This window comes from Segatella oris, assembly GCF_900637655.1.
GTDB lineage: Bacteria > Bacteroidota > Bacteroidia > Bacteroidales > Bacteroidaceae > Prevotella > Prevotella oris.
Genome location: NZ_LR134384.1, coordinates 1,960,830 through 2,018,500 on the forward strand (window position 1 = coordinate 1,960,830; position 57,671 = coordinate 2,018,500).

51 protein-coding genes and 3 pseudogenes (2 of these 54 cut by a window edge) are annotated in these 57,671 nt (G+C 39.6%); 22 read left to right on the forward strand and 32 right to left on the reverse strand.

Annotated elements, in window-relative coordinates; all coding sequences use genetic code 11:
• Positions 1-2,887, forward strand: partial view of a translocation/assembly module TamB domain-containing protein gene (locus EL210_RS08165; RefSeq protein ID WP_036889572.1) — the 3' portion only. It extends 1,577 nt beyond the left edge of the window; 2,887 of the gene's 4,464 nt are visible here — the last part of the coding sequence; the start codon falls outside the window, past its left edge; it ends in the stop codon at positions 2,885-2,887.
• A gap of 1,367 nt (positions 2,888-4,254) precedes the next feature.
• Here the strand turns inward: EL210_RS08165 and EL210_RS14050 are convergent.
• Complete coding sequence (locus EL210_RS14050) at positions 4,255-4,542, reverse strand: helix-turn-helix domain-containing protein (RefSeq protein ID WP_009162544.1); 288 nt, start codon at positions 4,540-4,542, stop codon at positions 4,255-4,257.
• Between the two features lie 154 nt (positions 4,543-4,696).
• On the opposite strand from EL210_RS14050, the gene EL210_RS08185 reads away from it, so the two are divergent.
• Entirely contained in the window at positions 4,697-5,572 is an 876-nt protein-coding gene (locus EL210_RS08185) for a hypothetical protein (protein WP_018920427.1), read from the forward strand.
• Between the two features lie 3 nt (positions 5,573-5,575).
• Positions 5,576-6,070, forward strand: a complete 495-nt coding sequence (locus EL210_RS08190; RefSeq protein WP_018920428.1) for a hypothetical protein — start codon at positions 5,576-5,578, stop codon at positions 6,068-6,070.
• A 191-nt stretch (positions 6,071-6,261) separates the two neighbouring features.
• Here the strand turns inward: EL210_RS08190 and EL210_RS08195 are convergent, their stop codons facing one another.
• A complete protein-coding gene (locus tag EL210_RS08195; RefSeq protein WP_126370223.1) occupies positions 6,262-6,510 on the reverse strand; it encodes a ParA family protein in 249 nt (82 codons plus the stop codon).
• 707 nt (positions 6,511-7,217) lie between these two features.
• On the opposite strand from EL210_RS08195, the pseudogene EL210_RS08205 reads away from it, so the two are divergent.
• From EL210_RS08205 to EL210_RS08225, 5 genes and pseudogenes are all read left to right on the forward strand, one after another.
• Positions 7,218-7,502, forward strand: a pseudogene (locus EL210_RS08205) (plasmid mobilization protein); the annotation flags it as partial.
• 1,141 nt (positions 7,503-8,643) lie between these two features.
• Positions 8,644-10,965 (forward strand): TonB-dependent receptor, encoded by a 2,322-nt coding sequence (locus EL210_RS08210; protein WP_018920431.1) that lies wholly within the window; start codon positions 8,644-8,646, stop codon positions 10,963-10,965.
• A gap of 5 nt (positions 10,966-10,970) precedes the next feature.
• Positions 10,971-12,296 carry a hypothetical protein gene (locus tag EL210_RS08215; RefSeq protein WP_018920432.1) on the forward strand — a complete coding sequence of 442 codons (1,326 nt, stop codon included), beginning with the start codon at positions 10,971-10,973 and terminating at the stop codon, positions 12,294-12,296.
• A 19-nt stretch (positions 12,297-12,315) separates the two neighbouring features.
• A complete protein-coding gene (locus EL210_RS08220) occupies positions 12,316-13,608 on the forward strand; it encodes a hypothetical protein (protein ID WP_026285950.1) in 1,293 nt (430 codons plus the stop codon).
• A gap of 36 nt (positions 13,609-13,644) precedes the next feature.
• On the forward strand, positions 13,645-14,706 hold the full coding sequence (locus EL210_RS08225; RefSeq protein ID WP_018920434.1) for a DUF4876 domain-containing protein: 1,062 nt from the start codon (positions 13,645-13,647) through the stop codon (positions 14,704-14,706).
• A 212-nt stretch (positions 14,707-14,918) separates the two neighbouring features.
• On the opposite strand, the gene EL210_RS08230 is transcribed toward EL210_RS08225, so the two are convergent.
• Together EL210_RS08230 and EL210_RS08235 are read right to left on the reverse strand one after the other, a co-directional pair.
• The gene (locus EL210_RS08230; protein WP_025879789.1) at positions 14,919-15,272 is read right to left on the reverse strand and encodes a hypothetical protein; all 354 of its coding nucleotides are present in this window, start codon (positions 15,270-15,272) and stop codon (positions 14,919-14,921) included.
• A 19-nt stretch (positions 15,273-15,291) separates the two neighbouring features.
• Positions 15,292-16,533 carry a site-specific integrase gene (locus tag EL210_RS08235; RefSeq protein ID WP_026285951.1) on the reverse strand — a complete coding sequence of 414 codons (1,242 nt, stop codon included), beginning with the start codon at positions 16,531-16,533 and terminating at the stop codon, positions 15,292-15,294.
• A 497-nt stretch (positions 16,534-17,030) separates the two neighbouring features.
• Here EL210_RS08235 and EL210_RS08240 point away from each other — a divergent pair.
• The 3 genes and pseudogenes from EL210_RS08240 (at position 17,031) to EL210_RS08250 (ending at position 20,196) form a co-directional block, all read left to right on the forward strand.
• Positions 17,031-17,937 (forward strand): annotated as a pseudogene (locus tag EL210_RS08240) (IS982 family transposase).
• Positions 17,938-18,138: 201 nt separating this feature from the next.
• Positions 18,139-19,092 (forward strand): IS30 family transposase, encoded by a 954-nt coding sequence (locus EL210_RS08245; protein ID WP_126370225.1) that lies wholly within the window; start codon positions 18,139-18,141, stop codon positions 19,090-19,092.
• 120 nt (positions 19,093-19,212) lie between these two features.
• A pseudogene (locus EL210_RS08250) lies at positions 19,213-20,196 on the forward strand (IS256 family transposase).
• Positions 20,197-20,338: 142 nt separating this feature from the next.
• On the opposite strand, the gene EL210_RS08255 reads toward EL210_RS08250, so the two are convergent.
• The 4 genes from EL210_RS08255 to EL210_RS08270 are packed head-to-tail and all read right to left on the reverse strand — an operon-like array spanning position 20,339 to position 23,803.
• On the reverse strand, positions 20,339-21,052 hold the full coding sequence (locus tag EL210_RS08255; RefSeq protein ID WP_018919102.1) for a toxin-antitoxin system YwqK family antitoxin: 714 nt from the start codon (positions 21,050-21,052) through the stop codon (positions 20,339-20,341).
• A 26-nt stretch (positions 21,053-21,078) separates the two neighbouring features.
• Positions 21,079-22,449 (reverse strand): hypothetical protein, encoded by a 1,371-nt coding sequence (locus EL210_RS08260; RefSeq protein ID WP_018919103.1) that lies wholly within the window; start codon positions 22,447-22,449, stop codon positions 21,079-21,081.
• Between the two features lie 8 nt (positions 22,450-22,457).
• Positions 22,458-22,796, reverse strand: a complete 339-nt coding sequence (locus tag EL210_RS08265; RefSeq protein ID WP_018919104.1) for a hypothetical protein — start codon at positions 22,794-22,796, stop codon at positions 22,458-22,460.
• On the reverse strand, positions 22,793-23,803 hold the full coding sequence (locus EL210_RS08270) for an SPFH domain-containing protein (protein WP_018919105.1): 1,011 nt from the start codon (positions 23,801-23,803) through the stop codon (positions 22,793-22,795). Before EL210_RS08270 ends, EL210_RS08265 begins: the two co-directional genes overlap by 4 nt.
• A gap of 307 nt (positions 23,804-24,110) precedes the next feature.
• Here EL210_RS08270 and EL210_RS08275 point away from each other — a divergent pair, with 307 nt between their 5' ends.
• Positions 24,111-24,467, forward strand: coding sequence for a hypothetical protein (locus EL210_RS08275; RefSeq protein WP_018919106.1), 357 nt, complete (start codon positions 24,111-24,113; stop codon positions 24,465-24,467).
• 826 nt (positions 24,468-25,293) lie between these two features.
• Here EL210_RS08275 and panD read toward each other — a convergent pair.
• Complete coding sequence (gene panD / locus EL210_RS08280; RefSeq protein ID WP_004376447.1) at positions 25,294-25,638, reverse strand: aspartate 1-decarboxylase; 345 nt, start codon at positions 25,636-25,638, stop codon at positions 25,294-25,296.
• Position 25,639: 1 nt separating this feature from the next.
• Positions 25,640-26,497 (reverse strand): pantoate--beta-alanine ligase, encoded by an 858-nt coding sequence (gene panC / locus EL210_RS08285; protein ID WP_018919108.1) that lies wholly within the window; start codon positions 26,495-26,497, stop codon positions 25,640-25,642.
• Between the two features lie 167 nt (positions 26,498-26,664).
• Between panC and EL210_RS08290 the strand changes: the two genes are divergently transcribed.
• From EL210_RS08290 to nudC, 5 genes are all read left to right on the forward strand, one after another.
• Positions 26,665-27,480 carry a glycogen/starch synthase gene (locus EL210_RS08290; RefSeq protein WP_018919109.1) on the forward strand — a complete coding sequence of 272 codons (816 nt, stop codon included), beginning with the start codon at positions 26,665-26,667 and terminating at the stop codon, positions 27,478-27,480.
• Positions 27,481-27,501: 21 nt separating this feature from the next.
• Positions 27,502-28,926: a DUF4270 domain-containing protein gene (locus tag EL210_RS08295; RefSeq protein ID WP_018919110.1), complete on the forward strand. Its 1,425-nt coding sequence runs from the start codon at positions 27,502-27,504 to the stop codon at positions 28,924-28,926.
• 10 nt (positions 28,927-28,936) lie between these two features.
• Entirely contained in the window at positions 28,937-29,068 is a 132-nt protein-coding gene (locus EL210_RS08300) for a hypothetical protein (RefSeq protein WP_004374933.1), read from the forward strand.
• A gap of 70 nt (positions 29,069-29,138) precedes the next feature.
• A complete protein-coding gene (locus EL210_RS08305; RefSeq protein WP_018919111.1) occupies positions 29,139-30,890 on the forward strand; it encodes a bifunctional metallophosphatase/5'-nucleotidase in 1,752 nt (583 codons plus the stop codon).
• Complete coding sequence (gene nudC, locus EL210_RS08310; protein WP_018919112.1) at positions 30,890-31,660, forward strand: NAD(+) diphosphatase; 771 nt, start codon at positions 30,890-30,892, stop codon at positions 31,658-31,660. Before EL210_RS08305 ends, nudC begins: the two co-directional genes overlap by 1 nt.
• 709 nt (positions 31,661-32,369) lie before the next feature.
• Here nudC and EL210_RS08315 read toward each other — a convergent pair.
• Genes EL210_RS08315 through EL210_RS08325 form a run of 3 tightly spaced genes read right to left on the reverse strand, consistent with a single transcriptional unit; the run spans position 32,370 to position 35,267 of the window.
• Positions 32,370-33,008 carry a trimeric intracellular cation channel family protein gene (locus EL210_RS08315; protein ID WP_018919113.1) on the reverse strand — a complete coding sequence of 213 codons (639 nt, stop codon included), beginning with the start codon at positions 33,006-33,008 and terminating at the stop codon, positions 32,370-32,372.
• Positions 33,009-33,019: 11 nt separating this feature from the next.
• Positions 33,020-33,976 (reverse strand): D-2-hydroxyacid dehydrogenase, encoded by a 957-nt coding sequence (locus EL210_RS08320; RefSeq protein WP_018919114.1) that lies wholly within the window; start codon positions 33,974-33,976, stop codon positions 33,020-33,022.
• A gap of 19 nt (positions 33,977-33,995) precedes the next feature.
• Positions 33,996-35,267: a replication-associated recombination protein A gene (locus EL210_RS08325; RefSeq protein ID WP_018919115.1), complete on the reverse strand. Its 1,272-nt coding sequence runs from the start codon at positions 35,265-35,267 to the stop codon at positions 33,996-33,998.
• A gap of 110 nt (positions 35,268-35,377) precedes the next feature.
• Here EL210_RS08325 and EL210_RS08330 point away from each other — a divergent pair, with 110 nt between their 5' ends.
• Positions 35,378-36,190, forward strand: a complete 813-nt coding sequence (locus tag EL210_RS08330; protein ID WP_018919116.1) for a hypothetical protein — start codon at positions 35,378-35,380, stop codon at positions 36,188-36,190.
• A 146-nt stretch (positions 36,191-36,336) separates the two neighbouring features.
• Here EL210_RS08330 and EL210_RS08335 read toward each other — a convergent pair whose 3' ends face one another.
• From EL210_RS08335 to dnaB, 13 genes are all read right to left on the reverse strand, one after another.
• On the reverse strand, positions 36,337-37,053 hold the full coding sequence (locus EL210_RS08335; protein WP_018919117.1) for a WecB/TagA/CpsF family glycosyltransferase: 717 nt from the start codon (positions 37,051-37,053) through the stop codon (positions 36,337-36,339).
• Between the two features lie 174 nt (positions 37,054-37,227).
• Positions 37,228-38,373, reverse strand: coding sequence for a CDP-glycerol glycerophosphotransferase family protein (locus EL210_RS08340; RefSeq protein ID WP_232000466.1), 1,146 nt, complete (start codon positions 38,371-38,373; stop codon positions 37,228-37,230).
• Between the two features lie 438 nt (positions 38,374-38,811).
• On the reverse strand, positions 38,812-39,888 hold the full coding sequence (locus tag EL210_RS08345; protein ID WP_018919119.1) for a glycosyltransferase family 1 protein: 1,077 nt from the start codon (positions 39,886-39,888) through the stop codon (positions 38,812-38,814).
• A gap of 350 nt (positions 39,889-40,238) precedes the next feature.
• Positions 40,239-41,192: a glycosyltransferase family 2 protein gene (locus EL210_RS08350; RefSeq protein ID WP_018919120.1), complete on the reverse strand. Its 954-nt coding sequence runs from the start codon at positions 41,190-41,192 to the stop codon at positions 40,239-40,241.
• Positions 41,193-41,197: 5 nt separating this feature from the next.
• Positions 41,198-42,322: a glycosyltransferase family 4 protein gene (locus tag EL210_RS08355; RefSeq protein ID WP_018919121.1), complete on the reverse strand. Its 1,125-nt coding sequence runs from the start codon at positions 42,320-42,322 to the stop codon at positions 41,198-41,200.
• Positions 42,323-42,325: 3 nt separating this feature from the next.
• Entirely contained in the window at positions 42,326-43,543 is a 1,218-nt protein-coding gene (locus tag EL210_RS08360; protein WP_036890006.1) for a hypothetical protein, read from the reverse strand.
• Positions 43,533-44,441: a glycosyltransferase family 2 protein gene (locus tag EL210_RS08365; protein WP_018919123.1), complete on the reverse strand. Its 909-nt coding sequence runs from the start codon at positions 44,439-44,441 to the stop codon at positions 43,533-43,535. Before EL210_RS08365 ends, EL210_RS08360 begins: the two co-directional genes overlap by 11 nt.
• Entirely contained in the window at positions 44,434-45,264 is an 831-nt protein-coding gene (locus EL210_RS08370) for an NAD-dependent epimerase/dehydratase family protein (protein WP_018919124.1), read from the reverse strand. Before EL210_RS08370 ends, EL210_RS08365 begins: the two co-directional genes overlap by 8 nt.
• An 8-nt stretch (positions 45,265-45,272) precedes the next feature.
• The gene (locus EL210_RS08375; RefSeq protein WP_018919125.1) at positions 45,273-46,421 is read right to left on the reverse strand and encodes an NAD-dependent epimerase/dehydratase family protein; all 1,149 of its coding nucleotides are present in this window, start codon (positions 46,419-46,421) and stop codon (positions 45,273-45,275) included.
• Positions 46,406-46,999, reverse strand: a complete 594-nt coding sequence (locus EL210_RS08380; protein ID WP_018919126.1) for an acyltransferase — start codon at positions 46,997-46,999, stop codon at positions 46,406-46,408. Before EL210_RS08380 ends, EL210_RS08375 begins: the two co-directional genes overlap by 16 nt.
• 8 nt (positions 47,000-47,007) lie before the next feature.
• Entirely contained in the window at positions 47,008-47,661 is a 654-nt protein-coding gene (locus tag EL210_RS13940; RefSeq protein ID WP_081620273.1) for a CatB-related O-acetyltransferase, read from the reverse strand.
• Positions 47,662-47,695: 34 nt separating this feature from the next.
• The gene (locus EL210_RS08390) at positions 47,696-49,048 is read right to left on the reverse strand and encodes a lipopolysaccharide biosynthesis protein (protein WP_018919128.1); all 1,353 of its coding nucleotides are present in this window, start codon (positions 49,046-49,048) and stop codon (positions 47,696-47,698) included.
• 429 nt (positions 49,049-49,477) lie between these two features.
• Positions 49,478-51,001, reverse strand: coding sequence for a replicative DNA helicase (gene dnaB, locus EL210_RS08395; RefSeq protein ID WP_018919129.1), 1,524 nt, complete (start codon positions 50,999-51,001; stop codon positions 49,478-49,480).
• Positions 51,002-51,104: 103 nt separating this feature from the next.
• On the opposite strand from dnaB, the gene ispE reads away from it, so the two are divergent.
• Complete coding sequence (ispE, locus tag EL210_RS08400) at positions 51,105-51,944, forward strand: 4-(cytidine 5'-diphospho)-2-C-methyl-D-erythritol kinase (RefSeq protein ID WP_018919130.1); 840 nt, start codon at positions 51,105-51,107, stop codon at positions 51,942-51,944.
• 3 nt (positions 51,945-51,947) lie between these two features.
• Positions 51,948-52,457, forward strand: coding sequence for an NUDIX hydrolase (locus EL210_RS08405; RefSeq protein WP_018919131.1), 510 nt, complete (start codon positions 51,948-51,950; stop codon positions 52,455-52,457).
• Between the two features lie 69 nt (positions 52,458-52,526).
• Here the strand turns inward: EL210_RS08405 and EL210_RS08410 are convergent, their stop codons facing one another.
• From EL210_RS08410 to map, 6 genes are all read right to left on the reverse strand, one after another.
• Complete coding sequence (locus EL210_RS08410; protein ID WP_004374897.1) at positions 52,527-52,685, reverse strand: DUF4295 domain-containing protein; 159 nt, start codon at positions 52,683-52,685, stop codon at positions 52,527-52,529.
• A 26-nt stretch (positions 52,686-52,711) separates the two neighbouring features.
• Entirely contained in the window at positions 52,712-52,900 is a 189-nt protein-coding gene (gene rpmG, locus EL210_RS08415; RefSeq protein WP_004374894.1) for a 50S ribosomal protein L33, read from the reverse strand.
• A gap of 5 nt (positions 52,901-52,905) precedes the next feature.
• Positions 52,906-53,169 carry a 50S ribosomal protein L28 gene (rpmB, locus tag EL210_RS08420; RefSeq protein ID WP_004374890.1) on the reverse strand — a complete coding sequence of 88 codons (264 nt, stop codon included), beginning with the start codon at positions 53,167-53,169 and terminating at the stop codon, positions 52,906-52,908.
• Positions 53,170-53,299: 130 nt separating this feature from the next.
• Positions 53,300-53,800 (reverse strand): CinA family protein, encoded by a 501-nt coding sequence (locus EL210_RS08425; RefSeq protein WP_004374889.1) that lies wholly within the window; start codon positions 53,798-53,800, stop codon positions 53,300-53,302.
• 6 nt (positions 53,801-53,806) lie between these two features.
• Positions 53,807-54,841, reverse strand: coding sequence for a tRNA (adenosine(37)-N6)-threonylcarbamoyltransferase complex transferase subunit TsaD (gene tsaD / locus EL210_RS08430; RefSeq protein ID WP_018919132.1), 1,035 nt, complete (start codon positions 54,839-54,841; stop codon positions 53,807-53,809).
• A gap of 30 nt (positions 54,842-54,871) precedes the next feature.
• Entirely contained in the window at positions 54,872-55,735 is an 864-nt protein-coding gene (gene map, locus EL210_RS08435) for a type I methionyl aminopeptidase (protein WP_004374886.1), read from the reverse strand.
• 973 nt (positions 55,736-56,708) lie between these two features.
• Here map and EL210_RS08440 point away from each other — a divergent pair.
• Together EL210_RS08440 and EL210_RS08445 are read left to right on the forward strand one after the other, a co-directional pair.
• Complete coding sequence (locus tag EL210_RS08440) at positions 56,709-56,990, forward strand: HU family DNA-binding protein (RefSeq protein ID WP_004374881.1); 282 nt, start codon at positions 56,709-56,711, stop codon at positions 56,988-56,990.
• 230 nt (positions 56,991-57,220) lie between these two features.
• A protein-coding gene (locus EL210_RS08445; protein WP_018919133.1) for an Rne/Rng family ribonuclease crosses the window boundary here: on the forward strand, positions 57,221-57,671 show its beginning. It continues 1,124 nt past the right edge of the window; only the first 451 of its 1,575 coding nucleotides appear in the window; its start codon is at positions 57,221-57,223; the stop codon falls past the right edge of the window.

Sequence of the window (57,671 nt, forward strand, 5' to 3'; positions counted from 1 at the left end):
TTTCAATCCACATGCTCTGAAACTGACCGACAATTTTCCTGCAACAACTTTCTCCATGGAGTTCAATGCCAACATCAGCGGACGCAATCTGAACACGGCCAACGGCACTATCACCATGAATAACTTTGAGATGCAGGCGCCCAACAATAGCTACCGACTGAACGAACTGAAGTTGCAGGCTGGTCAGGAAAACGACCAACACGTTGTCACCTTACAGAGTGATTTTGCACAAATGCAGCTTGTCGGCCATTACAACTATGCTACTTTACCTAACAGTATCACAAATATTCTGGCCAGCAAATTGCCTACTCTTCCCGGCCTGCCACGCATGAAACACACCGATAGCAACGACTTCGTGTTGAATGCCAATATCAAGAAGAGCGATTGGCTACAGAAACTTTTCGGCGCAGACATTAATTTTGAGAGACCAATTCAGCTGTCTGCCAAAGTCAACGACCGCCAACGACAGATGAATCTGACTGCTCAACTGCCTTCATTCAGCTATGCAGGTAATCATTTTGAACAGGGCTATATCAAGATAGATGCACCCTCAGACACGTTGAAAGCCAACATCCATGCCCGAAAACTCTCTGAAGATGGAAAAGGAATATATTGGAACATTCAGGCCAAAGCTGCTGACAACAAACTGAATTCCGTGCTCACTTGGAAGAACCTCAAAGGTCAGGACATTCACGGTTCCCTACACACAGAGACCGATTTCTTCAAGATACAAGGTAAGGATGCAGCCCATATCAATGTGCATTCATCCAAGGTCTTTGTTAATGGAACCACATGGACCATACAGCCCAGCGACATTGTCTATCACGCAAAAGACCTGACGATAGACCACTTTGCCGTTACCCACGGCAACGAGCATATCATCATTGACGGTCGTGCAACGCCTAATCCGAAAGACTCTATCATTGCAGAACTCAGGAATGTTGACATTGCCTATATACTCAATCTCGTGAATTTCCATGCCGTGGAATTCAGTGGAAAAGCTACAGGAAAGGCTTATGTTGCTTCGGCTTTCGGCAAACCATCGGCTTCCGCAAAACTGAAGGTTAACGATTTCCGCTTTGAGGATGGGCGCATGGGAACCTTATATGCTGATGCAAAGTGGAACGACAAGGAAGGCCAGATAGATATTGACGCAACGGCTAAAGACACGGTTTCCAATCATGTTACCAACACGGTCACACCTATAGAAACCGTAATCTTAGGCTATGTGTCACCACGAAAAGACAATATTGAACTGAACATTGCAGCCAAAGGCACACGTATAGAGTTTCTCAAAAGCTTCTGCAGCAGTTTCATTGATAACGTGGATGCCTATGCCAACGGTAACATACAGGTGGCAGGCCCACTCAGCAGCATCAACCTTACCGGTGATGTCACAGCTAACGGCAATCTTCATCTAAGCCCCCTCAACACAACCTACAGGTTGAAAGACGCTCACATCCATGCCGTTCCCAATGAAATCCGCCTCGTCAATGATACGGTTTATGATCGGGATGCTCATTTGGGAATTGTCAACGGTACGCTCTATCACCAGCATCTCACTAAGCTAAACTACGATATTCATGTCGCAGCACATAACCTCCTCGCCTATGATACCCACTCTTTCAACAACAACACCTTTTACGGCACGGCCTATGTCACGGGAAAATGTGACATTCGTGGCAAGAGTGGTGAGGTCACTATTGATGTCAATGCCACGCCCAACCATGGCAGTCAGATAGTCTACAACGTATCCAGCCCGACAGCAATCTCAAAGCAGGAGTTCATTCATTGGAATAACCGCGACAGCTTGATACTACGTGCCCTCCATCCCAAAGAAAAGAAAACAGAAGTGCACAATGTAGAAATCCCCACCGACATGCACATCAACTTCTTAGTCAATGTCACGCCGGAGATGACGCTCAAGCTGCTCATGGATCCAACAACCGGTGACTATATTGCCCTGAATGGCAGCGGAGGACTGCGTGCCACCTATTATAACAAAGGCAACTTCGACCTCTATGGCAACTATCTCATTGATCATGGTGTCTATAAACTGACTATTCAGAATGCAATAAAGAAAGACTTCCAGTTTGTTCCTGGTGGCAGCATCAGTTTTGGTGGCGACCCCTATGCTGCAGCACTGAACCTCAAGGCACAATATACGGTACAGGGAGTCAGCCTGGGTGACTTACACATTGGACGCAGTTTCTCCAACAATAACATCCGTGTGAACTGCCTGATGAACATCACCGGGACGCCGGCCTCGCCCAAGATTGATTTCGGATTAGACTTGCCAACGGTCAACAACGATGCCAAACAAATGGTGTTCAGCCTCATCAACAGTGAAGAGGAAATGAACCAACAGGTGCTTTATCTGTTGGCCATCGGACGTTTCTATACGCAGGGAAATAACAATTCAACGGCAGAGACAGGACAGAGTCAGACGAGTTTAGCCATGCAGAGCCTGCTCAGCGGCACCGTGAGCCAACAGATTAATAACGTATTAAGCAATGTAGTTAACAACTCAAACTGGAACTTCGGAGCCAACATCTCTACCGGTGACGAAGGTTGGAACAATGCAGAATACGAGGGTATACTAAGTGGACGCCTGCTCAACAACCGCCTTCTGTTCAACGGACAGTTTGGATATCGCGACAACACGAATGCAACAACGAGCTTCATCGGTGATTTCGACCTGCGCTATCTCCTCTTTCCGAATGGCAATTTCGCTATACGGATGTACAATCAAACCAATGACCGCTACTTCACGCACAACAGCTTGAACACTCAAGGAATAGGTCTTATCCTGAAAAAAGATTTCAACAACTTCAGAGATTTATTCAGAAAGAAAAAGAAGAAAGTGAGCATAAACAAGGTAAAATAAGCAATAAAGCCTCCCTACTCATTGAAACATATTCATGCTCTCCATGATAAGGATGGCCTAAAACACATGGAAAAGTTTCTGACTACAGGCCAATAGCTTTCAAAAGCTCAGGGAGTTTTGAACAGCTAAATAGCATTCAACTGCAAAAAACTAAGTTTCTTTGTAACTCATTGATAATGAGTAGATATAAAATAGAAAACAAGAAAAGGGTTACGAATTGGTTACTACTCAAATTCCCCGAACTTCCTTGATTTGCTGTCGTTTCAAACAACTCTTGTTATTGATGCAAAGATAAACAAAATGTGCTGTACGACCAAAGAAAACATTTGTTTTTTCTTGTCGGATAGACTTTTCTATTATCATTTCGATAATTTAATTGTCTTGCTGAAATCCTTCTCATCTTCGGCAGAAACAAGTTATGCCCTCGCTTCGTAAACTTCGCTATCGGCATAACCTATTCCTACCTTTGGTATGGCCGACGAAAAGAGGCAGGGAGCAGACTGTCGAAAGAGCTTCGGCAATTCTGCTTCCTGCCATTTTTCTATATGTCGGTCATACTTCTAAGGTATGGATTTCAGCAAGACAATTTTTCAGCACTTTTCTCTTTTGGTATTTTCTTTTCTGAAGCGGTTGCAAAAGCCGCATTGTTTGTCGTCGAAGAAGTCGGAGCTATTCAGATGATGATAAATCCCCCACCCGTTTACCTCCGACACCTTCGACTTGTCTGCCAAAGCCGTAGGAAAAGTACACGCCTGCCTGTCGCAGCAAGCTCGAAAGACAGACTTCGTACCTTATCTTCTTCCGTCTTTTCTTCTTAGGTGGCTTTTATACGACCGCTTCATTACGCTTTTTACTATCTGATTGTATGGCATGCAATCAGATTTTTTACTTTTTTATCCGAATCTGTCTCTTTGCCGTTTACCTCCATTTGGATGCGGTTTTCATCGTATCGCATCCGTTGGTTGTCCCCGTTCAGGCGCAAAGGTAATTCCGGGATGCTACGCTGCTGCAAGGTCAGTGCCTTCAGTTTTGGAGAAAATCTCCACGCCTGCGCTCCACTGCGTTTTGCTCCGGGTAGTATTTTCCCTCAAAACCTTGCATTCGCTCATCCCTACCTTTGTGGGGGCACCTGAAACGAAAACGACCGATGCGACAGGAAGACGCATTAAAAAAAATGTCGGATAAACGAGAGACAGATAAGCAGTGAAACTCAACTCCCTTAAGCTCTTGGATCCGCATTAAACATTAAAACTCGAACAAAAATAGAAAAGTCAATCAATATTCACCGAGCTTTGCGCACAACCCTCCACCTGCTGCTCACAAGCGTTATAAGCATCGTTTTTGGGGTGGTCGGTGTGGTTGTCGGTTTACTTGCGGAACTCATCGCAGGCGTGCTCCGCATCTTTTGGGCAATAGTGCTCTCGGTAATGATGTCGCCCTTTGCTGCACTTCAACTCGCGGTAAACGGTGCTGCAATGTACATTTATCGTATCTGCGATGTCTTTTACCGACATATTCTTTTTCAGCAATACAGAAATCTTTGTGCTAAGGTTAATTAATGATATTTCATACACAACACAAAGTTGATTAATCTCGGGTAGATTTTGGTCTCTCTTTGCTCTTTTTTGTATTGCTACTGAAATCTTTCGTCTCATTGAGGCTTTCAGCCCCTTGCCAACGGCGCTCCCCGAGAGTTTTTCATAATCTCCTTTTTAATAGAAGATACTATTTACACTTCTTGGTGGAACCTATGAACTATAAACATTCAAGATAGAAGTGCAATTTTTGTAAAATTAAAATTTTAAGCGCATGGCAAATAGAAAAATTGGTTTTTATTTTTTGTCTTTACGACAAAGAGATTTTGAATTTCCAATTAAAGACAACTTAATACAACTTCTTAATTACTTGCAAGAGAGAGCCAGATTAGAACGCAAACAAGATATAGGAGAAGATAAAATAGTTTTTTTAGATTCTTGTACTCAAGAAGGTGATGATAACCTTCTAAAACTTCTTTTCAAAAATGCAAAACATAGCTATAGAGCTCCTCTTATCAATAAGAACACGGTTGAAGAACGTGAAAATCCAAAAAAGATAGATGAGGGCGAGCAAATGAAAACGCATGCACTTGTTAAGTTCAAAGATGGAGACGCCATCCTATTCTTAGAAACAGGCGGGGGAATGCTTTCATATCATGGACTTGCGGAATATCTCAATAGGATGTTAGCACTTTACAATGGGCAATTTACCAATGATGAAGGAAAAATATTAGGTCACTTCTGTATAGATATGATTCCTCGTGATGATTTCCGTGAAGTTCTAAACAGTATGAATCGCGTCTCTTGTGCAACCATTTTCACTGATAAACGTATACTAGGGTCTGAAGCTCTTAATTACTCTGAGCCATCTGAAGAATTAAAAGAAGAAGTCGTTATTGAATTAAAGGCTAAACGTGGTAAAAATATTATGCAGCATATCTACGACTTTTTAGATAGAGCTAATGGAGCTAATTCTGAGATTCGTAGAATTAGAGTGAAAGTAAAACTCCCAAACAATAATGAGGGTATAATAGATACGGGGTTTATCATTAAGAAAGAATATGTAGATGCGCAACAAAATGAGGATACAGGAGAATACAACACTGCATACATGTTTTCACAGCTTGTCAGCCTTTCAAGAGATTACTAAATAATGTATTTAGAATTCCTTTATGTCATTCTTGATTATTTTTCTGTCTTAACAAAGAAAGAGAAGAGGTTTGAATGGGGGCTTCCTATCTTGTTAGGTGGTATCAGCTTGTATCTGTATGTTGGTGATTCTATGCAGTACAATTTCATAAAAAACATAATAGAATTTATAGGAGTGCTACTGGGCTTTACCCTTACTGCACTTACGCTTATATTATCAAGGGAACGTATAAAGTCTAACACACAAAAACACCCTACAGATAGAAATATCAGAGGAAAAACCGTTTCGTTATATCGTTTGATTGTTGTTTCATTCACCTACTTAATAACTATGGAATCTTTATTGTGTCTATTCTTTTATATAGGTTCACTCTTCTCTAGTATATCATTAGGTATGTGGGCTGTTATTCCTAACACTTTATTTATAATACTCTCTTTGAATATCATTTTGTCTACGGTTCGAGCGACAACCATGCTATATTTTATAGTTATCCGTTAATTAAGTCATATTGTCAAGCCATTTTCAGGTATTCATATAAAAAATGGAATTATTGGTCATTTATATCTCCGTATTTCACCTCTCTACTTTCTACGATTATAGCTACCCCCCTCCCCTCGTCTTCCCATTCCCAAGACAAACCATGAACAGTGTTTTTGCCACAATCATTATCCCCTCGACTTCTGATGTACCTAATTTGGGGATAATGCACGAGCACCGTAAACCTCCGTTCTTCCCTCGTCAGCACACCTATTATTAGTATAATGACGGTAACTACAAAACAAATTCCTATGGATGCTGTACTGGGGGAAGTCGCAGTCGATGACGGCGACGTCATATCCTTTTACATAATGCAGGTAGCTTGCCACGAGCACCGTGAGCGTCGTCTTGCCTGCCCCTCCTTTTTGGGTGGAGAATGCCACATACTTGGTTTCTTTCATACGTTTATTGATTTGATTGATGATGTTGTCGATAACTCATACCTGTTTATTTTCATTCTCATTCCATATTTTACTTAGGGCGTATTGCCATTCATACGTATTGCCATCCATACCCTACTTTATAATTCCTTTATGTTGCGTCCATCTGTGTATGCGACCAGTCGCAATGCTTTGCGAATGAATGGATGTCTGCATTTGCAACTCTTCATGGGTGAGTATTCATGAAAAGATATTCATATAGAACTGCCTATATTCATTTACAAATACCTGCTGATGAGAGGCCGTTCGGATAAATGCACATGCAAAATAAAGTATTTGCTTGCATACCTGCACCATATTCTTAGCAACTGGCAGCCTTTGGCACAGGGTGGCATAGGTTGGCACAGGCAAATAGTCTTTTCCCGTCTTCTTTTTCACTCTAATTTTGCACCCGGACGACGAGGTCTGTCGGTCGGTATTCACCCTGACTGCTCTTGAAGGTAACTCTCTCATCCGTGAGAAGGCGGATGTTTGTGTCCTCGAAGACACAGCAAGATGTCCTTTGAGTAACTCAAAGGCTTTCGGGTAACTCCCGAAAGGTGCCCTCTCAACATAAGGAGAGGGAGGATTTTCTCCGAAGTCGGAAATCCTTTGAAGGGCAGTTCTGCCTATATAGGGGAACAACCGGCACGGCGGCCGAGTCGCAAAACCACTTAATCCACAGAAATATGAAAAAGGAAAACGAAAACAGGGGTGGTATTGACAGCCCCAAGTGGGGCAAGCACCCCAAGGAAACAAGAAAAATGCACTGTGTCATGGTACGCTTCGATGACGAGGAATGGCTTAAATTTCTCTCCATGTACGACCAATCTTGTGTCTATGCCCGTGCGGTTTTCATCAAAGCCCGTGTCTTCTCACAGCCTTTCCGCGTGATAAAAACAGATAAGACGCTGCTTGATTATTACACCAAGCTTTCGTCTTTTCATGCGCAATACCGCGCCGTGGACAACAACTGTGCGGTCCAAGACGATGCGATGGCAAGCTATTTAGGACGTGTTCTTTCAAAATAATCTATCATCAATAGACGTATCTGAGAGGAAAGCCGGACAAGGAGTATAGCATGTCGGTATAAACTTTAAGACAATTGGTTGCTAAATTGCGACTGCATAGGGTGATGAAAAAGACAGACACATGGATAAAGTCCAGATTGATTGAATGGTAGCCCAAACGGTATCAGCCGAAACTGCGATATTGAATAACTATACTCGTCATACCGTGGTTGAGTAAAATCTTGTATATGGCGAAAGAGAGAATCTAATAAATAATTAAAATTGCTCGTTCCGTACCGTCAATTACTGTGAGATGGCCATTCGAGCATCATTACCAAGAAAGCCGTATTATCGGCTGTTGTCAGTGGTCAGAACTAGTTGATGATTGGTAAAATCCAAATAATATGTCTCATTACTATTTGATGAATAACAGCTTGATGACCAATAATAATGCTGGGCTAAAGGGTTTTGTCTACCATATAGAGATCCCACACTGGGAAAAATAATCTGCAGTATTAATGCGATTTCAGCATAAGAAAAGTCTTTAAAGTTGTCGGAGTAAACCAAGGAGAGGATTCATGTGGGACAGGATAGAAGGAGACAAAAAAGTTCTTTTCTCTGAGGATGATATATTATATCACTGCGAATCTTTTTACCTATTTTTAAGTATTGGCTATTTAAAATAAAAGTTATATTTTCGCACCCAAATTTAAATAAAAACTGTATCTTTTGCATGAGAAAGAAAGAGTAGTCCTTGTTATGAACAACGTTGCTTGAAAGAGAAATATAGGCGTATTGACTTGGTCAATTTAAATACCATTTGGTACATTTTATACTGTTTATAAATGGATACAGATTGTATTTCTGAGTTAGAATACGAAGATAAAAACGATGTATTTCACGATTAGAGAATCTCACTTAGTAAGTGGTTTTACCTATGAGTGTTTTTTATGGAAATAAATATATACATTGTAAACAATAATAATGAGAATTTATGCATCTTGATTGTAGATCTTCACAACAAAAAAACTGCGTTTGGAATAGCTGCTTTTGGATGAACGAGTGTCTGTTTGTTTTGTCATTGTTGTTTCTATTTGCTTGTAGAATGTGGGCAACAGACTGTAACGAGCATCGGATGACAAATAAAGATAGTGACACGCATATTACATTTGTCATATTAAGTGAGAAAACACGTGAACCAATTATCGGTGCTACCGTTCGTTGTGAGGGGGCTATCACCCCTGTTGTAACTGATATGAATGGTCGATGTATCATCATATTTAAAGGTTCGATAAATAAGATAAAAGTAGACGTTACCTATGTAGGATATAAAAAAATATCGAAGACTTTAACAATTGTGTCCGGCAAAACTGTCACCTTACAGATGCAAGATGATGCAAAGATGATAGACAATGTTGTGGTGATGGCGCAGAAACATCAGACTACGGCGCTGCAACAGTCGGCTACCATTGGACTGGATGCCATGGAGAAAGTAGGAACCACGTCATTGGCTAAATTGCTGGAGGTTGTACCTGGCGTGAGTTCTATCAGTACGGGTAACACTATTGCCAAGCCTGTCATACAAGGTATGCATAGCAGTCGTATCCTTCTTCTTAACGAAGGTGTGCGTTTGGAAAGTCAAAGTTGGGGCGAAGACCATGCACCAGAGATAGACTACAGTGGCACTAACATGATAGAAGTGGTGAAGGGAGCCGAATCTATACGCTATGGTTATGGGGCTATGGGGGGCGTGGTGCTACTCAATCAAGCAACTCTTCCTTATGGGCAACAGCATCTCAAGACTCGAGGAACAGTGAATATGGGTTATGAGTCCAATGCCAAGGGATATAATGGATCTGGAACTTTGGAGATGGGATATAAACATGTGGGATTGCGTCTGCATGGTATGTATCAGCGAGGCGGAGATTATTCCACGGCTGAGTATATTCTGAACAATACCGGTTTCAATAATATCAGCATGTCAGCTTTGGCCGGTTATCAGAACAAAAATATCACAGCAACTCTGTATACTAGTCTTTACTATTCGCGAAGCGGTATCTATTATGCAAGTAGAATCTCGGATATCGACCAGTTATTGGCACGCTTTGCAGCAGGAAGACCGGATAACAATACGCTCAAACCATTCTCCTACAACATCAAACCGCCTTTCCAACAAACACAGCACTTCACCTTAAAAGGTGATATCAAATGGGAAATCAACAAGAATCACAAACTGTCGCTCATTCTTTCTTATCAAGACAACCTAAGATGGGAGTTTGACAACAGGAAACAAGACAAATATAGTTGGATACCGGTGCAAGACCTTATCCTTACGACTTACAAAACAGACTTATTGTGGAATGCAAAGTGGAAGTGTTGGAACATGACGACTGAAGCAGGACTCTCGGGCAGTTATCAGTCCAACTATAATTATCCGGGTACTAAGCAGCCGGCTTTCATCCCCAACTATGCAGCCCTTACCATGGGAGGGTTCTTTCTACAACAAGCAAAAATAGGCCGATTTCAATGTTCTCTCGGCATGCGCTACGATTTTAGGGCAATGGATGTGGATGGTTATACCAGTCTGAAGAGCTACAAATACTATAAAGATTTCAAAGTATACAGCAACTTCACGACTAGTCTGGCTGCCCACTATCAACTCTCAGACCGATGGGATATGCGGGCCAATATCGGATGGTCGTGGCGCCCCCCTGACATCAACGAACTTTATGCTACGGGCTTACATCACGGTACTCATTGGGTGGTGGGAAATCGAAAATTAACTAGTGAGCATGGATACAAAGCTGTGTTCGGTACGAGATACCGCACGGACTGGTATTCCATAGAACCGAGTTTCTTTTATCAACGTGTACACAATTATATCTATGATGCCATCGGAAAAGGATTGAATAGGTTCCATAACCATCCTAGCGGCAAATATCCGAAGTTTATTTTTGGGCAAGATAATGTGGTACTGACAGGAGGTGACATTACGGCAACGATTACTCCACTTACCAGTCTTACCATTATGGCAAAAGGCGAATGGATTTATGCCCGTAATCTTACACAAAAAGAGTGGTTGCCTTTTATGCCTTCCGACCGCTATGGTTTGTCAGGCAGTTATCATTGGACGTTTGACCGTATGGGAAAATACAACGCCTCTGTATCACTATCAGGTATTTACGTGACCAAAAAAACACATTTTGATCCAGACAAGGATTTGGTACCCGACTCCCCGCCCGCCTATGTCTTGTTCAACGGAACAGCAGAATGGAGTATGAAATTATCAGGACAGAGAGAATTGAAACTGATGATGATAGGTGACAATATATTTAACACACTGTATAAAGAATACACTGACCGCTTTAGGTATTATGCCCATGCGCGAGGCTCAAACATAACATTTAAAACAATAGTAAAGTTCTAAATAAAATGAAAAATAATATCCATATTGTATTAGGTATGCTTTGTGCACTATTGTTTCTGAGCGGTTGCTCCGAAGAGAGTGCAGATAACTTTTTGAAAAAGATAGTCAAAGCCCCACCATCATCGATAGAACGGGACGTGAAAGGACATGAGCAAATCTATTCGGTACAACTGATCTTGAGGCTAGCTCGTAAGTCTGATTATAAATTAGGCAATAGGGACGAAACATATGTGGCTTTTGAAGGTGGTAGCAAACCCACCCCAATCCCTCTTGTTCAGGAGATAGCATTATCGAAAGACGAAAATGGGAACATCACGGTTACATCCGATAGGAAGGTTTTTGATGTTGTCAAATCGGATAAGTTCTGCTATGGCCTTGAGCTAAAGTACTATGATGTCAATGGTATGCTTATCAACCACCAGTTCTCAAATTATTATTCCGATGACGAAGACAATTCCACCTTATTGGTACATCAACACTTCTTTACCATTCAGAATTATTCTCTGAATGGTCGGCAGTTGGTTTACCCCATGTCTTTGGACAGTGTTTATTATAGCAAATACGCTTTTGCTGAAAATGCGAATGGGAAAAGAATAGCAGCATCTAGGATATCTCCTTCAAATATCTATGCGCCCGATGACGACAATCAGGTTGATGGTGTGAGATATAGTCTTGGATTGGCAGAGAAGTCTATTGAAAACTCCATGAAACCTTCCGCAACAGAACCCTACGACGATCCTGTCACAGGCAAACGATACAGGCTCTATCAGACTATTAATAACTTCAATTTGAATGAGAGGGTTCCTGAAGTCTTCAGCTATGAGTATCGTGATACTGACCCTGTAGAGGAGGAACTTGGAAAAGATTTGACCGATTATGACGATATGAACCGACTCCGTGCTGGCAGTACAGTGATACGTCTCAGGGAAAAGAGGTCTCTGGATGACGGTGCGCCCTATGATGCTTTGGGTTTCAAAGGTATGCTCTGTTTCAAAAAACACGATATCGCATTCCAAATGAGGGTCTGCATCTGTCATATTCTGAATAGAGTATCCATCCCTGCAAATGAGAATCAGTTGGGAAAATATGGCTACACCGGTAATAATGTTAGTGGTGGCGTCTATGAATACAACATGCTCCAAACGGCATGGAACAGTTTCGACATCGACTATCCCATTGCTTTCAGAGTGATTGCGGACCTTGATGGAGACAAGGAGAAGTGTATGAATGATGTCCAACGTTTCTACCCCAAGGCTGAAAAGACCGATATGCAAGCCATGTTCTGGGGCGGCGACAGTTTCTTCAATCGTATTCCCAAGATAACGATGTAAACATTCTAAATCATCTGATATGAGAAGAATCATTCAAGCAGTCATGCTGACTTTCACCGTTGCAGTATTATGTACATCATGTGACAAATTTATATTCGGCGACGTCAAGGTAGACTATAAAGACAATGCCCTGACACGAAAGAAAATGCCGCAATCGGCTGCCGACTTGTATAAACCACCCATCGTTACGGAGGCAGGGTTAGCCAATCCCGACCCAGATGGTGCACTCAAGGATTGGGCCACGTGTCTCGTTATGTTCAAAGAAGGACATCCACATGGAGGAGGTAAATTCCATGGTAACTTCATCTATGAGAAAGCTCCTTGGAAACAAGAGGAGTTCGTTATTATCCACAATACCTCGAAAGGAATAGGCGTGGAGGTGGACACTGCGAGTACGGTGACCTATTTGGAAAAACTTTCCGGAAAGAAGGGACCGCAGTATGTCCGTATCATAGGCGGTTCTACCAAGCTTTGGGGACTGTGCCTGTTCTTTTATGACCGCAATGGAAAGCTTATCAACGACCGTATTTTGGAGCATTCAGACCAATATCAGGTCTTTATTTCAATCAGTGACGTCGACGACAAAGGCCAACCGTTCACAGTAAAAGACGTTCGCTATCGAGGGAAGAACAAATCGGATATGGTAGAGTCGACATATTTCAAGATTCAAGACAGCTTTGACAAATTGAGATTATCGACCCCAAAGCTGTTCGAGTATACTTATCGCGATACATGGACCACCGAAGACATGGCCGACGGTGTGCGTGAATTGTTCAATCAAAAGCTGCTTCCACCGTTCCGGAGGTTCCATACCGATGGTGCCATGGCGCCATACGACCAAGACTGGGTGGGGCTGAAAGGGCACATAAAGTTTAATATTGCCGAAGAAGTCGACCCCATCTACGATGGCTGGCCTGTGCCGTTGAGGAACGGTGCTACCTACAGTCGGAGCAGCAACCTGTTACCCTATTTCTATTTGGCCGTCAGAATTATGAAATGTGATAAAGGCAAGAAGACGCTTACCCCAATGCCTCTCGGCAGTGACGGCCGGCCTTTGGGTGCAAGCAAGTACGTGTGTGCACCTTATTATAACCCTAATCCGCAATCGGGGTGGAAGGAAATGATACGTTTCAACATTCCGCTCAAGGTATATACCAACACCTATGATACCGACCCGACAAACCCCGACCCCTATGAGCCGTATTACTATCATTTGGGGAAAGAGATCGGACTGACACCACAAGAGGCATATGATGCTATCCTCAACGTGACGACCCACGGAAACGGAGGGTTCGGTGCATGGTTCCTGTAAGAGACAAACATTTTTCACTAATTAAATCATACAACAATGAGAAGTTTTTTAAGAAGCGGGCTGTTGCTCGCAGCAATTGGGCTAACCGTATTTACAAGCTGCCGCAGAGACGGTGACGAGAACGGACAAACCTCTGAGACGAAGATTGACCATCTCCTGATACAGGAAGTGTATTATGGCGGTACCTATTTCACCCGGACCTATAGCGGAAAAGTGTACAATGAGACTTACGATGACGACAAGTACATAAAGATTTACAACCCCACTTCCAAGACTATCTATCTGGACAATTATGCTTTGGCCGTACACCTGTTTGACCCTTGCGACAGAATAGACCTCAAAGATGAGTATAACTTCATCAAAACCCACTTCGGGGTGTCTACGCTCGTGCTCTTCGGCGGAAACGGCACTCAGCATCCATTGGCTGCCGGAGCCTCTGTCGTTATCGCCAAGAAAGCAATCAATCACAGAGTCGACAAGGAAAAATACTTGAAGGAAAACGGCGAAGATCTGAAGAATTACCAAAGACTGGACCAACTCTTGGATTTAAGTAAGGCTGACTATCAGTGGATACCGAAAGACGAGGTCAAGGGCGTGGGAAGCAATGTGCGTGAAATGACACTGTGGTATTCTCAGGGAGATTGGAAGAAAGAGGAAATGAGCAATTTCGACGTGTCCAACAAAACGGCCATAGCCTTGATCAAACTGGGTGACACACCCGAAAACATCAAGCAAACGTTCCTCAAAGAGTTAGGTTACACGAAAGCAGAAGACATCGCCAAGAGGAAATACTGCAAGAACATTGCTTACCAGAGCAACGGACATCACAGTCAGGAAGCCACGTTGCTGATTATGCCTTACGACTGGGTGATAGACGTCGTGACCATCTGTCCCAACACGGAATTCAAATGGTCATTGGTAGCCGCAGAGGTAGACAAAGGTCATAAGGGCGTGCAAGAGACGACGAACGACAAGATTGAAAAGCATGCAGGAAAAGCCTTGATAAGAAGGTTCGACGGAAACAAGTTTGTCGACAACAACAACTCTACCTCAGACTTTGAAGTTGTAGAGGCATCCCTATTCTCTAAAAAAAAGTAAAGAACTTGTATATTGTCCAACAAAACAGCAGGCTATATCTTTTAGTGGTTTATCTTTGTGCACAAATACAAGATGAAAATAAATACTGATTGACAGGATAGTAAAACTTTCCTGCAAAGTCTATTACAAGCAAAGTCCTCCTTCGGCATCTTTACCGTTGGAGGGCTTATTCCTCCTTATTTTTATTATCTATTTTATCTATGTTTGCTGTGCTAATTGACACATGCTGTATCAAGACAGAAGATAATGGATGTTTCTGGCTTTCGACAGATGCTCTCTGTGGCTTTCTTGCGCAATTGCTGGGCGGCAGAGCTGTCGATGCGGTAGGCAAGAGCAAGCAATAAGTCAAGATTGTAAACATCATCGTAGTTGCCGTTTTCTAACACTACAAACTGTGTTGTGTGGCACGGTAACAGCACGTCCGAGCGATATATCGCCCGAATAATATGCCTGATATGTGTCGCCGTGGTGTTGAACAGTTCGGCAATTTCAGCAAGGGTCATCCATATCTCTCCCTGCGGAATATAAAGAACGGGAGGCTCAAAGGTAATTATATTGCGTTTCATTGTCTTTTCTCCTTTTTCGTTAAATGAGGGTTGCTGCGGCATGATTGCTGATGTCGGTCAGTTTTGTGGAAAGAGTATCCATTTCCCTACCTAATTTTTCGTTGGTTATCTTGGCGTATATCTGTGTACTGGTGATACATTTGTGTCCCAACAGACTGCTAACCGATTCGATGGGCATGCCGTTAGACAAGCATACAACCGTTGCCATGGTATGCCGGGCTACGTGCCACGTTACATGTTTGTCGATGCCGCATTTCTTCATGATGGTTTTAAGTTGGTTGTAGCAGTAGACATGCGAGGGAATGGGGAAGAAATATTCATTGCGGCTGAGTCCGCTATACTTGTCGAGGATTTGCAGAGGAATATCAAGCAGTTTAACATTTACTTCCACATTCGTCTTTTGTCGGCGGGTACGTATCCACACATCGCCGTCGAGCGGACTGCGGACGATATTCTCTTCACGAAGGTTCTTCAAGTCGATGTAGGCAACTCCCGTAAAAGTGCAGAAGAGAAACATATCGCGAATAAAAGTTTGTGCGGGTGTGAGTTTTGGGGCATCTATGAGCAGTCTGATTTCTTCCTTTGTCAAGAATACCCGCTCGGGTCTTTGCTGGCTTATGTTGTAATCGGAAAAGGGATAGCGAACCAGCCAGCCGTTCTCTACGGCTCGGTGCATGAGCATCCGCACGGGAAAACTGTAAAGCCAAACGGTGTTATGACTCAAATGGCAATAAGTGAGCAGAAATGTTTCGAAGTCGGTGGCAAAAGTGGGTTGGATTTCTTTTAAGGCGATATCGCTGAGATGGTGTCTGGTTTGCAGGAAGCTTTTCAGATGCTTATACACGGCATGATACTTTTGCAGGGTTCGCTTGGACTTTAAACCGCATTCCACCTTTTGCGTGTAATCTATCAGGAAGTCGTCGTAGAGGGTGATGAGGGTATGTTTGCGGTATTCCAAGCCTTGAAAGGCATTGCGCACCTTTTCGGCGGTGATGAAGTTGTCGCGCTCCATGATTTCCTGATAATGTTTTGTGATGACGGCACGCAACTTATCGAGCGCACGATTGACGTCGCGTGCCGTGATGCTTTTGCCTGTGGCTCGTCCGCCTTTTGTGCCCCAGAGTTTCGCTTCGATGGAAACCTTGCAGCTGAACTGTGCCTGTGTGCCGTCCACGGTGATGCGTCCCATGATGGGCGAGATGCCGTCTTTCTTTACCTTGTTCTTCTTTAAGTAGAAGATGACTGAAAATGTACTCTTCATTGTGTTTCTTTCTTTGTTTGCAAAATTATTCAATGCAGAGTCATTCGTCACTACGCAAATCGCGGAGGATTACAGAAATCGAAGCGGGAGAGGAAGAATTTCCATTGGTTATCTCTTTTCTATCTCATACTCATACCTCTATCATATTGCTATTTCCCCGTCTTTCCCCTCTTTCCCCTCTTTGCCACCATCGCAAAAGAGGTTACGAATTGGCAACTGAACGGTGGCTGTAAGTTGCCTTTTCGTGGTATAGCATGACTTTTTATCACTTCTTAATTTCCCGCCTAAGAACTTGATTCACAACTCAATCGCTACATTTTTCCTGTTTTCTGATTTTATAGAAGCATTTGCAATGCTAAAACATACCTTATGATCTCGTTTGTTTTAATTAACGTGAGTTCGACGAATTATAAGCACCTATAGATGCGGTGATTAGCGAAATTTGTTGTAATCTTAAGGTATTGATATATATAGAGAGAATTACAAGCAAAATCGCTATGTTCACCGAGAACAAAGTTACTGAAACATTTTGTATGGCAGATGACTCCTGCAAGTTTCTTGATGCAATGACAGCAAAATATACTCTAAAACCTATTGGAAAAAGAAAATATCATCGAAATTCTACAATGTCAAAGGCAGAAGTTATGCTGATAATGATTCTTTTCCACGATTCTGATTATCGTTACTTTAAACATTTCTATCTTGAAAAAGTATGCAAGCCTCTTCGCCATCTGTTTCCCAATGTTGTTTCTTATAATCGTTTAGTAGAATTGGAAAGGGATGTAGCCATACCATTAACCTTGTTTATCAAGAAGGTCCTGTTGGGCAAATGTACGGGTATAAGTTTCGTTAACAGCACACCACTGCGTGTCTGCAAGAATCAAAGAATACATATTCACAAAGTTTTCAAAGGCATAGCTCAAAGAGGAAAATGCTCTATGGGTTGGTTCTTCGGTTTCAAGTTGTATTTGATTTGTAATGAGAAAGAAGAACTCCTCAACTTTACGATAACGCCGGGAGATATTGATGACCGTAAGCCTTTGGAGTACAAAGCATTCATAGATTTTAATATATGGTAAGCTATTCGGTGACAAGGGCTATATCGGCAAGAACCTCTTTCAAAGGCTTTTCATTGACGGAATACAGCTTATTACCAAATTGAAAAGTAACATGAAAGGAGCTTTAATGAGTGTTTCAGACAGGCTTTTACTCTGAAAAAGAGCCATTATAGAAACTGTGAATGATGAACTTAAGAGCATTGCACAAATGGAACACTCCAGATATAGATGCTTTGACAATTTCATCGTCAACTTATTAGGTGCCATTACAGCCTTTTGCCTGTTTCCAAAGAAGCCGTGCATCAATGTACAAAGGACTATTGATACACAGCTTACATTGTTCTGAATTCGTCGAACTCACGTTAATTAGTAAATGCGACAGTCTCCGGTGATAAATAGTTTACAAAGAACTATGAAAAACACCGAGGGGGTACCCAGCGGCGGGGGTCTCAGCCCCCGAGAGCGAAACAGAAGATTACGATTAAACATATATTAAACAAAAGGGAGCCCACGGTCTCCCCAAGATTAATTAATTTAATTTTGTATTATGAAGTTCCATCAATTAACCTCGGAACAAAGATACACAATTTCTGTCTTACTCCAAAAAGAAATGTCCAAAAAAGCAATTGCAGAAGCAATAGGCGTTCACAGAAGTACAGTATACCGTGAGATAGAGCGTAACTCCTCTGAATATACGGGTAAATACACCTATACGGTTGCCGTCAGGAGAGCAAGAAGGCGCAAGCGACGCTATCAGAGACCTCGCAAGATGACGCCTGAGATGTGGCGGAACATCAGTAAATATCTGAGGATGGGATGGTCTGCACAGCAGATATGTGGGCGCATGAAGGCACTTGGCAGGAAGTGTGTGTCTCACACGACCATATACAAGTACATCTGGCGGGACCGTAATGCTGGTGGAGACATCTATAGGTACTGTCGTTTCCAGTTCAAATACAGGAACCACTGGCTTAAAAGAGACCAAAAGTCACTCTCGGGGAATCGGAAAAGCATAGACGAACGTCCTGCCTGTGCTGACGGAAAGCGGTTCGGGGACTGGAAGATGGATCTGATCATCGGCCCGGGAAACTCATCGGCATTAACCATGGTGGAGAGAAGTACCAATCTTGGAATTATCAGAAAGTTAGCAAAATACAAGACGGCCCGGGAGGTTTCCAAGGCCGTAACAGAGGCTTTGAGACCCATAAAGGATGCCGTACATACCATAACTACCGACAACGGACCGGAGGTTATGCAGTATGAGGACATTGAAAAATCTTTAGGATGCAGCGTATATTATGCACATCCACACTGCCCCTGGCAGAAGGGAGCTGTAGAAAATCGGAACATGTTAATCAGGCAGTATATCGATAAAAGATGTAATACAAACAAACTCTCAACGCAGTATATTGCCGCAATGGAAGCCAAATTAAATGACAGACCCAGGAAGAAACTTAACTTTAGAACACCGAAATTTGTTTTTTACAAAAAACTTAAGTAAATTCGTATTTGGTAGTTGAATCTGCCGTCAATTTATAAAATTATCAGAGCGACAGCTAGAGAGTGTAAAGTAAACAGTGTCAGACTACAATAAGAAATAGTTTTATACAGTTTATTTTTTATGGACAACAACGAAATTGATTATAAGAGAGCTGCGAAACAGCTTCGTAACGGAGAACCGTTATTTGGTAAGGATAGTGCTTTGGCATCAATGTTGGAGCGCATTTTGAATGCTGCCTTTGAAGGTGAGATGATCAGCAAGCATTTTGAGCGTGAATTTGGTACCAGACTATCTGCAGAAACCATCAGTTCCATCACAGACAGAGTACTGCCGGAAATCAAGGCATGGCGTTCACGAATGCTTGACCCTGTATACGCAATATGCTGGCTGGATGCCATCCATTATAAGGTGAAGGAAGAAACCGGACGTGCGGTCTCACGTGCCATTTACAACGTCTTAGGCATCAACAAGGAAGGCCACAAGGAACTTCTTGGTATGTATATCTCCAAGAGTGAAGGTGCAAACTTCTGGTTAGAGGTTCTAAGCGACCTTCAAAACAGAGGTGTTCAGGATATATTGATATGCTGTATTGATGGTCTGAAAGGCTTCCCTGATGCTATACAGAGCGTATTCCCCAATACAAGTGTCCAACTCTGTATTGTCCATCAAATACGTAACTCTATCAAGTACGTTGGCAGTAAGCATCAAAAGGAGTTTCTCTGGGACCTTAAGACTGTATATGGTGCCGTTAGCAAAGAGACTGCAGAAACACAGTTAGACACACTCGAAGGTAAGTGGGGGGGGACGTATTCCATCGTCATAAAATCATAGCGTGACAACTGGGAACGCCTCACGGGATACTTCCGGTATACACCTGCGATACGTAAGCTGATATACACTACCAACACCGTTGAAGGCTACCACAGGCAAGTACGCAAGGTAACAAAGAACAAAGGAGTCTTCCCGTCCGATACTTCTCCCGAAAAGCTTGTATATATGGCATACCGGAACATACGTGAGAAGTGGACTATGCCACTTGCCAACTGGTCTCAGATATCACAACAATTAGCAATAAAATCTGGAGAACGTTTTGAAATCATGTAACTTTTCCTCGGACGAAAGATTCCTCATCTGGCCAACACGATTAAAAATCCTGTCATCCAGATGAGGTGAAATATGAAGGATTAGATCCTTGACACAGTTGAAATTATACAACCTTAAGTATATTACGAGATAAATCACCAGATTAATCAAGCACTATAGCACCATCTTTCCCCACTTTCAGTTTTGTTTTCGGGGTTTCTTTAGGTTTAGGAGCAACCTGTGATTGAGGATGTTTAGACTTCACTTGCTTTCTTCTATGAGACTGTCTCTCCTCCCGGAACTCTACTTTTGCCTTCTTGTAAGGAGTAAAATCTGTTACCTCTTTATATCTGAAACCTTCAGGATCTGTTGGATCTGTAACACGACGCATCGTTGTTATATATATCCCGTTATACTCATAAGCCGTATCGGTCAACATTGTACCTGCTTCATACCGTCTTCGATGTAGGATTTTCCCATTGGATTCATAAATATATTCCATACCTTCCTGTTGTCCATCGCGATAAAAAGCACGAACATAAAGCGGTAATACACCTTTCTTGTTGGGAGAATCATGATATTGTAAGTAAGGCCCATCAAGCAGTCCATCACGATAGGTCTGCATAACGGCTACACGACCTTCGTCATCATATTCATAATAACGCCCGTCTTTCTCTCCGTTTTTGTAGTCTACTTCACTGATTTTCCGCCCATTTCTCCCGTATTCTACCCAATGACCAACTTTCTTTTCAGTCTTTTTGTCAATATAACCCAACACACGTAATCTGCCATCAGCATCGTGTTCCATATATTTTTCTTGAGCAGTTGCTGCAATAGAGGTAAGAAAAAGCAGGCCTATAAATAGAGTCTTATTCATATTCACAATACATCATTAATCCTATTCTACTCAATTTTTATACTATATTCTTGAGACATTTGCGCTCCTTGCGCCCACTTTCCCGTATTGATATCAAAGCTATAGCTATGTATGTCATCATATCCGGAGCGACGACTTCTTTGTCCCAAGAACCAAATCTTATTGCCATAGCAGGCTCCAACACTTACACTTGAGAATCTTCTTAGAGCCTGCGTCCAAAGCACATTTCCTTCTTTGTCACGCATTTGGAATACAGAATTAGCATCCGGAGCCATGGAAGGATAGAATGTTATCAATAGTCTTTGGGCATCTTGATAAACTACACCGCCGTTAAAACCAATAAACCAATTTGTAACAGGAGTTGCACTAACCAATCGATTACCTGGATCATAAGAGAAAGTCTGACTTATCCAATTATAGAAACTAAAGTCTTGAGGATCGCCCAAATGATATTTTGCATGTACTTTCCATAGGCGCAGGAGACCACCTGCACTGCTTGTTTCTTCGCTTATATTTTTCTTATGCATTTCCCAATATGTAGTATCACGCACTTCACCATTCAGTTCTGATGGTGGAAGTCGCTTTGCAAACTTAAATGCCTCCTCCGAGTAAAGACGATTAGAAGCAGGGAAATAATAATAGGTTTCAGCTAAATTATTGTGCACTTCAAAGCCTTCACCATAATCACTATCAATGAATGTAATGGATGAAATACCAGTACTCATAGCCTGTTTTCCCTTAAAAAGTGACTTGGAGACATCCTTTATAACCAATGATTTAGGTTCTATCTCAAAGACATAACGCTTACCTATAATAAGAAACCAACGGTGAGCTTGCTGAAGATAGGATATACTTGTATTTGAAATAGAAGAGACAGACTCATCACGTGCATCCTCTTCAGACATGAAAAGCTGGTCCACGAGCACCTTACCTGTCGTTGCATCACGAAATCCAAGATAATAACCATTCACATATTTTGACTCATCCTGACCAAAACTTACAGTATAATCACGATCTGTCATATAAAAAACACATGCCTTTCCATCATGAATCATCGGAATCATTTCTTCGAAAGTCTCTCTCACACTCACAGAATCTTTTCCACCTGATGCAACACTACTTTCCCCAGTTTGAAACAAGAAAAATACAAATATGAATACAACAGCCAGTGGAATCAACAAAGCGACAATTCCAAGTTTCATTCCAATTCCCAGATCACTGCCGAAAGTTGATGACGACTGAAAGTCGTAATGATGATTTACATTAATATTAATGTCATCATCATCCAAGAAGAATTCCGTCCCGCAATTCAAGCATCTATAGCGTTTCTTATCTATCTGCTCATGCTTTTCACTACCGCATTGTGGACATTTAACAGCTTTTAATTTCGTTGCCATATATCAGATTAAACCTCTTTTGAATAATATACCGCCAAGAATAGCAGTATGGACTGCACTGCAGTCAGAATGATTGTGCATAGCAACCACCAGTTGTTGGTCCATTGTTCAGGTGCAAAGAAACCTGTAATAAATTCGAGGGCGCCAACACCTGCAAATACAAAACCCAGGCTCAAACGGTGAGTACTCTCTGCACGCCCTACGAAAGCAAATGCAAGCAACATTGTGTTAATGACAATCGCCATACTCGTGAAAAGCAAATTCAGAGGAGAATAGGCTGTAATCACAAGTCCTGCAAGCAGGTTTGCAACAAGTATGATAATGGAGATAATTAAGATTCTTTTCATAACTTCTCAAGGATTTCGTTCTTTTTCTTGTTATATTCTTCTTCGGTGATGAGTTGTTCATCCATAAGTTGCTTCAATTGTTTCAACCGAGCACTAACATCTGATGGCGCAGCTTCAGTTGAAGTTGCAGTGTTTTCCTTTGTACTGAAGAATTCTTTAGCCAGTTGAACACCTGCACCTACCTGCAATCCAGCACCTGCAAGACCTCCTTCCGTGCGCACAGCATCACGTAAAGCAGCCAGTTTCTGTACTCCGGCATAATCAAGATCAACTTCGGCTGCTGCCTGTTTCTCTGCAGTCATGTCCGCAATCTTACCGATGCGCGACAGCGTATCATCGTCAAAAGTGACAGAATCAACACGAAAATCGGTCAATACCAGCCCTAATCGCTGCAATTCTTCAGCTGTACAAGTCTGAAGATCTGCCGATAATTCCAACAAATGTTTATCCACTTCCGTGTAAGGGTAAGCTTTTTCTGCAAGAAAAGAGGTCAAAGGAGCGACGATACGTGACGACACAAGTTCACGGACTTCGCGGGAAGTATAATCACTTATTGAACCTAAAAGCGTGCTGAACATGGTTGCAGCATTATCAATCTTCACCGAGAAGTTACCACAAGCTCCCAAAGCTACCGGTATCTTATAGTTCGGTTCCATGTATTTCACAGGAGTCGCTGTGCCCCAAAGCACATTCACCATCTCTGCCGTTCGAAAGAAATAGAAGCGCATCTTGTGCTCACTCTCCATACTCTGTGCCAGATTGAGCAACGTTGTGATAAACGGATGATTGTCCGTTGCAAGTTCATAAGTGTCAGGTTCTGTCAGAGTAGCCTTCACTTTTCCATCATAAACAAGGAGACAACCCTGGCCGGGAGCAACGATGAGTTTACTCGAATTTTTAATTTCATCAGTAGTTGTTTCCATACAATGAAACAGGATATGCACATCTTGTTCTTTCCATTCTATGACGGAACGCAACTGTCGTTTGAAGAGATTTTTAATTTTCATAGATGTTGGTGTTAAATTAAAAGCGCACACATAACATGCACCCTATCCTTAAAAGTCTGCTACAAAATTAACTAATTTATTCCTAAACATTCTATAAAACCCTTTATTTTTTATCATTTCCTTCGCCACTTCCCCTATTTTCTCTATTTTCGTGAAGAAAGAAAATCTCAAAGAATGGGATGTATGTGGTATATAACTATCTGGCATAAAGCCTGTTCGGGCAATCAAGAAACACAGAGGAAACGAACCCTTCACCGTTCATTCAACCGACTGGACAGACAGCTTTGAGGAGCTTTGGGATTACCTTGTGCCTTCAGAAGACCATGCGCCGCCTGTCCAAGGCGAAGTAATCCACAGCTGTGGAAAGATAAGTCGCGAGCTTCTTGGCAATGGCTCATGCAACTGGAGCCATGAATATAAAAGACTACCACAGGTTCTCCCCGACTATTTTTCCATGGGAAACCCTATTCCTGCATCTGCCTTTTCTTCATCTCTGCAACCAAATCAGCAACAAGATGAAAACAAAGAATTAGCAGCCTTGGCTAAAAGTATTCATGCAGACAGCACGGAAGAAGACCTATACCGACTGACAGAACTGACTGTCAAATGGGTGATTGCCAACCCACAACCCATAAAACTGAAGCAAGTAAACTATCAAAAATAACAAAACAAGACAGGAGTTTCATTCAAAAGACATCACCGTGCAGTGCAAAAAGGAAACACTTGGCAAGCCATTGGTTCACTCTTTGATACATAGATAAACGGAGAAAGCAACACGCATAGCGTCAACTTTTCCTTTCAAGACATAGATTTCATTAGGAATAGGAATGCCACCGTTTAGCAAAATCAAAGGTCTCAAAGGAGACAAAGCTGTGTGAACAAGTCATATCTTGGAATATATCAAACAGAAACATCACCTCTAAAACGTCTTGCTTTCTGTAAAGATTATATCCATTTTTTAACACTTCCAGACCTCACCAAATAGAAATGAAAACTCACTTTCAATGTCTGTGCAAAGCCATTTTATGACTTCGACACCCTCGCTTTTATCACTTTGCCTTGTAACATCGGTCATTTCGTCTTGCTTTCTGTATCACTTTACCGTCTAAAGTGACTGAAAACATCACGCATTTTGATGCAGATTGCGAGGTAATTCAATAGAAAACGCAATGCTTTTCAGCATGGCATCACACTACAATCTACCTTGTATTTTGCAACACATTGATTGTCAACACATTATGATTTCCTCAAAAACAGGGCATATTTTGAATGAAAGAGCATTCCATTTCAAATACACGAGCATTGCAACGACAATCGTAAATGTTTTTCAAAAGAGTGGTTTTTACTTCCTTATTTGCAACTATACGAAACAACTCCTTTGATTTTGTGAACAACGTTTCTATCTGTCACCTGCCCACACCATGCTATCCATAGAGTATTGTGGCCTAATTCGTAGGACAGCATCTCTTCTGTTCCACCTGAAGAGCATATTAAAGTTTGTTTCCCTCCTTTGGGAAAACAACTATAGGCGTATAGTTCTTGGCCTCTTCGAAATCCATAAGAGCATAGGCAATGATGATAACGACGTCACCGACCTGGACTTTACGCGCAGCAGCACCATTCAAACAGATACAGCCGGAGCCACGTTCTCCCTTGATGATGTAGGTTTCAAACCGTTCACCATTATTGTTGTTGACAATCTGAACCTTCTCTCCTGCAATCAAATGGGCAGCATCCAATAAATCCTCATCTATCGTAATACTCCCCATATACTTCAGATTGGCTTCCGTAACCGTAACACAATGAAGCTTACTTTTTAATACTTCTATCATCATCTTATCTGTTCTCCCTATATCTGATATGATCAATGAGACGGATTGGAGTCTTGCCACAATAGACCGTGACACAGCCAACAACACCATCACACGCATTCCAATTATCAACCGTTTGAAGGCTATCGCCATCCACTATCTCAAAATATTCGACCTCAAGTCCGTTGACTGCGTTAATCTGTTCAACGACTTTATCGTGAGTTTCCTTGACAGTATGCGACTGTGAGAAGTCTACACTGTCTTTCAATGCTTGATATATTGCCGGAGCGATTGCGCGTTCCTCATCAGTCAGCAAACAGTTGCGGCTACTCATAGCCAAGCCATCTGCTTCACGGACAATCGGACATTCTACAATCTGTACATTACTATTAATGAACTTCACAAGTTGCTTGATGACCGCAATCTGCTGCCAATCTTTCTCTCCGAAATAGGCTTTATCCGGCTTTACAATATAAAACAAACGGCTGACAACCTGACACACGCCATTGAAATGGCCCGGACGACGCGCGCCTTCCATGACTGTTGAGACAGGAGGAAACTCAAAATGACGCATATCCGGAGTCGGATAAATCTCCTCTACGCTTGGGGCAAACAGATAATCTGCACCACAAGCTTCTGCCAACTGACAATCGGCTTCCAATGTACGAGGATAACGCTCAAGATCATTTTTATCATTAAACTGGGTAGGATTGAGGAACACAGAAACCACTGTCACTTCATTATCCTTCACACTGCGCCTGATCAAAGAAGCATGTCCCTCATGCAATGCTCCCATTGTAGGCACTAAACCAATCTTCTTCCCTTCTTTACGAGCACAGAAAAGCTCATTCTGAAGTTCAACTGTCTTTCTGAAAACTTTCATTCTATTTATTCAAATCGAACCGCAAAATAACAACTTTTTTCTTAAATAAGAAAGAATATTTTTAAAAATATGCCAATAAACACCCCTATTCCTGGCTTTATACGCATTTTTCTCACATTATTCGCATTTTTTTTATACCTTTGTAGCACTCAAATTTGAAAATTGACATGGCAAAGAAAGTATTATTCATCAATCAAGAAATTACTCCGTACGTTCCTGAAACGAATATGTCAATCATGGGACGTGACTTACCACAGAAAGCACAGGAGGCCGGACTTGAGATCAGAACGTTTATGCCCAAATGGGGTAATATCAATGAACGGCGTGGCCAACTGCATGAAGTGATTAGGCTTTCAGGTATGAATCTCATCATTGATGATACCGACCACCCTCTGATTATCAAGGTAGCGTCTATCCCACAATCAAGGATTCAGGTCTATTTTATAGATAATGATGATTATTTTACCAAGCGTCAGATGACAACAGATGAAGCAGGTGAAGAGTATGCTGATAATGGAGAGCGTGCCATTTTCTTTGCGCGAGGCGTCTTGGAGACAGTAAAGAAACTGCGATGGACTCCAGATATCATTCATTGTCAAGGCTGGATGAGTGCCGTTGTGCCTTTCTATATCAAGAAAGCCTACCACGAAGAGCCTTCATTTGCAAATACTAAGATAGTAACTTCGCTTTTCTCTGAGCAACTGAAAGGCGATTTAGGAAGTAAATTCAAATCAACCGTAGCTTTCAGAGATGCCAAGAAAGAATTGGTAGCAGGCTATAATGAGAAGTTTGACTTCTTTGAATTAGGGAAACTTGCAATCGACTACAGTGACGGTATCATTGAAGCTCGCCCCAAAGTCAATAAGAACCTGTTGGATTATGCAGCTGAAAAGAAATTGCCAGTTCTTAATTATCCAGGTGAAGATTTCATGAAGTCATATATAGACTTCTATGAAAAGATATGCCCATCAGGTGAAGAATAATCATATAAAACATTCATCAAAATGAAACTGAAAACGCTTACAAGCCTTTTACTTGTATCTCTGATTATAATTTCTTGTGACGATTCTACAGATGGTATCGGTACAACTCTCACAAATAAACGTGATCAGTTGGACATTACTACAGATACTTTCAATGTTACGACGAAATCTATTGCGGCCAATGCCGTACTGTCAAGGAACATCAGTGGCTATATTGGTAAATTCAAAGACCCCGAGACCGAAACAGATATTACAGCTGATTTCATGACACAGTTTGGTGTACTTGAGAACTTCTACCTCCCTGAATTCAAGAACATTGTGTCTAAGGAAAACGGTCTTGTCTATGCAGATTCATGTGAGATTAGACTGTATAACGAAGATACTGTCGGCGACTCTTTGGCGCCAATGCATTTGAAGATGTATGAATTAAGTAAGCCTGTCAGCGACAGTAAAGACTACTATACAAACTTTGATCCCGTTCAGGAGAACTATATTCGCAATGGAGGTCTCACCGTTGAAAAGGCATATACCTTAGCAGACGTAACGAGTTCGGACAAGGAAAAGAAAGCAAAAGGTTACAGTCCGAGCATTCGTATACCACTCAATAAGCCTTATACTGACAATAATGGAAAGACTTATAAGAACTATGGTACTTATATCATGCAGAAATATTACAGTCCGGATTCTGTAAATTTCAAGAATTCATATAAGCTGATTCATAACATCATGCCAGGCTTCTACTTCAAGTCTGTTGGGGGTTCTGGCTCTATCGGTAAGATTTTCAACTCTATTTTATTTGTCTACTTCCGCATGCAGTATAAGGATTCTGTGTATACAAGAGCTGCCACATTCGGTGGTACACAGGAAGTTATGCAGACTACTCACATCGTCAACGACGGCAATGCACTTCAGCAGTTGATAAATAATCAAAGCGACACTTATCTCAAAACACCAGCTGGTATCTTTACCCAGATGACTCTTCCTGTTGAGGAAATCGTTGCTGGACATGAGAAAGACAGCATCAATAGTGCTAAGATTACATTGCAGCGAATTAATAATTCATCAACAAACAACTATGCATTGGAAGCTCCCAAACAAGTGCTGATGATTCCTGTTGACAGCATACAAACATTCTTTGAACATCATAATTACACGAATTACAAGAACTCTTTTGTGGCAAAATTGAACCAAAACGGTTATACTTTCAACAATATCAGTTCTATTATTCGCACGATGTATGAGAGTAAGAAAAATGGAACTGCATCGCCAAACTGGAACCAAGTGGTTGTCATTCCAGTGACAACAACCAGCATGAGCATTCAAAACGGAGGATATACTTCGACCTATCAAACCGGAGTCTATCACGACATGTCGATAAAGAGCACCAAGATAGAGGGGGGGAATACACCTGTCAAGCTCACGGTGATATACAGTAAATTCAAATAGATCATCCAACATGGCTGATAATTTTCTTGAACGTCAACGTCAGAGTTACGAGGAACGCAAACAGCAATGGCTGAAAAACAAGAAACATCTCACCAAGATTAAAAGGCCTCGCCCTGAAAAACCCGAAGACGAAGCATTGTAGATAAATATAGATAAAGCCGAGACCACGTTACAAGTCTCGGCTTTATGTCCTGATTAACATAAATACAATTATGAAAAAACTCTTTTCAATCCTCCTTTTGACGGCATTAAGTATCGCTTCTTATGCAACAGAAAAGACCGTCTCACTTAGATTTATTGAGACCAGTGACGTACATGGAAGCTTCTTTCCTTACGACTTCACAAACCGTAAACCACGGCAAGGTTCAATGGCACGAGTAAGCAGTTATGTTAAACAACTGCGTAAACAATATGGCAATAACGTTGTCTTGCTTGACAATGGCGACATCTTGCAAGGACAACCTACCAGCTATTTCTACAACTATGTAGCCACTAATGACATCAATATTGCTGCAGAGGTCATCAATTATTTAGGCTATTCTGCCCAGACTATCGGCAACCATGACATCGAGCCGGGACATGCCGTATATGACAAATGGATTAAAGAAGTGAAATGCCCGGTTATTGCTTGCAATGTAATCAATAAGAAAACAGGCAAGCCCTACACACAACCTTACGCCATTCTGAAACGCAATGGCGTAAAGATAGCCGTTCTCGGCATGCTGACACCGGCTATTCCAAACTGGCTGACAGAAAATATTTGGAAAGGACTACGCTTTGAAGACATGGTCACTTCAGCAAAAAAATGGATGAAGATTATTCAAGAGAAAGAGCATCCTGACGTTGTTGTAGGCCTATTCCACAGTGGACGTGAAGGCGGAATCACAACAAGTGAATACCAAGAAGATGCGAGTTGCGCTGTAGCTAAGCAGGTTCCAGGCTTCGATGTCATTATGTTCGGTCATGACCACACGCGTTTCAACCAGAAGATAAAGAATATTGAGGGCAAGGAAGTGCTCTGTATAGACCCGGCCAACAATGCAATGACAGTGGCTCAAGCCGATGTTACACTCACGCTTCATAATGGGAAAGTAACTAAAAAGCAGGTTACAGGCACCTTAGTTGACGTTACCCAGATGCAAGTAGATGAAGAATACATGGCACATTTCAAGCCGCAGATTGCCAAAGTGAACAACTTTGTAGACCGAGTTATCGGTAATTTCACCAATACAATTTACACTCGTGACAGCTATTTCGGTTCAAGTGCGTTCAATGACTTTATCCTTAATCTTGAATTACAAATCACCAAGGCCGATATTGCCTTTAATGCCCCACTCCAATTCAATGCATCTATCAAGGCAGGTCCCGTGAGAGTGGCCGACATGTTCAATCTTTATAGGTTTGAAAATCAGCTTTACGTCATGCGGCTGACAGGTGAAGAAATCAGAAAACACCTTGAAATGAGCTATGACCTTTGGGTCAACACGATGAAATCTCCCGATGACCATCTTCTCCTTTTAGCTGATACACGCGGTGATGCCCAGCGTTTAGGCTTCAAGAACTTCACCTTCAACTTTGATTCAGCAGCAGGAATTGACTATATTGTCGACGTGACAAAGCCCGACGGCCAAAAGGTAAAGATACTGCAAATGTCAAACGGGCAGCCCTTTGACGAGCACAAATGGTACACTGTTGCTATTAATAGTTATCGTGGAAACGGCGGTGGAGAGTTGCTTACGAAAGGAGCAGGCATTCCAAAAGACAGTCTCAACAGCAGGATTATCTACCGCAGTCCACGCGACCAAAGATATTATCTGATGCAGGAAATTGAGAAGATGGGGACAGTGACTCCAAAGGCAAACAACAACTGGAAGTTTGTTCCGGAGAACTGGACCAAGCCTGCAGCAACACGCGACAGCTTGCTGTTGTTTGGTTATACGCCTAATCCTAAAGACGAAAAATAATGCAACGCCTTTGGTTTATATTCTGTAAAGGAGACATCATGCTTGAGAAACTCCCCGATGGAAGCTATACAATTCCAGAAGGGGAGCAAGCTCCTCTACCGACAAAAGAATGGACACACATTCTGAATGTCACGCCGATGGACAACGGAGAAGAGGTTAAAACCTTCATGATTGATAATCCTGTCAGCAACCATCCACGCTATGAGATGTGCGGCCTCCGCAAGAGTTTCTATTATCTATCCAACGAACTATATCTCAAGGCTGGTAAATGTCAGGAACTCCTTTACTGGGATCAAAACACAAAGTTCTGTGGAGTTTGCGGTGCACCGATGAAGATGCACACTGATATCAGCAAGCGTTGTATCAACTGTGGAAAGGAAGTGTGGCCTTCTTTGGCTACAGCTATCATCGTACTCATCCAAAGGAACGATGAAGTATTGCTTGTTCACGCCCGCAACTTCAAAGGCGACTTCTATGGACTCGTAGCAGGTTTTGTAGAAACTGGTGAGACTTTGGAAGAAGCCGTGCATCGCGAAGTGTTGGAAGAAACAGGAATAACCATTGAAAATCTCCATTATTTCGGCAGTCAGCCATGGCCCTATCCCAGCGGATTGATGATTGGTTTTACAGCCGATTACGTCAGTGGAAACATTCATCTGCAAAAAGAAGAATTGTCAAAAGGGGCATGGTTCACTAAAGATAATCTTCCCAATATTCCCGAAAAACTGAGTATTGCAAGAAGAATGCTTGATGACTGGATAATCAAATAAGCTGTCAAGCAAAACAACACGTAGGCCATTATTACTCTATCCAATGTAAACAACCTAAACATCTGCATGAGTCCACCATTCAACAGCAAACATCATTTAGGGCTGTAAACCTATAAACGAAATTTATGTTAATTTTCATCATATAAGTTTACAAATGCTTTCACGAGCTTTGCATATTTGAAACGAAAGGCTGTTTCGCTTAAAAAACACACTAACTTTTAACAACAAGCAAAACATTGACTATCAGAACATTACGGTTATTCCCACAAAATCAAACACAATATAACATCAAAAAGTGATGTCATTTGCGTCAAATCGCCATGTAACTTGCCACAGATTATCGCATGATATGACTCAAATAGCCATGCAATCTGCATCAAAACACAGCGTATCATGAATGATATTGCACACTAACCTCTTTGAAACAAAAAGATTACACCTATTTTTCTGCTATTCTTCTTCTATCTATGTCTGCCCTAAAGTGTTAAAAATGAGCAGCTAATTTTACAAAAATACAATTTGAATATCATATTATCTGAAGAAATCCACAACTGAAAGTAAGATATCTGAAGCCGTAAACTATTCTCCTTCTCTACACATAAAGACACAAAAGAAAACAGAAAGTAAAGGAGCTATCCATTCAAGATCAGAAAATGACAGAAGCAAAAGGCCTCGAAAGTTATTTTATAACAAACTCTCAAAGCTTTCCTTATTCTTTCTCACCTCTGAGAATTGGAAGCGAAATGTGGAATTTCACAGTAACAAAACGTATAAGGCATATTACAAGGAATGTGATGATTGCCGTAACGCCAACATTGAAACCGAAAGATACCAACAGCCAATAGACAAGACCTCCGCCCACACTTGCCATGGCATAAATATCCTTTTGGAAGATTACAGGCTCTTGATTGAGAAGCACATCTCTGATGATTCCGCCTGCAACTCCCGTAATACAGCCCATGATAATAGCCACCCAAAAGGGATGATCATACTGTAACGTCTTCTGCAGTCCTGCTATCGTGAACATGGCAAGCCCAAAAGTATCAGAAACAAGCCACGCATTTTCCATGCGATTGAGCCATTTTGCAAAGAGGATAACCACAAGCAATGCAAAGACCGTACAGGTGAAATAAATGCTTGAAGTCATCCAGAAAGGCGTTGCACCAAGCATCACATCACGTATGGTTCCACCACCAATGGCAACTGCAAAACCGCAAACGAAACCTCCAAACCAATCAAAATGCTTGGCTGCAGCCATGCGGATGCCCGAAATGGCAAAAGCAAAAGTACCGATAAATTCAATCAGTTGAAGTACCGTACGGGCTACTTCGGGATTAGGGCTTATCATAATTCCACGGCTTACTTATTGACAACATTCTGCGGATGGCCCTCTATGAAAGCCTTCACATTCTCTACACACATCTCCAACAAGCGCGAACGCGCCTCCTTTGTAGCCCAGGCTATATGCGGAGTAATGAATGCATTGGGTTGAGAAAACAGCGGATTATCGGCCGAAGGAGGCTCAATGCACATGACGTCTGCCCCATAACCGCCTAAATGACCACACTTCAAGGCCGCTGCAACATCGGCTTCATTGACTAATTGTCCGCGTCCCGTGTTAACCAACAAGGCCCCTTTCTTCATCTTCTTCAGTGCATCCTTATTTATCAACTCATATGTATCAGGAGTCAGAGGACAATGCAAAGAGAGAATATCACTCACAGCAAACAAACCATCAAGCGTTGTTTTCTGAATGCCTTCGGGTAAATCGGCCGAATTCTTACTGGTAAAAGCAAAGACATCCATACCGAAATCTTTTGCTATTCTCGCAACCTTACATCCGATGTTTCCCAATCCGACAATACCTAACACCTTGCCACTGATTTCAGGAAGTGGCGTATCCCAATAGCAGAAATCGGGGTTCTGACTCCACCGTCCCTCACGGTTCAGCTGTGCATAGTGTTCAATGCGATTGGTCATATTCAGAATATGAGCGAATGTCATCTGTGCAACACTGTCCGTACTATAAGCTGGAATATTTGAAACAACAATGCCATGAGCCTTTGCCGCAGCTATATCAACCACATTATAACCCGTGGCTAATACACCGATATATTTCAGTTTAGGCAATTGTTCGATAACTCCTTTCGTCACATTTACTTTATTTACGAGGATAATATCTGCATCTTTTGCTCTCTGAACCACGTCTTCCGGAGCCGTACGGTCGTTAAGAACGAACTCTCCCAACGCTTTCATAGCATCCCAACTCAAATCTCCGGGATTAGCTGCATATCCATCTAATTCGACAATCTTCATGTTTTCAACAATTTAGTTCTTATTCTTTGAAACGATCTCCCCAACAGTTTTCCATCTGTTTGTTGAGTTTCTCTTCGACAACACTGTGCTGCCCATGCCAGAAGCGAGTCTCTTTCAGCTCATCAGGCAGATACTGTTGTTCCGTGAAATGCCCGGGATAGTCGTGGGGATACTTATAACCGTCATGATAACCGAGTTCAGCCATCAGCTTAGTTGGGGCATTTCGTAAAGGAAGTGGAACAGGAAGATTCCCTGTTTCGCGTACCTTTGCCAATGCACTATCAATGGCAAGATAGGCAGAATTGCTTTTCTGACTCGTAGCCAAATAGACCGTAGCCTCTGCCAAAGGTATTCTTCCCTCGGGCCAGCCTATCTTCATGACAGCATCAAAAGCTGCATTGGCCATTAATAAGGCATTAGGATTGGCCAATCCCACGTCTTCTGCAGCACTGATAACAAGCCTGCGAGCAATGAACTGTGGATCTTCTCCACCCTCTATCATGCGCGCCAACCAGTAAAGGGCCGCATCAGGATCACTCCCGCGAATACTTTTAATGAAAGCCGAAATGATGTCGTAGTGCATCTCCCCATCCTTATCATAGGCTAAAGGATTTGTTTGTAGCCGACTTTCCACAAGCTTATCTGTTATGACAACCTCACTTTCGGAGGCCTCAACCACGAGTTCAAGAATGTTCAACAGCTTTCGGGCATCTCCCCCACTGTAACGTAACAGCGCCCCACTCTCTCTCAATTCAATATGCTTCTTCTTCAGTTCTACATCTGTGGTAATGGCTCTGTTGACCAATTGCAACATGTCCTCCTTATCAAGTGACTTCAAAACATAAAGCTGACAACGTGAGAGCAGAGGACGTATAACCTCAAAAGAAGGATTTTCTGTCGTTGCGCCAATTAAAGTAACGACACCACGCTCAACAGCACCCAACAGAGAATCCTGCTGCGACTTGCTGAAACGATGAATTTCATCAATAAAAAGAATCGGTGAGGCAGTATTGAAAAAGCGATTATTCTTTGCCTTTTCTATCACGTCGCGCACATCTTTTACTCCACTTGTCACAGCACTTAATGTGTAGAACGGAGTTTCAAGTTTGTTGGCAATGATTTGTGCGAGCGTGGTTTTTCCTACTCCTGGGGGACCCCATAATATAAAAGAAGAAATGCGTCCGGCGTCAATCATCTTGCGCAAGACGGCACCTCGTCCGACAAGATGCTGCTGACCAACATATTCATCGAGCGAATGAGGCCGCATTCTTTCTGCCAAAGGTTCACTCATAATTGTATGCAAAAATAAAAATTTCACATGAGATAGCAAAAAAATCTATGCTAAAAGTTTGTGAATATGATGCAAAGTATATACTTTTGCAACAAAGAAATAACGTATATATGAGACAGCAAAAAGTTCTAACACTAAAGACACTAAACAAAAGCAATGTGTGGGATATTCAGGAAAATGATGTATACAGAATGTGGAACGCAGCTGAAAAGGAAGCTGATTTGAAAGATAATGTACGCCAATATGTTGATATCCTCCGCAGTGCTTTTGACATTGAAGAAGTTAAAATCGACAGACCTGAAGTCATTTCCAAATATGAAGCACGTGGTTTCAAAGTCGGTTTCGTTAAGATCGATGACAGCACAAAAGTGAAATGGGCTATCAAAAAGCGTCCTATTCTTCGCGTAACCGACCTTACTTACGAAAATATTCACCACATCTCTGCAGCTAAATTGCTTGAAGTTCTTGAGCGTAATTTTGGCGGAGGATGGGAAAGTCTGTCACAGAGTATTCAAGACATCATCGAACAAGGCTTTGACATCAGCACCACCACCCTACCCAAAGATCGTCTTCATAAGCCGGGAGGCATGTACGAGAGGAAGGTGAACGATGGCTATGAAGTTCTTGAAATTGAAAAAGGGACATGGGTTGAAGCTATCTTTGCCAAGGAAAAACCAGAGATGTATAGAACTAAGATTAAGTTTGAGCCCAGCGATGAAATAACAGAAGAAGATATGCCCAAGTCACAGGAAGACGAAGAAGATGATGTTATTGTAGAAGATCACTACAATGATATTGAAGAAGATGACGACACATTTGATGAGGATAAATTGACCGAAGAAAGCTATCGTACAACTTATGATGAAGACCCGGAATCACTTGATCTGCAAGCATCAGAAATGAGTGATGACGAAGAATATTAATTCTATATCTTGAAGTTTGAATATTGAATATAAAGGACGTATCACTCAAAATAAACATTTTATTGAGTGATACGTCTCTTTTAAAATACAATTATGCGCCATCTTTCACAGAAAGATGACGCATAATGAAAATATAAATCAAAAATTTAACCTTTAGATAATCTTTCTTTCAGGAATATTATAGGGAAAACAAATGCTGTTTTGAAATACCTATAACGTGTATGTGGTTCTTTATACATCCGGTAAATAAAACGTAAACCATGCCTATCAATCCATTCTGGATAATATTCAGCTTTATCCTTTGCAATCTGATGGATAAAGCCACCACAAGTAAAGCCAACTCCGAGATACCCCGCATCTTTAACTTTTAGCAAAAAATCTTCCTGTTTTACAATTCCCATCCCCACAATCAAGAAATCAGGTTTTAATAAAACGATCTTATGCACTGTATCCATCTTTTCTTCATTGGTATTAAAATAGCCATTACGAAAATACAGTATGGACAATTTTGGATATTTCGCAATTAAAATCTTTACAGCTTGTTCTATACTCTCTTGTTTTGATGCAACTATAGCAATACTTTTCCCATTATCTTGTGCATAATCAAACAATACAGGCGCTAAAGATGTCATATCAAAACTCCGTCTTTGAATAGTCTTGCCATAGAAGAACTTTACTGCCTTAACTAGCAATCCTCCATCTGCAAAAATACCATCATATTGAGTGAAAAGCTCCTTATGTTTTATGGCATCAAGATAAGAAACAGGATTAAGGAAAGTGTAAATACTACCCTTCTGAAGAGAATTAAATCTAAGAAAACGCTCATCCGAGCGTATCAAACAAGAAACAAGCTTATCTTTCATTTCAATAATTGGAAATAAATTGTTGTTTAGCTAAAGGATAACATTTTATCCACCGTACTTTGAAGTCAGTGGAGACAGAAACTCTATGGATTACCGGGACACTTACATTGTAACAGAAATGAATATAAAAGCTGTAACTAATATAGAAATAATCCATCACAACATTATTCCAAATTAATCAACATATAATTTACTGAGTTCAACTATACGCTTACAACTGTCAGCATCATGATATTTGTAAATAAGCTTACTTAATCTTCGGCGCTTCTCGGCATAGACATCTTTTCCTGCAATAAAATCATCAAGGAAATTCCAAAACTCAATTTTCCTCTTTATGATATGCCCACCCATATAATTTTCAATATCAGGGAAATTAAAACCACGCTTCTCTCCGTATTCATCAATATCTGGTACAACATAGGCTTGTGGTTTATCCGTTAATAAATATTGCATTGAGGCAGAGGAATAATCACCAACTAAACCGTCAACTTGAGCCATCATTGGAAATAAAGAATAACCTGCCTTTTGAAATTCATCATTTGTATAAATATCAAGATGTGAAAAATGTCTTTGCTTATTTCCTAAATTCTTTTGCGCAGGATGTATCTTGACAATAAGCTTAATATTCCGCTTTTTAAGCTGTTCGTTCAAAAAAGGGTAATCATTTTCAGAGAATAACGGCAGCAAATTCTCCATCAGAGAATCGTCATAACCAAGATAATCTGATTGACGGAAAGTAGGCATCCAAAGAAGAACTTTATTAAATGACTTAAAATCATACAAGTTATGTGGACTTGTTAAAAGTTGGTCTACCATTGGATCACCAAGAACCTTAATATTTTCTTCCTTGCAAGCATACTCCTTTACCATAATCGGGACGAAGACATCGGAGGAGGCTATCATATAGGTGAAATAGAACTCTTGACCATTATTAATCTTTGTATTTAATCCCATCGTCTTAAAATTTGAATTTCCATGCTGAAGATGAATGACAATCTGGGGTTTCGAGGGTTTTATTGGTATCTGCCCCGCTGAATAAAATACATGCTTTGAGCGTAAAAAGGTCCATATAACTTTGGTCTTACTAACAAATTCCCAAGGACCTTCATCCTTATACTTCAGACTTTCTATTCCACATATAATACGATATTTCTGACCAAATCCCTGATTCTGCAAATATTGACGAAGAGGTATCAAACTATGCCCTATTCCCTTGTTAGCAGAGTAAATTAAGATCTTCTTATCACTCTTAGGAACAAATTTATTTAATAATGAGAAGATTGGGAAAAAGTTCGTCTTCAATATCTTCTTCAAGAACACATTACGAAACATAAACGTCTATTATAATTTTAAAATTCTAATTTAATAACACTTACTGCCTAAAGATTTTTTTAGACATGATTTAATTATTTCCAATAAGTTACACAGATATCATTTTTCGAGATTTAATTTTGTACTTTTGTAAACCGTATTGCAAAAAGTAGAATTCATAAACCTGGGAAAGACGTACTCAGTCAGACTATGTCGCTTATACTCAGATATAAGTTCGACAAGTGCATAAAGAGTTTCAATGGCAACAGGATGCTTTCGGGCTAAAAATGTAGAAACCAACTGAAATTGAACCTGTACAGCTTGTCATATTATAATCTCATAATATATAAGCATCACACTTAGTATATTCATCTTCAATCAATGCACAAACCCGATTCGCCATTGTGAACCTATTTCCACCAATAACACCCATTACAACTTTTTAATTTATTTGTTGTAAAATTCTATAAGTCTTTGACCTTCATTATAAATATCATATCCTGCTAATTCTATAAGATTCTTATTTTGCTGTGCGCGATGAAACCTATCACCTACAGGAAACTGTTTCAAACAATTAGCCCAAAAATCTTTTCCCTTTTCTAATGGAAGTCTAAAAATATCTTTCCCAATACAAACTGCATCAGTAATAACATCTGAAACAAAACAGGGAAGACCAGAACATTGGGCCTCCACAACAGAAAGAGGCATACCTTCATACAAAGAAGGGAAAAGGAAGATATCCATTACTTGTAGAAAATCTTGAGCATTCGACTTTAGCCCTGTCAATATCACTACATTTGAGATATTAAGTCGATTACATTTTTCTTCGATCTCTTTACGCAACACTCCATCACCCACAAGTAATAACTTTGACGCTGGATTCAATAAATGATAATCCGCAAAAACATCCAATAAAAAAGAATGATTTTTTGGTTCATAAAACTTACCTACATGCCCAATAACCAAGTCAGTATCATCTATTCCATATTGCTTACGCAGGCAATTACGTATTCCCTCATTAAAAAAATATCTCTTGATATCAATTGCATTCTTAAGAATTTTAAAATTTGAATGATAAAGCCATTCACCCGCTTCTTTTGAACATGCAATAGCACTTGTGTATAACTTTCTATAAAAAGGCAATAAAAAGAAATTTAGTATTGGATGAAGTGTTCTACTTGTATGGTTATGTACGATTCTATTTCGAACACCTGCCTGCTTAGCAGCTAAAAGTTCTAACGATGCCGTAGCGCTATTTGCATTAATATGAACAACATCATATTGCCTACATAACTGTCTTAATGATATAAAATATCTAATAATATTTTCCCGTTTGGGTAATTGAAAATAATAACTTCCGTTCTGATGAAGTTCATCCAACAATACTTTTTGAGCTACGTTTGAGCTACAAAAATCTATTTGATAAGTATTGTGAGGTAAGACACGATAATAATTCATCATAACTGTGGTTAAACCTCCTGTAGGAGTGAAAGCAGTTGTAATAACTATCAAAACTTTCTTCATTTTTAACTCTTTTGATTTGACATTTTTTTTCTAAAAATCCTGCAAAGATCACTTTGTCTGACACGTTAGTCAACAACATACTTCCTGCAGCTATAGTAATATTGTTTCCCATCTTATAGAACAAAGAATAGTTATCCTCACTCCTATATAACAGCTATCACCTTATCATATATAAAGGTCTACACTCCACCATCAGTCTTTATTTTTGAAATATTCTAACCAAAGATGATTTACTATGTTCCCTTAATCATGTTGTTCTATACCATATCAACATTTTCTATATAGGATTTTTATATTCATAATCCAAAAGCTTTCTGAAATATACTCTCTCAAATCTACAAATTATAGTATCATGCTAAAATCTTATATAAAAATTGCCAAAAAGAACGTTTAATATATAAAATCAAACGAACGCGCCAATCTAAAAAACATAGCTTATCTTTATGACTTAGCAATTTTTCAACTAATGAATTATAAAATTCATCATGTCCATCGACATAACACCAATGTTTAAGATTCCAACCTAAAATTTTTATTTCAGCAAATTCTATTTCAGATAAATACCTTACATCATTTCGTTTAAAAAAACATCTTAAAATATCTAATGTCTGAAATGTCTGCAGATCATTTTCCTCTTTGTGGCAATTTGTATATGAACCATCATTTTCTTTATTATAATAATAATAAGTATTATAGATCCAAGAAACAGAATGAGCAAAATATAACAGCTGAGGAAAAACCTGATAATCCTCACTGTTATTTACACCTGGAACATTATGAATACCATTTTCTGTGTATAATGATTTACGTATCAGTCTTCCCCAAATCCGTGAAGAAATACTTCTATTAATAATTTTTGCTAAATATTCTTCTTTATCTGATATAACATTTTCTGCTGATAGTACCTTTCTTTTGCTATAAACATAAAACGCAGGACAAGTAATAATATCTGCAGAAGATTTCAATTGTTCTTTGACAAGAAACTCTACTAAATTCTTGTCAATATAATCGTCTGAGTCTATATGCAAAATGAAATCTCCTAATGCATTATTTATAGCACTATTCCGAGCTGCAGCTAATCCACGATTACTTTTATGCCTGATAATACGCACCTGTTCCTTACGAAAATCATAATTATCTAATACTCCTAAAATGATATCAACACTTTCATCGGGACTACAATCATCAATAAATATGTATTCTATATTTTTATAGGTTTGTTTAAATAAAGATTCACAACATCTCTTTATAAATTTCTTTACGCCATATACAGGTACACAAATTGATACTTTTAGCTGTTCCATAAAGATCACTTGATTGTTGAAGTTAGAACCTTATTAAACATCTCCCGGTATGATTTTACAATTTTATTTATAGAGTATTTTCTCTCAACAAATCGTTCAATATTTGCTACTAATTTCTTATAATCTGTATCTGTATTATCAATACATTTTTTTAGAACATTCGCTAAACTATCTACATCATTATTTTTAAAGACATAGCCATTATAACCATCCTCAATATCATATGTAAATCCGGGCAAATCACTTACTATTACTGGTTTTTTATAATTCAAAGCAACCTTAACGACTCCGCTCTGCCCAGACTGTTTATAGGGAAAAACAGCATACCAGTTTGAAGCAAAGATATCAGGAATTTCCGAGTTATCTATAAATCTTAAATCCTTCTCAAAAAGTTCTTCATGGGATATTAGAGGTTGATAATTCTCATGCCAATCTATACACCTTCCTTTAATAACAACTTTAAAATTACGATAACCCTCTGTGTAAATTTTTTCCGCAGCTCTAATTAATAACAGGACATTTTTATCACTATTAATATTGCCAAAAGATATAAACGATATACAATCTGTTCTTAATGTAGAATGTGATTTTCCAAAATCTTTCACGGCAAGTGGTATAACAAAAATATTCTTTCCTTCTCTCTTCTTCTTAAAGATTTCAGCTTCATTTGGTGAGAATAATTGTACATACTGTTTTGGATTATAAGCCAAATCAAAACACTTTTCTGCTAATTTTCTAAAATGGAAAGATGGTTTAACACAACCATCATGAGCTGTAACTATTGTTTTCACAGCAGGTAACCACCGATATAAAGGTAATATTATTGGTCCAGAAGGAACAATATTAAAATAAATCACATCAGGATCACTCCTTTTAATTATTTTTTTTATTTTCCAGTTGTAGTATAAGTTCCGAAAATCAAGTCCGTAATACTTATAATGTATGAATTTAATGGAAATATGAGAATGTGTTCGTCTAATTAGGTCAAAGTCCGCTTCCTTAAAACGATTATTTCTCCATGGGAAAACAATAATCCATATTATATCATATTCATTTGATAGATGTGGTACGATAGGAATATCAACATCAACAAACCAATCTGGGGTTATCCAACATAATTTCTTTGTCATATACTAAAGAGTTTTAGATTTGAGGGAAGGCTTTAATTGAATTTTCTCCTGTCTAAAAGCATTTATCATATAAAGAGCATAGATAAAAGGAATAATATTATCATTACCTTCTATTTGCCCCGATGCTATATTCATAAGAATATAAGCTACCATAAAGTATCTAAGATATTGAAGATGTTTAGGAACAGGAATCATAAGTGACGAGATCATCAAAAAGATCACCAATAAAAGTGCTATTAATCCATGGTTATAATAAAATCCAGAATATCCCAAATCTTCCCGATAAATACCTGTAATTTGACTAAAATAATCGAAACTATTTCCATATTTACTTTTACCAAAAGACGGAATTCCCATACCAAAGAGAACTTGATTGATATTACGAGGTGCAAGCGTCAAATAATAGAAAGCAACAACACGTATATCTGCTTTATGAGTATTTGCAGACACTTGTTCTGTAGTTGCACTTGTCAATTTTTGAAAAAGAGATATTCTAGGAAGAATTACAAAAAAGGAGAATACTAATATACCAGAAAAAATAATCTTCTTGCATAAACTTAATCTTCTAAAAATCAACAACCCTCCTAATAACAAAGACACGCCAATAACTTGTCGAGTTACTGTTGCGACAATCGAAACAAAACATAAAAATGCAAACAAACGATTTCCTTTTCTATTCACACCTTCAAGATACTTATTGATGGCCATTAAAAAACATAGCACAACCCAAGTCAACCCTAACAGACGAAAACGCACTCCCCCTCTATCTGTATCCATAGCCCATGTTCCAAATAAAGGATAGATACGATCTATGATTGATACAATAATAAATAAAATACCAAATAACCGTATTACCTTTTCTGCATAACGTAGGGTAAGTTTAGACTTAACTAACCCCAAATAAACAATAAACCCAAAACCTTGAAATGTAGCTATAATTCCTACAATCAAGGGTTGGTCGAGAAATATATAAGCATTATAAGCAGAGACTAACTGACATAAAAGAATAGCAATAATAACTTTTGAGTATAGGCGTTTCCCAACAGCCTTTCTTTTACTAACATAAAACAAAAAGAATGTTACAGAAATATATAGTAAATACTTAGAAATTAAGGTGATTTCTGGTATAAAAACTGGAATATAGAAAGATAAAGAGGACAGTATAATAAATATAATCCACCTATACATCAATTTCAAATGCCATTTTTTTCTATTCAGCATTACTTCTTTTCTGTTTATATAAACGATCTCCCTCATGAAAAGAATCTAATATCAACTTATTTTTATCTACGGAGTTTATACTCCTTTGTTTCAAATAAAACCTTAGATAAACATAAATCAAACTCACCCATTTATGAAAACGGCCAAAATTCTTCTTTATAAAGAAAATCTGATTTCTATTAGAATACTTAATTGAGAATGGTGATTCTGATCCACCTGTAGATACGCTGACTTTATGGTATAAGGTTGAAGTTGGGACATAAATCAACTTTTTATGATGTTTCCTAACCCTCCACAAGAAATCAGAATCATCATAATAAACAAAATATACTTCATCCATATAGCCAATCTCCTTGAATATCTTACTTTTTATTAGCATAAAACATGTAGGAGCATATTCAATGACTTTTAACTGATTAAATTTGGCAGAATCAGGTTGTCTGAAGCCAAAATGTAAAGTTGTTCCTTGTAACCATCTAAACTTTCCTCCAGCCATCCACAATAATTTATTCGTATTCCAAAAATAGATTTTTGGCACAGCTAAATCAGCTTTATATGAAACTATACCAGAAAGGAGATTTTCAATGGTATTTGAGTTCAATACTATATCATTATTAGAGAGCAAAATATAGTTACAGCCATCTTTCAATGCAGCCTTGATTCCTATATTATTTCCCTTTGCAACACCAAAATTCTGGTCATTTTCGATATAAACACACTCAAAATCTACTTTTTCTCCTAAAGATTTTGCTCTTGATAAAGAATTATCAGGAGAAAGATTATCCACAATATAAAGAATAAAATTCTTAAAAGTTTGATGGGATAAACTTTCAAAAAAATCGTCTAAGACAGCCTCACTGTTATAGAGAATTGTTACAATGCCTATTTTATTATCCATTCTTCAAAATCTCATTAATTTTTGTAGCATCTCCATAGATGATGGGAGAATCATAAGAACGATCAGGATACTTTCCATAATCTAACTTTATACGCAAATGGTGTTCCTTGATATATTGTTCCACTCTGTCAGCAAGACTAACAGGATTACCACTACAACAATTGATAATACCAACAATCTTTTCTTGTGTTGAAGCCATTGATATCATCTTAGCGAGTTCATCTACAGTAATAAAATCGTACATTGTTCTTCCTGTCGTAAAAGGGAATGTGTCTTGTCCTGCTTTGGCAGCCTCAAGTATTTTTGTAAAAATACTATGATTTCTAATATCATCACCAAGAATATAATATGCCCGAAGCCATTGCAAAACACACTTATTCTGTTCACATAATAAAAGTATTGAACGACGTAAGGCATCTTTAGCTATACCGTACATTGAAAGAGGATTACATGGAGTGTTTTCATTAACCTTTCCCTCCCAATATCCTACTTCATGCATTGTTCCCATAACCGCTAAATGTTTCAGTCCCCCAGCTATCATTGCAGACAAAAATCTAAAATGACCAGACAAATCACCAATGTGATTCGCACTATTATGTACAAAGCCATCACGCCATGCCATGTGAATACAGACATCGGGACTTCCCAAACGATTATAGATATCCGTAAGATCATCAAACAGATTCGCCTCTATAGCAGTAACACGCTCATCTACCCCCGTCATATGAAGATCACAAGCAAAAACTTCATACTCACGATTTAATAATTCATTAACAACATGTTTTCCAATATAGCCATTGGCACCAGTAACTAAAACTTTCATATCAACAATTATTTGTAAAGCCCTTTAGCTTTCATTTCTGCAATTGAAGCCTCATATTTATCTTCTTTTACCTCTTGCGTATTCACCCATTTGCAAAATTCTGATATGCCTTGCTCAAAAGTCCACTTTGGAGAGAAACCCAATATTTGCTTTGCTAAAGATATATCAGCGAAATTATGACGAATATCACCTAAACGATAATCACCAGATATACAAATAGGCACATCAATTCCATAATTCTTTACTAATGCCTTAGCTACTGCTAAGACATCTGTAGCTACGCCTGTACCGATATTAAATACATGCCTACTTGCAGCAGAAATCTCCAACCCTAAAATAGTTGCATCAACAACATCATCTATATAAACAAAATCGCGTGTTTCTTTTCCATCTTCGAAAATATTTAATCCATGATGATTTTTTATCTGTGTAGAAAAGATTGAGAGGATTCCCGTATAAGGATTAGAAAGAGATTGACCTGGCCCATATACATTCTGATATCGAAAAGATACGCTATCTATACCGATTGCAGAACACACCATATGAACAAGTTGTCCCTGCACCTGCTTTGTAACACCATAAACCGATGTAGGATGAATTAAAGAATCCTCAGTTGTAGAAACTAATTTTAGCTTAAAATGGTCATCATCATAAATTTCGAATTCTCCATGCTGCATATCAATAGCCTCACGCGCTTCAGGGTAAACGTACGACCTTCTATTCTCAGACCAATATCTACCCTCACCATAGACAGCTCTTGACTCAGCAACAAGCACACGCTTTACATGATTTGGGACATTAGTTAGAATATCTAACATAAGGGCTGTCCCACCAATATTAACAGAAACATATTTTTCTATTTCATACATAGATTGCCCCGTACCAGTCTCTGCCGCAAGATGAATTATGGCATCTTGATCATAAAGTGCCTTTCTCCAATCAGCTTTATTAGTTACCGAACCTTTTATAAACTTAACTTTACCTAAGATTGACCTATATAAGGGAGAAGTTTCCTCAGGATGTTCACCATGTATCTGTTCAGACAAGTTATCAAGAACTGTTACACGATACCCTTTGTCTACTAATTTCAAGGAAAGGTTTGAGCCTATAAAGCCAGCACCACCTGTAACTAATATATTTTTTATACTTTTATCCATTTATTTAAATTGAAATCGTATTTTTTTATGACTATAGCAGGACTCCCCACAGCAACGGAATAATCAGGAATATCACGTGTTACAACACTATTAGCACCTATCACACAATGTTTCCCAACAGAGGCTCCAATTACACATACATGTTCACCTAACCAACTTCCCTCACCAATATTGACTTTTGCGAGCTGTCTTATAGGCTGTTTGCAAATAGGAACATTTGGGTTCTCATAATTATGTAAATTATCTGATATATAAACATTATTTGCAGTCAATACGTTCTGCCCTATGTTGATACTATTTGTTGCCCAAATATGATTATTATCGCCTATAATACAACCATCATCTATCTTTAATGATGATCTTATTTCATTATCTGTTAATGGTAGACATCCAAGCCAAATATTCTTATGAATACCGACACCATTTCCTATTGAAATATTCTCTGCTCCTTGTAATCTTAGTATCGTTTCAATATATGAACCTTTCCCAAAGGAATTAAATGATTTATAAATCTCCTTTCGATAAATATAATTGATACATTTACTGAAAAAGCAAATGATATAAAAAAGAAATTTCATATACTACATCATTGAGAAACTCCCTTTACCCCAAAATCAGTAAATCTTTTTTTTACTTCTTCTATAGATAAATTCCACCACTTACTATCTTGCAATCTCTGTATAGTCATCCTATCAAATCTATATTTTATGATTTTTGCAGGCACACCACCCACAACCGCATAATCAGGGACATCATGAGTAACTACTGCACCAGCAGCTATAACCGCACCATCACCTATTCTTATTCCGCCTAAAAGTAAAGAATGACTACCTATCCAAACATCATTCCCTATTACAACACTATACTGTGTTTCACCTAAAGGATATTTAATCGTACCTCTGTAAAGAGAGCTACCTGTATGAAAGCTATAACCTATTTGTTTTGAGGTATCATAATAAAAAGCAGGGTGTGTAGACATGAAATGAAGAGGATGATTACCTACACATGAAAAAACATGATCTGCAATACTGCAATATTTTCCCAATTTTGTCATATATAATTCCGAAGATCTCCCTATATACGTAGCATAACCTAAACAACAATTAAAGAGTTTCGATTCATCTGAAACCGAATTCAAACCTTCAAACGAACAATTATGGATTTTACAATGTAATCCTAATTTTGAAAGACCTCTATATTTCTTTCGCAAAAAGAAATTTCTTAGACTAAATATATTCATTTAAGAGTTGAAAAAATATAGAACCGAAATATCATCATTCTAACCAAATTCCACTAGCTTTCCCTTTTAATATTTTGCTTACCTGAATATGGAATATTAAACCATAAAATAGATTAATCAAAATCATTGAAATCAAAACTCCATAAGCCGAATAAAACTTTCCCAAAAATAGTGAAAGAGGTATATGAACAATCATTCCTATACAAACTATAATTGTTTCAACCTTTATTGTTCCCATCCCTACAACAAGCGTTCCATTCAGATTCATCCAAGAATAGGCCATTACATAAAGACCAACCAAACATGTCATAAGTAAAGGAATATGAGTTTTGTCTCCTACCCACAGATTATAAAACCATGGCGATAGAAGAATCATAGTAATACAAGCGAAGACCATGACTCCATACACACTAAACATTTTCTGACGTATTCGCCTCATCCACTCAAAATCTTTCCTCGTATAAGCATCTGTATAAGCAGGCCAAAGTGGTGCAAATATTATAGTGCAGACCATCATTGCAAGATTCAAATATTTATAAGCTATATTGTATGAAGTAACTTGCAATGGAGATGACAAATTAGCAATTAAAAAATTAGTAGACTGGTATAATACAACTACTTGAATATTAATAACAAAGAATTTATATCCCAAAGAAAAAAGTTCAGGAATTTTCTTAAAATCAACAGATTGCCATGATGGGGAAACTTCTTTGTAACTTTTACCATATAAAATGAACGAAGCAACTAAAGTGATAAGAACAGGCATAGCAGAAATAGCAAACACAAGCACATCCAATGATGGTTTTACAAAGTGAATACAAAAATAAATTGCACCTAAAGCTAAGATTTGCCCAAACGCACTGAAAGAATTTGAAAGTGCAACTTGCTGAAAAGCTGCAACTATAGAATCCAATACATTCAATATCATATTCATACAAAAGAAAACAACTAAGATTTGAACAGTCTTAATGATTTCTAACTGATACGCCACATTGACATTCAATAACTTTGTCCAATCTACTAAAGGAATAATGAGTTCTAAAAACAAACATAGAGGGACAAAAATCAAAATCATCATAAAATAGGTAGTTGAAACCAATGATTTTGCTCTGTCCCATTGATTAAGTGCTATCGCTTCTGTCACTTTATTCTTCATTCCTTGTGTAAAACCGATATCAAGGAAAACCAACCAAGTCATAATTGATGATAAAGTCATCCATACACCATATAAATCAGGAGAAATATATCCTATTGTAAGGGGCACAAGTAGAAAAGAGGCTAAAAGACTCATTCCTCTAACTCCAAAAGAAGCTATGATATTTCTTTTTACTTTAACAGAACGTCCATCTCCTGAAAAGAAAGTCTTAACTTTATCTATATAAAACATGAATCAATTTTAAAAGTACTTTAATTAAAAGCAAAATAATAAATCACTTCCTCCTACCTACTCCAATCAGAATAAGCAGTAAAAGAAAAATCCACATATAACCAAACCGTTTAAAAGAGAAGGCAATAGGAATAAAGAAAAGTAAAACGAAAGTCGTGCAGACTCTCATTGGGTTTACTTAAAATAGTCACCTCTAAGTTTCTAACTCCTATCAAGTAAATGGGCCTCAGAATTGTCCCATTACTCCCTATCTTACAGTCTGATTAACAGTCAATCCATTATTACTATGCAAAAGTACAAAATTAATTGATTAAGTTACTATAATTTGATAACATTTTTCATATATCATAAAAACTCCCCCAATCAAATCAGCCTCATGTGAAAGAATTTTATTTCCATTCGAAGACTGCTTTCCATTTTCATCATATCTTAGAATGGCACAGGATCACCATTATCCATCGGAGGAGGAAACGAACCTTCTATTGGAGGCATATCCCCTTCATTCATCTTAGATTCCATGATTTCACCACTACCAGCGTTAGAACTATAGGTTTCTTCGGGATTGCGAAAGCTTGTAAACTCACCCTTGAATGTCAAGAGTACATCTCGTGTAGCTCCTTTGCGATGCTTAGCAATGATTATCTGAGCCATACCATGGAGATCATTACCTTTCTCATCCTGATAGATATGATAGTATTCGGGGCGATGCACAAACAAAACCATATCGGCATCCTGCTCAATAGCTCCAGATTCTCGCAGGTCACTCAACTGTGGCCGCTTACCCTCAAGACCATCTCGGTTTTCAACCGTACGATTCAACTGCGACAACGCAAGAATAGGGATATCAAGTTCCTTGGCAAGCCCCTTTAAAGAACGCGAAATTGTTGATACTTCTTCCTGGCGGCTACCAAACTTCATACCGTTGGCATTCATCAGCTGAAGGTAGTCTATCATAATAATCTTTACTCCCTTTTCGCGAACCAGACGACGAGCTTTCGTACGAAGTTCAAATACCGAAAGACCGGGCGTATCATCTATATAGACAGGAGAACCTGTTAATTTCGTCAGATTCTTATCCAGTCTATCCCATTCATCAGGTGTCAACTGACCATTCAATATCTTACTACCAGCAATCTCACAAGTATTTGAAATCAAACGATTCACAAGTTGAACATTGTTCATTTCAAGTGAGAAGAAAGCAATAGGTACTTGATAATCTACAGCAATATTCTTAGCCAAACTCAATGCAAAAGATGTTTTACCCATGGCCGGGCGACCGGCAATAATCACAAGGTCACTCTTTTGCCAACCACTCGTCACTTCATCTAAATCTGTATATCCTGTAGGAATTCCTGTCAATCCTCCGGTATTGGCTGATGCTTTCTGAAGAATATCTATTGCCTGCCGAATAACAGGATCAATCTGCGTGTAATCCTGTTTCATGTTCTTTTGAGATATTTCAAACAACGAACCTTCAGCTTCTTGCATAAGCACATCCACATCAACGGTATCATCAAAAGCTTTCTCTTCTACTCTACTGGCAAACTGTATAAGTTGCCGAGCAAGAAACTTCTGTGCAAGAATATGGGCATGATACTCAACATTGGCCGACGATGCCACACGATCACTGATATCAAGCAAATAACCAGGCCCTCCAATGTCATCTATTGTACCCTCTGTTTTCAGCTGCTCTGTTACAGTCATGATATCAACAGGGCGTTCACTCATATTGAGATTCTGAATAGCCTGATAGATTTTCTGGTTACGAGGCTCATAAAATGTCTCTGGACGAATAATCTCTGAAATCAGAGAAAAAGCATCCTTATCTATCATCAGAGCACCGATAACCGCCCGCTCTATGTCAGTAGCTTGTGGCTGTAGATGACCATAGGCATTATCTACATTAGCCGATGATTTCCGACGCCTTACCGTATTACTGTTATTCTCTGCCATGGGAATTTGATTTTCGGCAAAGGTAATCAATTTTTTGTTTATATAAGTTGATGATTATTAGATTTTTTGTATTTTTGCAATACATATATTTAATATACAAACAATGATTACGTTCCCTTGTGCCAAGATTAATCTTGGACTCAATATTGTAGCGAAACGAGACGACGGCTACCATAACATAGAAACCGTCTTCTACCCTATTCCGCTTTACGATGCACTTGAAATCAAGTATATGGGAGAAGAGTTTCCCTCTGATGTAAATTGTGATTTAAAGGTAACGGGCAATGCCATAGACTGCAATGAGACTGAAAATCTTGTTATCAAGGCCTACAATCTGCTGGCGAAAGATTATAAAATTCCACGTGTGCATACTCACCTTTATAAACGAATACCATCTCAAGCCGGTCTTGGAGGTGGCTCAAGTGATGCAGCCTACATGATCAGATTACTTGACGAACGCTTCAGACTGAATATCGGCAACGCAGAAATGGAACGCTATGCAGCAAAGTTAGGCGCGGATTGTGCTTTCTTCATCAACAGTGAACCTGCATTTGCCACGGGCATTGGCAATGAGTTTATGCCTGTAGGTGAGCCTGAAGGCAACTTGAATGGCTATCATATTGCTGTTGTAAAGCCCTCCATAGCTGTTTCAACCAAAGAAGCATACGCCAACATTGTGCCCAAGAAACCTAAGATTTGTTGTTGGGATATCGTAAGACAACCTGTTGAAAGCTGGAAGGGGCTATTGGTAAACGACTTCGAAGCACCGGTCTTCAATAAATATCCTCAATTGGCAGAAATCAAGAATAAGCTCTATGAAAAAGGAGCTGTCTACGCAGCTATGAGCGGTAGTGGCAGCAGTATATTCGGCATTTTTAAAGAAAGTCCATCTCATCTTGATAACAGCTTTGCTGATTGTTTCACTTTTACTACACAACTTTAGCCCATGAGAGACAACGAAAAAGAAATGTTTCCTCTCGTTTTAGAAAATGGAGATATCATAGGAGCCATCAGTAGGAAGGAGGCACATAATGGCTCCAAACAACTCCACCCTGTAGTTCATCTCCATGTTTTCAATAGTAAAGGTGAACTTTATTTACAGAAACGCCCAGATTGGAAAGATATCCAACCTGGCAAATGGGACACGGCTTGTGGCGGACATATAGACCTCGGAGAGAATATAGAGATTGCTCTAAAGCGTGAAGTACAGGAGGAGTTAGGAATTACAGACTACATTCCGAAACGCATAGGCCAATATGTTTTTGAAAGTAATTGCGAAAAAGAACTTATTTATGTTCACAAAACAACATACAACAAAGTTCTCCATCCCAATCAAGAGGAACTCAACGGAGGACGTTTCTGGACATCGGAGGAAATCAAGAGTAACCTTGGCAAGAATATTTTCACTCCTAATTTTGAAAGTGAATATATTCGATTTTTCAGTAATAGAGAATAAATTCTTACCAAAAATAAAGAAGGTTGCAATAAAGATTGCAACCTTCTTTCATCTATAGTCTTAGGAAAATTATTTCTTAAAGAAATCTTTCACAGCCTCATTAGGTACCATCTGCTCATCAAAAACATAAGCACCGGTCTTTGGGCTCTTAACCATCTTAATTACTTTTGAATATGCGCGACCATCCGTAGAACCTTCATGGAGGGTAGCGACCGCTTTCTTTGCCATATCTTATGTGCTTTTTAAAAGGGTTATTACTTAATCTCCTTATGAAGAGTCATCTTCTTCAGGATTGGGTTGTACTTCTTCAGTTCAAGACGCTCAGGAGTATTCTTACGATTCTTTGTTGTCACGTAACGGCTTGTTCCTGGCAGTCCGCTATTCTTCATCTCAGTGCATTCGAGAACTACCTGCACTCTATTACCTTTAGCTTTTTTTGCCATGATGATTATTCTCCTATTACTTTAATGTCTTTCCAGTCGCAGAAGCCCTTAGAAACGGCCTGCTTCAGAGCTGCGTCAAGACCAACTTTATTAATGAGACGAAGACCAGCAGCACTGATCTTAAGGCTAATCCAGCAACCCTCCTCTACATAGTAGAATTTCTTGCTGAAGAGGTTTACGTCAAAGCTTCTCTTTGTACGATGCTTTGAGTGAGACACATTACAACCTATTTGCGCCTTCTTTCCTGTAATCTGACAAATCTTAGACATTGCTATCTTTAATTTTTGTTTTCGTTTTTTGATACTTATTCCAAACAGGGTGCAAAATTACAAATATTTTTGAATTACACAAAATATTTCCTCAAAGAATAAAGGTAATTAAGCATTTTTTTGCTTTATCCTATTCTTTTACCTGTTTCCCTTTAATATAATCAAGAAACATACGCAGTGACTGATTAGTAGCAATGGCAAGGTTAATGTCGCGTCCGAAATCCTTATCAAGCTTCATCGTACGGATATCATCTTTGCTTCCACATGCCAACCAAATTGTTCCTACCGGTATTTCCGGCGTACCACCAGTTGGGCCCGCAATGCCTGTTGCAGCAATAGCATAATCAACATGCAAGGTTTCACAAGCTCCGGCAACCATCTGTTGAGCAACCTCTTCACAAACAGCAGTCTTCTCTTCCAAAACCTCATGACTCACATGAAGCAGGTTTTCCTTTACCTCATTCGTATAAGACACGATTCCCCCCTTGAAATATTCACTTGCTCCGGGCACGGCGATGATAGCTTCTGCTATACGGCCTCCCGTGCAACTCTCGGCAGTTCCAATTGTCAAGCTGTTGTCATAGAGATATTGTTGTAACTCTTTACTCAACACTTTAGTTTCCAGTTCCATATATTTTTATTTAAAAGTTACTTTTGAAAATGCGGGGGCATCAATGCGTCCAAAGTCATGATCCATATACTTTGATTGCCCTACAATGGCTATCATTGCTGCATTATCCGTCGTGTAGCTGAATTTAGGAATATAAATGGTCCAGCCATACTTATCTGCATGCTCACGGAAAGCATTGCGCAAACCGTTGTTGGCAGACACACCTCCAGCCACAGCCACATGCTTAATGCCCGTCTCTTTCACTGCCTTGCGCAGCTTATTCATCAGGATATCCACTATTGTATGCTCCAGACTTGCAGCCAAATCTTTCTTATGATGTTCTATGAAATCAGGGTCTTCCTTTATCCAATCACGCAGACTGTAAAGGAAAGATGTCTTCAATCCAGAGAATGAATAGTCGAAACCGGGAATATGCGGCTCGGCAAATTTATACGCCAACGGGTTGCCCTGACGTGCCAACCGGTCGATAATCGGCCCTCCCGGATAGCCTAACCCCATCACCTTCGAACATTTATCAATAGCCTCACCTGCCGCATCATCAATTGTCTGTCCCAACACCTGCATGTCGTTATAGGCATTGACCTTGACAATCTGAGAGTTGCCTCCCGACACCAAAAGACAGATAAAAGGGAAAGGAGGCGCACTAGTATCATCGTCAGTCTCCTTTATAAAATGCGCCATGACATGGCCTTGCAGGTGATTGACATCCAGCAATGGAATATTCAGCGAACGCGCTAAGCCCTTGGCAAAGTTAACACCTACGAGCAAAGAACCCATCAATCCCGGGCCACGTGTATAGGCAATGGCACTCAACATCTCTTTTGTGATGCCGGCACGCTTGATAGCCTGATCAACCACCGGCACGATATTCTGCTGATGTGCACGTGATGCCAACTCTGGAACCACGCCGCCATAAGCCTTATGTACATCCTGCGAAGCTGTCACATTGGATAACAACACGCCGTTACGCAATACAGCCGCCGACGTATCATCACACGAACTTTCAATACCTAATATATAAATAGCTTTCTTTTCTTCCATAATTATGTTTCGCTAAACAAGCCGTGCTTATCAATAGGACAACACTTCCACTCCGCTTTCCGTCATCAGGAAAGTGTGCTCCCACTGTGCACTGGGCTTCTCATCCCCCGAAATAACTTCCCAGCCATAGGGGTCATCAGCATCTATAAAGACCTTCCATGTCCCCATATTCACCATTGGCTCAATGGTAAACACCATGCCTGGGACAAGCAACATACCTGTGCCCCGATGACCGAAATGTACGACATCGGGTTCTTCATGCATCGCTAATCCGACACCATGACCACACAAATCACGCACGATACCATAGTGATATTTCTCTGCATGTTTCTGGATTGCATGTCCAATATCACCTACAAAGCAATAAGGTTTTGCTGCCTCTGCACCAATATCCAAACATTCCTTGGCCACTCTCACCAATTGTTCTTTCTCGGGAGTTGTCTTTCCTCCGATAATAAACATACGCGAAGCGTCACCGAAATAGCCGTTCACACTCAATGTCATATCCACGTTCACGATATCTCCCTCTTCGAGGATATCCTCTTCCTTAGGTATCCCATGACAGACAACTTCATTGATACTCGTGCAGACACTCTTAGGAAACCCCTCATAATTCAGGCAGGCAGGCACAGCATTGTTATCTTTGCAATACTGCATGCAGATATCATCTATCTCCTGTGTTGACATGCCTGGACGAATTGCTGCAGCCACAGCATCCAAACAACCCGTATTGACCTTACCGGCTATACGAATGCCTTCTATCTGCTCCGGGGTCTTTATAAGATCGCGGGTAGGCACCTCCTTGCCCTTATTCTCCCAATACATCACCTGCTTGTCAAGCTCAGTAAGCGGCTGACCAGGCAAGCAATGCCATCTTCTCTTCTTAAACTTCATAAGTCAAACGTTATAAACTCGAATGCAAAAATACAATATATAATCGAAACAAACAATTTTTTTCTTATATATCTTAAATAGGAAAAACTATCTACAAGACCGTTCGCCAAAGCTTGCACACGGCCCTTTCCGACCACCGTTATCATAGTGAGACAGAAACCATAAAACCGATAACTCTTTGCACTGACTTCAAGATGAACAACTCTGCACAATCGAGAAGCACTATTATTTTGTAAATAATCCCGTCTTGTTTTTAACATTTCAAAACTACCCTAAATAGAAAATTAAAACCAATAAAACTTATCTTATTTACCAATTTCAAAGTTTCTGACGCACAATTTCATTCTTCACACGCTGCAATTTGACGCAGATTGCACTCCTACTTGCGTCAGAACAGACGACAAAATAAGTCAGATTACAGGGTAATTCAATAGAAATCAGACCGCTTAACAACATCATTTTCCTCCATATTTTGACTTCAATCGCACAACACACTGACAGACAACGCATTACAAAATACCGAAAAACAGCGTATATTCAGACCGAGAATATCTTCTATTTCAAATACGCAAGCCTTTTAAAAGAAATTGCAAACATTCACGATGAGAATTAACAAATCATTAGTTTATTTAAGTTATGCAAAGCACTCTCCCGCTCTCTATCCCTTTGAGAATATCAAGTCGCTTGCTTAGATTAAACCTTGCATGCACCGGACATTATATAAACTTATGATAAAATGAGTGACACACAACAATATCAAACAGGAGATGACATCACTACAAAAAGTAGAATAAGAAGTGCTTAAAACGCGTAAATCAATGAAAACAAAGCAGTTCTGAAAATATTTTAGCCTCTTTTACCTAAAAAAGTATCGATAAATTTTCATATCATTCAAAAAACTCGTATATTTGCAAACCCAAAAGAGAGGGTGACAAACCATACAAAATAAGAATATAAAAAATACAATACAAATATGACTAAGGCAGATATCATTAATGAAATTGCTATGGCAACGGGCGTCCAGAAAAGAGATGTCACAGTGGTTGTCGAAAGCTTTATGGAGACCATTAAAAATAGTTTACTTGAAAAGAAAGAGAATGTATACCTGCGTGGTTTTGGCAGTTTCGTCATCAAACACCGTGCAGCAAAGACCGCACGCAATATCCTCAAGAATACAACTATGACGATTGAGGCCCACGACTTGCCAAGTTTCAAGCCGTCAAAGTCATTCATTGAACAGATGAAGAACGAATAACAATAACAAATAATTATATTTCAAAATTTAAAGATTATGCCAAACGGAAAGAAGAAGAAGGGCCACAAAATGGCAACTCACAAGCGTAAAAAGAGACTACGCAAGAATAGACATAAGAGCAAATAAGCTTGATAGCCTATTAAGGACTTAGGGGGCATGTCAATACATCCACAAGGAAGTTGTGACATGCCCCTTTATGGTAACAGTAAGAACTAAGTAAAGATTAAAAAATGACAAGCGAAGTTGTAATCGACGTAAGGGAGAAAGAAATTTCGATAGCTCTGTTAGAGGATAAAAATCTGGTGGAATATCAGAATGAACCACGGCAGGCTTCTTTCTCTGTTGGCAACATTTACGCTGCTAAAGTTAAGAAACTCATGCCGGGACTTAACGCATGCTTCGTGGATGTTGGCTATGAACGCGATGCTTTTCTGCATTATCTTGACTTAGGCAGTCAATTCAATTCCTACGCCAAGTATCTGAAACAGGTGAACAGCGATAGGAAGAGACTCTATCCTTTCAGTAAGGCACAGAGGTTGCCTGACTTGAAAAAGGACGGAAGTGTTCAGCAAGTACTCTCTGTCGGACAGGAAGTTTTGGTGCAGATTGTAAAAGAACCCATCTCCACTAAAGGTCCCCGACTGACAGGTGAGCTTTCGTTTGCAGGACGTTTCATTGTCC

Excerpts from the sequence above, each read along its gene's own strand:
- EL210_RS14050 (WP_009162544.1), bottom strand. The coding sequence starts at position 4,542 with ATGAGACGAAAGATTTCAGTAGCAATACAAAAAAGAGCAAAGAGAGAC.
- EL210_RS08185 (WP_018920427.1), top strand. The coding sequence starts at position 4,697 with ATGGCAAATAGAAAAATTGGTTTTTATTTTTTGTCTTTACGACAAAGA.
- EL210_RS08190 (WP_018920428.1), top strand. The coding sequence starts at position 5,576 with ATGTATTTAGAATTCCTTTATGTCATTCTTGATTATTTTTCTGTCTTA.
- EL210_RS08195 (WP_126370223.1), bottom strand. The coding sequence starts at position 6,510 with ATGAAAGAAACCAAGTATGTGGCATTCTCCACCCAAAAAGGAGGGGCA.
- EL210_RS08210 (WP_018920431.1), top strand. The coding sequence starts at position 8,644 with ATGTGGGCAACAGACTGTAACGAGCATCGGATGACAAATAAAGATAGT.
- EL210_RS08215 (WP_018920432.1), top strand. The coding sequence starts at position 10,971 with ATGAAAAATAATATCCATATTGTATTAGGTATGCTTTGTGCACTATTG.
- EL210_RS08220 (WP_026285950.1), top strand. The coding sequence starts at position 12,316 with ATGAGAAGAATCATTCAAGCAGTCATGCTGACTTTCACCGTTGCAGTA.
- EL210_RS08225 (WP_018920434.1), top strand. The coding sequence starts at position 13,645 with ATGAGAAGTTTTTTAAGAAGCGGGCTGTTGCTCGCAGCAATTGGGCTA.
- EL210_RS08230 (WP_025879789.1), bottom strand. The coding sequence starts at position 15,272 with ATGAAACGCAATATAATTACCTTTGAGCCTCCCGTTCTTTATATTCCG.
- EL210_RS08235 (WP_026285951.1), bottom strand. The coding sequence starts at position 16,533 with ATGAAGAGTACATTTTCAGTCATCTTCTACTTAAAGAAGAACAAGGTA.
- EL210_RS08245 (WP_126370225.1), top strand. The coding sequence starts at position 18,139 with ATGAAGTTCCATCAATTAACCTCGGAACAAAGATACACAATTTCTGTC.
- EL210_RS08255 (WP_018919102.1), bottom strand. The coding sequence starts at position 21,052 with ATGAATAAGACTCTATTTATAGGCCTGCTTTTTCTTACCTCTATTGCA.
- EL210_RS08260 (WP_018919103.1), bottom strand. The coding sequence starts at position 22,449 with ATGGCAACGAAATTAAAAGCTGTTAAATGTCCACAATGCGGTAGTGAA.
- EL210_RS08265 (WP_018919104.1), bottom strand. The coding sequence starts at position 22,796 with ATGAAAAGAATCTTAATTATCTCCATTATCATACTTGTTGCAAACCTG.
- EL210_RS08270 (WP_018919105.1), bottom strand. The coding sequence starts at position 23,803 with ATGAAAATTAAAAATCTCTTCAAACGACAGTTGCGTTCCGTCATAGAA.
- panD (WP_004376447.1), bottom strand. The coding sequence starts at position 25,638 with ATGATGATAGAAGTATTAAAAAGTAAGCTTCATTGTGTTACGGTTACG.
- panC (WP_018919108.1), bottom strand. The coding sequence starts at position 26,497 with ATGAAAGTTTTCAGAAAGACAGTTGAACTTCAGAATGAGCTTTTCTGT.
- EL210_RS08290 (WP_018919109.1), top strand. The coding sequence starts at position 26,665 with ATGGCAAAGAAAGTATTATTCATCAATCAAGAAATTACTCCGTACGTT.
- EL210_RS08295 (WP_018919110.1), top strand. The coding sequence starts at position 27,502 with ATGAAACTGAAAACGCTTACAAGCCTTTTACTTGTATCTCTGATTATA.
- EL210_RS08300 (WP_004374933.1), top strand. The coding sequence starts at position 28,937 with ATGGCTGATAATTTTCTTGAACGTCAACGTCAGAGTTACGAGGAACGC.
- EL210_RS08305 (WP_018919111.1), top strand. The coding sequence starts at position 29,139 with ATGAAAAAACTCTTTTCAATCCTCCTTTTGACGGCATTAAGTATCGCT.
- nudC (WP_018919112.1), top strand. The coding sequence starts at position 30,890 with ATGCAACGCCTTTGGTTTATATTCTGTAAAGGAGACATCATGCTTGAG.
- EL210_RS08315 (WP_018919113.1), bottom strand. The coding sequence starts at position 33,008 with ATGATAAGCCCTAATCCCGAAGTAGCCCGTACGGTACTTCAACTGATT.
- EL210_RS08320 (WP_018919114.1), bottom strand. The coding sequence starts at position 33,976 with ATGAAGATTGTCGAATTAGATGGATATGCAGCTAATCCCGGAGATTTG.
- EL210_RS08325 (WP_018919115.1), bottom strand. The coding sequence starts at position 35,267 with ATGAGTGAACCTTTGGCAGAAAGAATGCGGCCTCATTCGCTCGATGAA.
- EL210_RS08330 (WP_018919116.1), top strand. The coding sequence starts at position 35,378 with ATGAGACAGCAAAAAGTTCTAACACTAAAGACACTAAACAAAAGCAAT.
- EL210_RS08335 (WP_018919117.1), bottom strand. The coding sequence starts at position 37,053 with ATGAAAGATAAGCTTGTTTCTTGTTTGATACGCTCGGATGAGCGTTTT.
- EL210_RS08345 (WP_018919119.1), bottom strand. The coding sequence starts at position 39,888 with ATGAAGAAAGTTTTGATAGTTATTACAACTGCTTTCACTCCTACAGGA.
- EL210_RS08350 (WP_018919120.1), bottom strand. The coding sequence starts at position 41,192 with ATGGAACAGCTAAAAGTATCAATTTGTGTACCTGTATATGGCGTAAAG.
- EL210_RS08355 (WP_018919121.1), bottom strand. The coding sequence starts at position 42,322 with ATGACAAAGAAATTATGTTGGATAACCCCAGATTGGTTTGTTGATGTT.
- EL210_RS08360 (WP_036890006.1), bottom strand. The coding sequence starts at position 43,543 with ATGCTGAATAGAAAAAAATGGCATTTGAAATTGATGTATAGGTGGATT.
- EL210_RS08365 (WP_018919123.1), bottom strand. The coding sequence starts at position 44,441 with ATGGATAATAAAATAGGCATTGTAACAATTCTCTATAACAGTGAGGCT.
- EL210_RS08370 (WP_018919124.1), bottom strand. The coding sequence starts at position 45,264 with ATGAAAGTTTTAGTTACTGGTGCCAATGGCTATATTGGAAAACATGTT.
- EL210_RS08375 (WP_018919125.1), bottom strand. The coding sequence starts at position 46,421 with ATGGATAAAAGTATAAAAAATATATTAGTTACAGGTGGTGCTGGCTTT.
- EL210_RS08380 (WP_018919126.1), bottom strand. The coding sequence starts at position 46,999 with ATGAAATTTCTTTTTTATATCATTTGCTTTTTCAGTAAATGTATCAAT.
- EL210_RS13940 (WP_081620273.1), bottom strand. The coding sequence starts at position 47,661 with ATGAATATATTTAGTCTAAGAAATTTCTTTTTGCGAAAGAAATATAGA.
- EL210_RS08390 (WP_018919128.1), bottom strand. The coding sequence starts at position 49,048 with ATGTTTTATATAGATAAAGTTAAGACTTTCTTTTCAGGAGATGGACGT.
- dnaB (WP_018919129.1), bottom strand. The coding sequence starts at position 51,001 with ATGGCAGAGAATAACAGTAATACGGTAAGGCGTCGGAAATCATCGGCT.
- ispE (WP_018919130.1), top strand. The coding sequence starts at position 51,105 with ATGATTACGTTCCCTTGTGCCAAGATTAATCTTGGACTCAATATTGTA.
- EL210_RS08405 (WP_018919131.1), top strand. The coding sequence starts at position 51,948 with ATGAGAGACAACGAAAAAGAAATGTTTCCTCTCGTTTTAGAAAATGGA.
- EL210_RS08410 (WP_004374897.1), bottom strand. The coding sequence starts at position 52,685 with ATGGCAAAGAAAGCGGTCGCTACCCTCCATGAAGGTTCTACGGATGGT.
- rpmG (WP_004374894.1), bottom strand. The coding sequence starts at position 52,900 with ATGGCAAAAAAAGCTAAAGGTAATAGAGTGCAGGTAGTTCTCGAATGC.
- rpmB (WP_004374890.1), bottom strand. The coding sequence starts at position 53,169 with ATGTCTAAGATTTGTCAGATTACAGGAAAGAAGGCGCAAATAGGTTGT.
- EL210_RS08425 (WP_004374889.1), bottom strand. The coding sequence starts at position 53,800 with ATGGAACTGGAAACTAAAGTGTTGAGTAAAGAGTTACAACAATATCTC.
- tsaD (WP_018919132.1), bottom strand. The coding sequence starts at position 54,841 with ATGGAAGAAAAGAAAGCTATTTATATATTAGGTATTGAAAGTTCGTGT.
- map (WP_004374886.1), bottom strand. The coding sequence starts at position 55,735 with ATGAAGTTTAAGAAGAGAAGATGGCATTGCTTGCCTGGTCAGCCGCTT.
- EL210_RS08440 (WP_004374881.1), top strand. The coding sequence starts at position 56,709 with ATGACTAAGGCAGATATCATTAATGAAATTGCTATGGCAACGGGCGTC.